This is a genomic window from Dactylosporangium siamense, from assembly GCF_016862795.1.
In the GTDB taxonomy this organism is placed as follows: domain Bacteria; phylum Actinomycetota; class Actinomycetes; order Mycobacteriales; family Micromonosporaceae; genus Dactylosporangium; species Dactylosporangium siamense.
Map to the genome: position 1 here is coordinate 1 of NZ_BONQ01000154.1, position 56256 is coordinate 56256.

Annotated in this window: 53 protein-coding genes and 1 tRNA gene (1 of these 54 only partly in view); 27 read left to right on the forward strand and 27 right to left on the reverse strand. The window is 73.2% G+C overall.

The window, feature by feature from the left end; genetic code table 11:
- Window positions 1-118: 118 nt before the first annotated feature.
- The 3 genes from Dsi01nite_RS46765 to Dsi01nite_RS46775 all read left to right on the forward strand — a co-directional run bounded on the left by Dsi01nite_RS46765 (window position 119) and on the right by Dsi01nite_RS46775 (window position 4721).
- Window positions 119-682, forward strand: a complete 564-nt coding sequence (locus tag Dsi01nite_RS46765; RefSeq protein ID WP_239136766.1) for a sigma-70 family RNA polymerase sigma factor — start codon at window positions 119-121, stop codon at window positions 680-682.
- Window positions 679-1725, forward strand: coding sequence for a hypothetical protein (locus Dsi01nite_RS46770; protein WP_203852940.1), 1047 nt, complete (start codon window positions 679-681; stop codon window positions 1723-1725). The genes Dsi01nite_RS46765 and Dsi01nite_RS46770 overlap by 4 nt, the downstream gene beginning before the upstream one ends.
- Before the next feature lie 89 nt (window positions 1726-1814).
- Window positions 1815-4721 carry an RICIN domain-containing protein gene (locus Dsi01nite_RS46775; protein WP_203852941.1) on the forward strand — a complete coding sequence of 969 codons (2907 nt, stop codon included), beginning with the start codon at window positions 1815-1817 and terminating at the stop codon, window positions 4719-4721.
- An 11-nt stretch (window positions 4722-4732) separates the two neighbouring features.
- On the opposite strand, the gene Dsi01nite_RS46780 is transcribed toward Dsi01nite_RS46775, so the two are convergent.
- The gene (locus Dsi01nite_RS46780) at window positions 4733-5629 is read right to left on the reverse strand and encodes a pirin family protein (protein ID WP_203852942.1); all 897 of its coding nucleotides are present in this window, start codon (window positions 5627-5629) and stop codon (window positions 4733-4735) included.
- Window positions 5630-5685: 56 nt separating this feature from the next.
- Between Dsi01nite_RS46780 and Dsi01nite_RS46785 the strand changes: the two genes are divergently transcribed.
- Window positions 5686-6252 carry a hypothetical protein gene (locus Dsi01nite_RS46785; protein WP_203852943.1) on the forward strand — a complete coding sequence of 189 codons (567 nt, stop codon included), beginning with the start codon at window positions 5686-5688 and terminating at the stop codon, window positions 6250-6252.
- A gap of 1 nt (window position 6253) precedes the next feature.
- Here the strand turns inward: Dsi01nite_RS46785 and Dsi01nite_RS46790 are convergent, their stop codons facing one another.
- Entirely contained in the window at window positions 6254-7282 is a 1029-nt protein-coding gene (locus Dsi01nite_RS46790; RefSeq protein ID WP_203852944.1) for an ROK family protein, read from the reverse strand.
- Window positions 7283-7375: 93 nt separating this feature from the next.
- Here Dsi01nite_RS46790 and Dsi01nite_RS46795 point away from each other — a divergent pair, with 93 nt between their 5' ends.
- The 5 genes from Dsi01nite_RS46795 to Dsi01nite_RS58570 are packed head-to-tail and all read left to right on the forward strand — an operon-like array spanning window position 7376 to window position 14115.
- Window positions 7376-8713 carry a hypothetical protein gene (locus Dsi01nite_RS46795; RefSeq protein ID WP_203852945.1) on the forward strand — a complete coding sequence of 446 codons (1338 nt, stop codon included), beginning with the start codon at window positions 7376-7378 and terminating at the stop codon, window positions 8711-8713.
- A gap of 42 nt (window positions 8714-8755) precedes the next feature.
- The gene (locus Dsi01nite_RS46800) at window positions 8756-11116 is read left to right on the forward strand and encodes a hypothetical protein (RefSeq protein WP_203852946.1); all 2361 of its coding nucleotides are present in this window, start codon (window positions 8756-8758) and stop codon (window positions 11114-11116) included.
- Entirely contained in the window at window positions 11113-12189 is a 1077-nt protein-coding gene (locus Dsi01nite_RS46805; protein WP_203852947.1) for a DegT/DnrJ/EryC1/StrS family aminotransferase, read from the forward strand. Before Dsi01nite_RS46800 ends, Dsi01nite_RS46805 begins: the two co-directional genes overlap by 4 nt.
- A 1-nt stretch (window position 12190) precedes the next feature.
- On the forward strand, window positions 12191-13168 hold the full coding sequence (locus tag Dsi01nite_RS46810; RefSeq protein WP_203852948.1) for a glycosyltransferase family 2 protein: 978 nt from the start codon (window positions 12191-12193) through the stop codon (window positions 13166-13168).
- On the forward strand, window positions 13168-14115 hold the full coding sequence (locus Dsi01nite_RS58570; RefSeq protein WP_203852949.1) for a WxcM-like domain-containing protein: 948 nt from the start codon (window positions 13168-13170) through the stop codon (window positions 14113-14115). The genes Dsi01nite_RS46810 and Dsi01nite_RS58570 overlap by 1 nt, the downstream gene beginning before the upstream one ends.
- On the opposite strand, the gene Dsi01nite_RS46820 is transcribed toward Dsi01nite_RS58570, so the two are convergent.
- Both Dsi01nite_RS46820 and Dsi01nite_RS58575 read right to left on the reverse strand, forming a co-directional pair.
- Window positions 14083-14724 carry a response regulator transcription factor gene (locus Dsi01nite_RS46820; RefSeq protein ID WP_203852950.1) on the reverse strand — a complete coding sequence of 214 codons (642 nt, stop codon included), beginning with the start codon at window positions 14722-14724 and terminating at the stop codon, window positions 14083-14085. The two genes, Dsi01nite_RS58570 and Dsi01nite_RS46820, sit on opposite strands and share 33 nt — an antisense overlap.
- On the reverse strand, window positions 14688-16514 hold the full coding sequence (locus tag Dsi01nite_RS58575) for a sensor histidine kinase (RefSeq protein WP_275423467.1): 1827 nt from the start codon (window positions 16512-16514) through the stop codon (window positions 14688-14690). Before Dsi01nite_RS58575 ends, Dsi01nite_RS46820 begins: the two co-directional genes overlap by 37 nt.
- Window positions 16515-16622: 108 nt before the next feature.
- Here Dsi01nite_RS58575 and alr point away from each other — a divergent pair, with 108 nt between their 5' ends.
- Both alr and Dsi01nite_RS46835 read left to right on the forward strand, forming a co-directional pair.
- Window positions 16623-17750: an alanine racemase gene (gene alr / locus Dsi01nite_RS46830; RefSeq protein ID WP_203852951.1), complete on the forward strand. Its 1128-nt coding sequence runs from the start codon at window positions 16623-16625 to the stop codon at window positions 17748-17750.
- Window positions 17743-18858: a D-alanine--D-alanine ligase family protein gene (locus Dsi01nite_RS46835; RefSeq protein ID WP_203852952.1), complete on the forward strand. Its 1116-nt coding sequence runs from the start codon at window positions 17743-17745 to the stop codon at window positions 18856-18858. The genes alr and Dsi01nite_RS46835 overlap by 8 nt, the downstream gene beginning before the upstream one ends.
- Here the strand turns inward: Dsi01nite_RS46835 and Dsi01nite_RS46840 are convergent.
- Entirely contained in the window at window positions 18819-20813 is a 1995-nt protein-coding gene (locus Dsi01nite_RS46840) for an FAD-dependent oxidoreductase (protein WP_203852953.1), read from the reverse strand. The two genes, Dsi01nite_RS46835 and Dsi01nite_RS46840, sit on opposite strands and share 40 nt — an antisense overlap.
- Window positions 20814-20884: 71 nt before the next feature.
- Between Dsi01nite_RS46840 and Dsi01nite_RS46845 the strand changes: the two genes are divergently transcribed.
- Window positions 20885-21724 (forward strand): phosphoribosylaminoimidazolesuccinocarboxamide synthase, encoded by an 840-nt coding sequence (locus Dsi01nite_RS46845; protein ID WP_203853023.1) that lies wholly within the window; start codon window positions 20885-20887, stop codon window positions 21722-21724.
- 125 nt (window positions 21725-21849) lie between these two features.
- Here Dsi01nite_RS46845 and Dsi01nite_RS46850 read toward each other — a convergent pair whose 3' ends face one another.
- Window positions 21850-22764 carry a proteasome assembly chaperone family protein gene (locus Dsi01nite_RS46850; RefSeq protein ID WP_203852954.1) on the reverse strand — a complete coding sequence of 305 codons (915 nt, stop codon included), beginning with the start codon at window positions 22762-22764 and terminating at the stop codon, window positions 21850-21852.
- A gap of 64 nt (window positions 22765-22828) precedes the next feature.
- Window positions 22829-23443, reverse strand: a complete 615-nt coding sequence (locus tag Dsi01nite_RS46855; protein WP_203852955.1) for a TetR/AcrR family transcriptional regulator — start codon at window positions 23441-23443, stop codon at window positions 22829-22831.
- A 98-nt stretch (window positions 23444-23541) separates the two neighbouring features.
- On the opposite strand from Dsi01nite_RS46855, the gene Dsi01nite_RS46860 reads away from it, so the two are divergent.
- Window positions 23542-24462, forward strand: a complete 921-nt coding sequence (locus Dsi01nite_RS46860; protein ID WP_203852956.1) for an SDR family oxidoreductase — start codon at window positions 23542-23544, stop codon at window positions 24460-24462.
- Between the two features lie 154 nt (window positions 24463-24616).
- Here the strand turns inward: Dsi01nite_RS46860 and Dsi01nite_RS46865 are convergent, their stop codons facing one another.
- The 15 genes from Dsi01nite_RS46865 to Dsi01nite_RS46935 form a co-directional block, all read right to left on the reverse strand.
- The gene (locus tag Dsi01nite_RS46865) at window positions 24617-25276 is read right to left on the reverse strand and encodes a response regulator (protein ID WP_203852957.1); all 660 of its coding nucleotides are present in this window, start codon (window positions 25274-25276) and stop codon (window positions 24617-24619) included.
- Window positions 25273-26664 (reverse strand): sensor histidine kinase, encoded by a 1392-nt coding sequence (locus tag Dsi01nite_RS46870; RefSeq protein ID WP_239136770.1) that lies wholly within the window; start codon window positions 26662-26664, stop codon window positions 25273-25275. Before Dsi01nite_RS46870 ends, Dsi01nite_RS46865 begins: the two co-directional genes overlap by 4 nt.
- On the reverse strand, window positions 26661-27341 hold the full coding sequence (locus Dsi01nite_RS46875; protein WP_203852958.1) for a YqeB family protein: 681 nt from the start codon (window positions 27339-27341) through the stop codon (window positions 26661-26663). The genes Dsi01nite_RS46870 and Dsi01nite_RS46875 overlap by 4 nt, the downstream gene beginning before the upstream one ends.
- A gap of 65 nt (window positions 27342-27406) precedes the next feature.
- Window positions 27407-28678 (reverse strand): vWA domain-containing protein, encoded by a 1272-nt coding sequence (locus tag Dsi01nite_RS46880; RefSeq protein ID WP_239136772.1) that lies wholly within the window; start codon window positions 28676-28678, stop codon window positions 27407-27409.
- Window positions 28679-28683: 5 nt separating this feature from the next.
- Complete coding sequence (locus Dsi01nite_RS46885; RefSeq protein WP_203852960.1) at window positions 28684-29871, reverse strand: AAA family ATPase; 1188 nt, start codon at window positions 29869-29871, stop codon at window positions 28684-28686.
- A 51-nt stretch (window positions 29872-29922) separates the two neighbouring features.
- On the reverse strand, window positions 29923-31341 hold the full coding sequence (locus tag Dsi01nite_RS46890) for a hypothetical protein (protein ID WP_203852961.1): 1419 nt from the start codon (window positions 31339-31341) through the stop codon (window positions 29923-29925).
- Window positions 31338-32858, reverse strand: a complete 1521-nt coding sequence (locus tag Dsi01nite_RS46895) for a hypothetical protein (RefSeq protein ID WP_203852962.1) — start codon at window positions 32856-32858, stop codon at window positions 31338-31340. The genes Dsi01nite_RS46890 and Dsi01nite_RS46895 overlap by 4 nt, the downstream gene beginning before the upstream one ends.
- A 7-nt stretch (window positions 32859-32865) precedes the next feature.
- Window positions 32866-34485 (reverse strand): ankyrin repeat domain-containing protein, encoded by a 1620-nt coding sequence (locus tag Dsi01nite_RS46900; RefSeq protein ID WP_203852963.1) that lies wholly within the window; start codon window positions 34483-34485, stop codon window positions 32866-32868.
- Window positions 34482-35612: a leucine-rich repeat domain-containing protein gene (locus tag Dsi01nite_RS46905; RefSeq protein ID WP_203852964.1), complete on the reverse strand. Its 1131-nt coding sequence runs from the start codon at window positions 35610-35612 to the stop codon at window positions 34482-34484. Before Dsi01nite_RS46905 ends, Dsi01nite_RS46900 begins: the two co-directional genes overlap by 4 nt.
- A complete protein-coding gene (locus Dsi01nite_RS46910; RefSeq protein ID WP_203852965.1) occupies window positions 35606-36925 on the reverse strand; it encodes an SDR family NAD(P)-dependent oxidoreductase in 1320 nt (439 codons plus the stop codon). Before Dsi01nite_RS46910 ends, Dsi01nite_RS46905 begins: the two co-directional genes overlap by 7 nt.
- A gap of 41 nt (window positions 36926-36966) precedes the next feature.
- Window positions 36967-37039 (reverse strand) — tRNA-Ala (locus Dsi01nite_RS46915).
- Window positions 37030-37437: a VOC family protein gene (locus Dsi01nite_RS46920; protein ID WP_203852966.1), complete on the reverse strand. Its 408-nt coding sequence runs from the start codon at window positions 37435-37437 to the stop codon at window positions 37030-37032. The genes Dsi01nite_RS46915 and Dsi01nite_RS46920 overlap by 10 nt, the downstream gene beginning before the upstream one ends.
- A 50-nt stretch (window positions 37438-37487) precedes the next feature.
- Window positions 37488-37934: a hypothetical protein gene (locus Dsi01nite_RS46925; protein WP_203852967.1), complete on the reverse strand. Its 447-nt coding sequence runs from the start codon at window positions 37932-37934 to the stop codon at window positions 37488-37490.
- A 22-nt stretch (window positions 37935-37956) separates the two neighbouring features.
- Window positions 37957-38520 (reverse strand): RNA polymerase sigma factor, encoded by a 564-nt coding sequence (locus Dsi01nite_RS46930; RefSeq protein WP_203852968.1) that lies wholly within the window; start codon window positions 38518-38520, stop codon window positions 37957-37959.
- 140 nt (window positions 38521-38660) lie between these two features.
- Window positions 38661-39848: a S8 family peptidase gene (locus Dsi01nite_RS46935; RefSeq protein ID WP_203852969.1), complete on the reverse strand. Its 1188-nt coding sequence runs from the start codon at window positions 39846-39848 to the stop codon at window positions 38661-38663.
- A 120-nt stretch (window positions 39849-39968) separates the two neighbouring features.
- Here Dsi01nite_RS46935 and Dsi01nite_RS46940 point away from each other — a divergent pair, with 120 nt between their 5' ends.
- The 6 genes from Dsi01nite_RS46940 to Dsi01nite_RS46965 all read left to right on the forward strand — a co-directional run bounded on the left by Dsi01nite_RS46940 (window position 39969) and on the right by Dsi01nite_RS46965 (window position 47569).
- Window positions 39969-42641, forward strand: coding sequence for an FHA domain-containing protein (locus tag Dsi01nite_RS46940; protein WP_203852970.1), 2673 nt, complete (start codon window positions 39969-39971; stop codon window positions 42639-42641).
- A 46-nt stretch (window positions 42642-42687) separates the two neighbouring features.
- Window positions 42688-43446: a dienelactone hydrolase family protein gene (locus Dsi01nite_RS46945; protein WP_203852971.1), complete on the forward strand. Its 759-nt coding sequence runs from the start codon at window positions 42688-42690 to the stop codon at window positions 43444-43446.
- A 2-nt stretch (window positions 43447-43448) separates the two neighbouring features.
- Entirely contained in the window at window positions 43449-43727 is a 279-nt protein-coding gene (locus Dsi01nite_RS46950; protein ID WP_203852972.1) for a DUF6295 family protein, read from the forward strand.
- Between the two features lie 10 nt (window positions 43728-43737).
- Window positions 43738-45630 (forward strand): propionyl-CoA synthetase, encoded by a 1893-nt coding sequence (locus Dsi01nite_RS46955; RefSeq protein WP_203852973.1) that lies wholly within the window; start codon window positions 43738-43740, stop codon window positions 45628-45630.
- Window positions 45631-45709: 79 nt separating this feature from the next.
- Window positions 45710-46285 carry an ATP-dependent Clp protease proteolytic subunit gene (locus tag Dsi01nite_RS46960; protein ID WP_203852974.1) on the forward strand — a complete coding sequence of 192 codons (576 nt, stop codon included), beginning with the start codon at window positions 45710-45712 and terminating at the stop codon, window positions 46283-46285.
- 21 nt (window positions 46286-46306) lie between these two features.
- The gene (locus Dsi01nite_RS46965) at window positions 46307-47569 is read left to right on the forward strand and encodes a serine hydrolase domain-containing protein (protein WP_203852975.1); all 1263 of its coding nucleotides are present in this window, start codon (window positions 46307-46309) and stop codon (window positions 47567-47569) included.
- A gap of 21 nt (window positions 47570-47590) precedes the next feature.
- Here Dsi01nite_RS46965 and Dsi01nite_RS46970 read toward each other — a convergent pair whose 3' ends face one another.
- Window positions 47591-48313: a DUF4097 family beta strand repeat-containing protein gene (locus tag Dsi01nite_RS46970; RefSeq protein WP_203852976.1), complete on the reverse strand. Its 723-nt coding sequence runs from the start codon at window positions 48311-48313 to the stop codon at window positions 47591-47593.
- Window positions 48314-48377: 64 nt separating this feature from the next.
- Between Dsi01nite_RS46970 and Dsi01nite_RS46975 the strand changes: the two genes are divergently transcribed.
- The 3 genes from Dsi01nite_RS46975 (at window position 48378) to Dsi01nite_RS46985 (ending at window position 50071) form a co-directional block, all read left to right on the forward strand.
- The gene (locus Dsi01nite_RS46975; protein WP_203852977.1) at window positions 48378-48932 is read left to right on the forward strand and encodes an O-methyltransferase; all 555 of its coding nucleotides are present in this window, start codon (window positions 48378-48380) and stop codon (window positions 48930-48932) included.
- 79 nt (window positions 48933-49011) lie between these two features.
- Entirely contained in the window at window positions 49012-49512 is a 501-nt protein-coding gene (locus Dsi01nite_RS46980) for a hemerythrin domain-containing protein (RefSeq protein WP_203852978.1), read from the forward strand.
- A 94-nt stretch (window positions 49513-49606) separates the two neighbouring features.
- Entirely contained in the window at window positions 49607-50071 is a 465-nt protein-coding gene (locus tag Dsi01nite_RS46985) for an STAS domain-containing protein (protein ID WP_203852979.1), read from the forward strand.
- Here Dsi01nite_RS46985 and Dsi01nite_RS46990 read toward each other — a convergent pair.
- Window positions 50016-50684, reverse strand: coding sequence for a pentapeptide repeat-containing protein (locus Dsi01nite_RS46990; RefSeq protein ID WP_203852980.1), 669 nt, complete (start codon window positions 50682-50684; stop codon window positions 50016-50018). The two genes, Dsi01nite_RS46985 and Dsi01nite_RS46990, sit on opposite strands and share 56 nt — an antisense overlap.
- 33 nt (window positions 50685-50717) lie before the next feature.
- Here Dsi01nite_RS46990 and Dsi01nite_RS46995 point away from each other — a divergent pair, with 33 nt between their 5' ends.
- From Dsi01nite_RS46995 to Dsi01nite_RS47010, 4 genes are all read left to right on the forward strand, one after another.
- Entirely contained in the window at window positions 50718-51365 is a 648-nt protein-coding gene (locus Dsi01nite_RS46995) for a TetR/AcrR family transcriptional regulator (protein ID WP_203852981.1), read from the forward strand.
- A 106-nt stretch (window positions 51366-51471) separates the two neighbouring features.
- Entirely contained in the window at window positions 51472-52263 is a 792-nt protein-coding gene (locus Dsi01nite_RS47000) for a CAP domain-containing protein (protein WP_203852982.1), read from the forward strand.
- Window positions 52264-52520: 257 nt separating this feature from the next.
- Window positions 52521-53411: a DUF4397 domain-containing protein gene (locus Dsi01nite_RS47005; protein WP_203852983.1), complete on the forward strand. Its 891-nt coding sequence runs from the start codon at window positions 52521-52523 to the stop codon at window positions 53409-53411.
- A gap of 83 nt (window positions 53412-53494) precedes the next feature.
- Window positions 53495-54121: a class F sortase gene (locus Dsi01nite_RS47010; protein ID WP_239136774.1), complete on the forward strand. Its 627-nt coding sequence runs from the start codon at window positions 53495-53497 to the stop codon at window positions 54119-54121.
- 202 nt (window positions 54122-54323) lie between these two features.
- On the opposite strand, the gene Dsi01nite_RS47015 is transcribed toward Dsi01nite_RS47010, so the two are convergent.
- Together Dsi01nite_RS47015 and Dsi01nite_RS47020 are read right to left on the reverse strand one after the other, a co-directional pair.
- Window positions 54324-54506, reverse strand: a complete 183-nt coding sequence (locus Dsi01nite_RS47015) for a hypothetical protein (protein ID WP_203852985.1) — start codon at window positions 54504-54506, stop codon at window positions 54324-54326.
- A 50-nt stretch (window positions 54507-54556) separates the two neighbouring features.
- Complete coding sequence (locus Dsi01nite_RS47020) at window positions 54557-55444, reverse strand: AurF N-oxygenase family protein (protein WP_203852986.1); 888 nt, start codon at window positions 55442-55444, stop codon at window positions 54557-54559.
- Window positions 55445-55491: 47 nt separating this feature from the next.
- Between Dsi01nite_RS47020 and Dsi01nite_RS47025 the strand changes: the two genes are divergently transcribed.
- Window positions 55492-55779 (forward strand): DUF4873 domain-containing protein, encoded by a 288-nt coding sequence (locus Dsi01nite_RS47025; protein ID WP_203852987.1) that lies wholly within the window; start codon window positions 55492-55494, stop codon window positions 55777-55779.
- A gap of 199 nt (window positions 55780-55978) precedes the next feature.
- On the opposite strand, the gene Dsi01nite_RS47030 is transcribed toward Dsi01nite_RS47025, so the two are convergent.
- A protein-coding gene (locus tag Dsi01nite_RS47030; RefSeq protein WP_033356715.1) for an SsgA family sporulation/cell division regulator crosses the window boundary here: on the reverse strand, window positions 55979-56256 show its 3' portion. The gene runs 154 nt beyond the window's last position; only the last 278 of its 432 coding nucleotides appear in the window; its start codon lies beyond the right edge, outside the window; the stop codon is at window positions 55979-55981.

Consider the following 56256-nt stretch of genomic DNA (forward strand, 5'->3'; position numbering starts at 1 on the left):
TGGCAGACGTAGCGCGCCGGCAGGCATGGAGCGCCGGCAGACGTAGACGGTGGTCACTGGGTGGGACGCTTGGCGAGGCGCTCACCCGGTTCGCAGGAACGGGCGCTACGCTTCCCGCGTGACTGGTGAGGCCGACGGGACAGCCGCAGACCCCAGCCGCGATCCGGCCACGGTCGCGCTGCTGGCCGCGCGTGGCGGGGACCGGGCCGCGGCCGCGGTGTTCGTCCGGGCGACGCAGCCGGAGGTGTGGCGGTTCGTCGCCGCGCTGGTCGGCCCGCACCACGCCGACGACGTGACCCAGGACACCTATCTGCGGGCGTTCCGCGCCCTGCCGGAGTTCGCCGGGCGCTCCACCGGGCGGACCTGGGTCCTGGCGATCGCCCGGCGCGCGTGCGCCGACCACGTCCGCGCGGCGGTGCGGGGGCGGCGCCTCGAAGCCCGGGTCGCCGCGGAGCCCGAGGAGCTGGCCGGCGCCGACCACGCCGGGCTGCACGCCGCCGCCGACCTGGTCGCGGCGCTGCCGGCGGAGCGGCGGGTCGCGTTCGTGCTCACCCAGGTGCTCGGCCTGTCGTATGCGGAGGCCGCCGAGATCGAGGACGTCCCCGTCGGCACGATCCGCTCCCGGGTCGCCCGTGCCCGCGCCGACCTCGTCGCCGCGATCGCCGCCGCCAGAGCCGGATGACCCGCACGCGGCTGTTCGCCGCGGCGTCGCTGGGAGTGCTGCTCGGCGTGCTCGTGGCGCTCGGCTATGTGACCCCGGCCGCGGCCCACGGCGCCGACGCGCCCGCCGCCGTCGACTACGTCGTGCGCGTCGAGTCCGTGTCGGTGCCCGGCGTGACCGTCCGGGCGGTCGAGGGCGGCGCCCGCCTCGAGCTGCGCAGCACCACCGACCGGACCGTCGTCGTGCTCGGCCTGCAGGGCGAGCCGTTCCTGCGCGTCGACCGGGACGGCGTCGCCGAGAACCGCCGCTCCCCGACCTGGTCCGCCAGCCGATCCCTGACCGGCCGGGCCGCGCGCAGCAGTGCGACCGGCAGCAGCGCGACCGGTGGCGGTGACCCGGCCTGGCGGCGGGTGTCCGCGCAGCGCACCGTCCGCTGGCACGACGAGCGCGCCCGGGAGCTGCCCGCCCGCGCCTGGAGCGTCCCCCTCGAGGTCGACGGCACCACCCCCGGCATCGTCCGCGGCACGATCGTCCGCGCCGCCCCGCCGCGGACCGGCTGGTGGTGGGCGGGCGCCGTGATCGCGGCCGTCGTCATCGGTGTCGTCGGCAGTGTCGCCGGCGGCGCGGCCGCGCCGAGGTCCCGGTGGGCGCTCGCGGCGGTCGCGGCGGTGGCCGGGTCGGTCGTCGTGGCCTGGATCGTCGCCGGCGCGGGGCTGGCCACGTCACCGGCGGAGCACCTCGGCACGCAGTTGCTCGCCAGGCTGTGGCCGCTGCTCACCGGCGTGGGCGTGCTCGCCGCGGCGGTGCTGCAGGCCCTGCGCCGACCGGCCGCGGACATCGTGACCGCCATCGCCGGCGCGTGCCTGGCCGTGATGACCGGGTTCGCCGACGCGGCCGTGTTCAGCAACGGCAGCCTCGCCGGCCCCGGCTGGTCCCGGTGGGCGGTCGCCGCCGCGCTGGGCGGTGGGCTCGGGCTGCTGATCGGCGGCGGCCTCCGCTGGTACCGCACACCGCACAGTGATTCCACACCGCACAGTGATTCCACACCGCACGGCGATAAATAAACAAAAACCAACGAGTTCTTTCACAAAGGCGCGTTTCTGCGCATAATCGGGCATCGATGTTCCCCGCCAGGAGCAAAGGAGTCCGGTCCATGGACCGCAGAACGTTCGTCGCGAGCGGTGTCGCCCTCACCGGCGGCGCGATCGCCTTGTCCACCACCGTTGCCAGCCCCGCGAGCGCCGCGGTGCGGACGGCGAAAACCGTCACGCCGGGGGCCCGGGGCGGTCACTACTGGCCGAATCTCGCCCCGTTGAAGGCCACCGCGTTCCTGAAACTTCCACCCGGCGCGGTCCAGCCGCGCGGCTGGCTTCGCACACAGCTCAACATCGAGGCCGACGGGCTCTGCGGCCGGATGCCGGAGGTGTCGGACTACCTGCAGCTGAACAACTGCGGCTGGGTTGACAAGACCAAGGGTGCCTGGGAGGAGCTGCCCTACTGGCTGCGCGGCTTCGGCGACCTCGGCTACGTCACCGGCAACACCCGGATCCTGACCCTGGCCCGCCAGTGGATCGACGGCATCATCAACAACCAGGGCAGCGACGGCTTCTTCGGCCCGAACGCGCTGCGCACCTCCCTGGAGGGCGGCCCCGACTTCTGGCCGCACATGCCGCTGCTGGACGCGATCCGGTCACACGCGGAGTACAACGAGCGCAACGGCACCCCCGACAACCGGGTCAACCCGTTCATGCGCAAGTACTTCCAGTTCCAGAACGCGCAGCCGGCCGCCGTGTTCAACCGCAGCTGGGCGGCCCTGCGCTGGGGCGACAACATCGACAGCGTGTACTGGCTGTTCAACCGCACCGGCGAGACCTGGCTCCTCGACCTGGTGCGCAAGATCCACGCCGGGTCCGCCGACTACACCAACGGCATCCCCAACTGGCACAACGTGAACCTGGCGCAGGGCTTCCGCGAGCCGGCCCAGTACGGGCTGCTCGACCTCGACCCGAAGTTCCCCGCCGCCACCTACCGCGACTACGACACCGTCATGGGCCTCTACGGCAACTTCCCCGGCGGCGGGTTCGCCGGCGACGAGAACTGCCGCCCCGGCTACGCCGACCCGCGGCAGGGCTTCGAGACCTGCGGGATCGTCGAGTTCATGCACAGCCACCAGATGCTCGCCCGGATGACCGGCGACTCGGTCTGGCTGGACCGCTGCGAGGACCTCGCCTTCAACCTGCTGCCGGCCTCACTGGACCCGGCGCAGCAGGGCATCCACTACGTCACCTGCGCCAACAGCATCGGCCTGACGAACGCGACCCTGACCCAGGGCCAGTTCCAGAACAACTTCCCGATGCTGGCCTACATGCTGGGCATCCACAACTACCGCTGCTGCCCGCACAACTACGGCATGGGCTGGCCGTACTACGCGCAGGAGCTGTGGTTCGCCACCTGGGACAAGGGCCTGTGCGCGGCCATGTACGGCAACTCGCAGGTGACCGCGAAGGTCGGCGCCAACGCCACCACGGTCACCGTCACCGAGGACACCGACTACCCGTTCAGCGACACGATCACGCTGACCATGGGCACCCCGGGCGCGGTGGCGTTCCCCCTGTACCTGCGGATCCCCAAGTGGAGCACCGGCGCGGTCGTGCGGGTCAACGGGACGGTCGTCACAGGCACCGTCGAGGCGGGCTCCTTCGTCATCGTCGACCAGACCTGGAACAACGGCGACAAGGTCACCGTCACCCTGCCGATGCGCACCACGGTGCGGACCTGGGCGAAGAACGGCAACGCGATCAGCGTCGACAACGGGCCGCTGACGTTCTCGCTGTCGATCGCGGAGCGCTGGCAGCGCATCGGCGGCACCGACGCGTGGCCGACCAACGAGGTGTACGCCAACTCGGCGTGGAACTACGGCCTGCTCATCGACCCCGCCAACCCCCAGGCCACGGTGACCCGCAAGCCGGGTGCCCTGGCGGCGAACCCGTTCACCCGCGACGGCGCGCCCGTCTCGCTGAGCGTCACGGCGCGGAAGATCCCCAACTGGCAGGCCGACGCGGAGGGGGTCGTGCGGACCCTGCAGCAGAGCCCGGCCCGCTCCACCCAGCCCAACGAGACCGTGCAACTGCTGCCGATGGGCGCGCAACGGGTCAGGATCACCACGTTCCCGCGGGTCAGTGACGGTGCCGACGCGGTCGACTGGGTGATCCCGGCGACCCCGTCCGCGTCGTACTGCAACCCCGGCGACACCGTCGCTGCCCTCAACGACGGCAAGGTCCCGAGCAGCTCCGCGGACCAGTCGATCCCGCGGCTCACGTTCTGGAACCACCTCGGCACCAGCGAGTGGGCGCAGCTCTCCTACTCCAGCGCGATCACCACCGGCGCGGTGTCGGTGTACTGGTTCGACGACACCGGCACCGGCCAGTGCCGGGTCCCGCAGTCGTGGCAGGTCCAGTACCGCAACGCGAGCGGTGGCTGGGTCAACGTGGCGGGCGCGTCGGCGGCCGGCACGGCGGTCAACACGTTCAACCGGGTCACCTTCACCAGCGTGACCACCACCGCGATCCGGGTCCTGGTGCAGCTCAGGGCCGGCGTGTCCGGCGGCATCCTGGAGCTGCGGGTCGAGGGCAGCACCGCGCCGGTCACCTGGAAGCGGATCCAGAACAAGAACAGCCTCAAGGTCCTCGGCGTCGACGGCATGTCGACCGCGAACAGCGCCAACGTGGTCCAGTTCGACGACAACGGCACCGCCGACCACAACTGGCGCCTCGTCGACGCCGGCGGCGGCTGGTTCAAGATCGTGAACCAGAACAGCGGCAAGATGCTCGCGGTGCAGAACATGTCGACGGCCAACTCGGCCCTGGTCCAGCAGTTCGAGGACAACGGCTCCGCGGACCACCTGTGGCGGCTGATCGACAACGGTGACGGCTGGTCCCGCATCCAGGTCCAGCACAGCCTGAAGGTGCTCGGCGTCTCGGGCATGTCGACGGCCAACTCGGCGCAGGTCGTGCAGTACGACGACAACGGCACCGCCGACCACCTGTGGCGACTGCTCTAGGGAAGGCCGCGCTAGGAGAAACGGTGTCGCGGCAGGAGTCGCGTCGTGGGAAGGGCGGGGGCCGGCAACGGCTCCTGCCCACCCGGCACCACCCCGAACCGCGCCGACCCGGCCTCCCACTCCTCGCGCGCCGCCACGATCTCCTCGTGCGAGCGCGCGACGAAGTTCCACCACATGACCAGCTCCTCGTCGAGCGGTACCCCACCGATCAGGAACAACCGCGCGGATCCTTCCAGACGCAGCGCCGCGCGCCCCTCGGGCAGGTGCAGCAGCGAGCCGGGCGTCACCTCGACCCCGTCGACCCTCGCGGCGCCGTCGGTGACGACCACCGCATGCTCAAAGGCCGGATCGATCGCGATTTCGGCGGGTGTACCGCCGTCGATGCGCAGTTCGGCGCCGACAAGGTCGCTGTGGACGGCGGCCGGCGACGTGACTGCGGCCAGGGAGCCGACGGCGACGGTGATCCGTACCCCCGCCACATCCGCGATCGGCAGGTCCTCCAGATGCTCGAAGCGCGGCTCCTGCCACCGCGCGGCCTCCGGCAGCGCCACCCAGAGTTGGAGCCCGTGCAGCAGCGGCGGCTTGGCGGCGGGGGAGTCCTCCGAGTGCGCGATCCCGCGCCCCGAGGTCATGATGTTGAGCTGGCCGGGGCGGATCAGCTCGTCCGAGCCGAGGCTGTCGCGGTGCCGGATCTCCCCGTCGAACAGCCAGGTGACCGTCTGCAGCCCGATGTGCGGGTGCGGCGGGACCCGCATGCCCGGCCTCCCGGTGACCTCCTCGGGGCCGAAGTGGTCGAGGAAGCACCACGCGCCGACCGTCCGGCGGGTCTTGTTCGGCAGGGTCCGCCGCACCACCGAGTGGCGGCCCAGCGGCACGTCCCGTCCTTCGAGGAGTTCCGGGTTGCTCATCGTCCGATTCTCTCTCGCAGTCCCGCGTGCAACCGGGAACGGGTAATTTGTCCGATGTGATGGCATTGGTGGTGGCGGCGCTCGCGGTGCTCGTCGCCGGTGCCGCCGCGTTCCTCGCGTTCCAGGCGCTCAAGGGCGTCCGGCGCGCCGTCTCCGCAGCCGGTGATCTCCTGGCCGCGTATCAGCTCGCCGAGGCGCGCGCCGACGCCGAGCGGGTGTGCGCGTGGGCGGTCAGCGAGCGCGAGACGTTCGAGAAGATCATCACCCGGGGCGTGGTCGGCGCCGCGGTCCGCAACGCCGGGCAGACCCCCGTCTACGACCTGGAGATCGTGTTCCGGGACCCGCCGGCCGCGTGGACCGCGATCCGACGGGTCCGCATCGTGCCGCCGGCGGAGCAGCCCGAGGTGTACGCCGGCTTCGACGAGGAGAGCACCGACGGGCCCGTCGAGCGGGACCGGATCAACGAGGACGGCACGATCCGGCTCGCCCCGTCCGCGGACATGCACGTCGAGCTGCGCTTCACCGACAGCCGCGGCCGCCGCTGGCAGCGCGACGACCACGGCATCCTCGCCCAGGTCGGCGAGAACGTCGCCCGCGCCCCGGCGCCGGTCGAGCCGGTGTGAGCTACCGGCTCTCCAGGCTCGCCGCCGCGGCGATCGCCGCGCCCCGGGCGCCGGCCATGTCCCGGTCCGGGACCAGGGCGAACGTGGCGACCGCGGCCTGCTCCTCGCGCAGCAGCGTGTATTCGCGGACCTTCGCCAGGAACCACTCACGGAAGTGCGGGGCCGCCTCGACCACGCCGCCGCCGACGAAGTAGCAGTCCGGGTCGGTGAAGTTCGCGGCGATCGTGAACAGCCGGCCGAGCCCCATCGCCTGCTGGTCGAAGATGTGCAGCGCCAGCTCGTCGCCCTGCTCGGCGAACGAGCGGACCTGCTTCGCGGCGGCGCGGATCGTGTCGGCGTGGTGCAGCGGGTGGTCCGGGAACCGGGTCAGCCAGTACGGCAGCAGGTTGCGCACGATGCCGGTCAGCGAGCTGACGCTCTCCACGTCGCCGAGGAACCCGCAGCCGCACGACGGCAGCGGCTGCCCCTCCTCGAGGAGGCCGTGCATCGGGATGTGGACGTGGCCGAGCTCGCCGGCCATCCCGGCGGCGCCCTTGATGACGTTGCCCTGCTCGATGACGCCGCCGCCGAGCCCGGTGCCGACGATCGCCGACACCGACGACCGCTCGTTCGCGTCGGCGCCGAAGTGGACGTGGTGGGCGTAGAGGGCGGCGGCGTTGCCGTCGTTGTTGTAGATGACGGGCAGGCCGAGCCGCTGCTCGAGGGCGCCGCGGAAGTCGAAGCCCCACCAGGCCGGCTGGGAGAAGTTCGTCGAGCCCTTCGAGGAGATGACCCCGTCGGCGGTGGCCGGGCCCGGCGTGTCGAGGCCGACGGCGGCGACCCGCTCCCGGTCGACCTTGGTCACGGCGAGGATGTTGTCGAACGCCCCCGCGAGGGCCTCGACCGCGATCGCCGGCCCTTCGAGGACCCGGCTGGGCACCTCGACGAGGCCGTCGACGAGGAACGCCCCGTCGTGGGAGAGCACCGTGGCGTTGTTGGCGGTGCCGCCGTTGTCGAGGCCGACCACGACCCGGTCCTGCGCGATCCCCATCGGTCCTGCTCCTCGGCGCGAAGTTCGAATGCGAGCGGCGAACACGCTACCGCACGGCGTACCCCGGCGCTCCCCTCGATCGTTAGGAACCTCATGGTGGTGCGGGAGCGGCAGCGGCACCGGACCACCAGGTGGGCGGGGCTCGGGCCGGCGGCGGCGTTGTTCACCGCCACCGTCGCGCAGGGACCCGCCGGCGGGTTCGTCTACGACGCCGCCCGCTACTTCAACGGCTCCCTGGCGCTGTTCACGGACGCCGGCGTGGCCCGCGAGGGCGACCTGGACTTCCGCGGCGCGCTGACCCCGGTCGTCTACGCGCCCGCCGCGCTCGCCGAGCACCTGGTCGGCGGCGCCGGCCGGTACGCCGTCCTGGTGGAGAACGCCGTGCTCGTCGCGGTCATCGGGGCGGTGCTGCTCCCCGGTCTCGGGCCCGGGCTCGCCGGCCGCCGCGGCCCGGCCGCCGGGTGGCTGTGCGCCGTGCCGACCTGGCTGTGCGCCGTGCTGACCTGGCTGGTCGCGGCGAGGTTCGCGCCGTTCCCGCTGATGGACCTGCCGGCCGCCGCCGCCTTCCTGACCGCCGCCCGGCTGGCGCTGGGGGACCGGACCCGGTGGGCGCTCCCGGCGGCCGGCGTCGCCGCGGGTGTCACGCTCAACCTGCGGCCCGCCTACCTGCTGCCACTCGCCGTGCTCGGCGGCCTCCTGGCGGTGACCCGGCGGTGGCCGGCGGCCTGGTTCGCCGCCGGGGTCCTGGCCGGGTCGCTGCCGCAGCTGGCGGTCAACCTGGCCCGCGGCCTGTCACTGAGCCTGACGCCGCCGGGCACCGCGGGGCTCGCCGGGTTCCAGGCCGGGTACGCCTCCTACGTGGTGCGCTACGACACCGTGACCACCGGCGGGCCGCCGCAGCAGTTCTACTGCGACCCGTCCCTGGCCGGGGCGGTCGCCGGGCACCCCGTCCACTCCACCGGCGGGCTCGTCGGGGCCCTCGCCGGCAACCTGCCCGGCTCGGTGCTGTTCCTCCTGGAGAAGGTCGCCGCCGCGCTCGCCTGGTCGTTCTCGACGCCGTACAGCACGGCCGCGACCGCCGAACGCTACGAGCTCGCCGTCCCGGTCGTCCTCATCGTCGCCGCGGGGATCGGCGCGCTGTGCCGCACCCCCGGCGCGCGGGCCCTGGCCGTGCTCGCCGCGGGCGTCTGCGCCTCGCTGATGACGTCGGCCACCGAGACCCGCTTCGCGCTGCCCCTCGTCCTGCTCGGCGTCGCCGGCTGCGCGCTGCTCGCCCCACCGGCGTGGGACACCGGGCGGCGGGTGCCGCTGCGGTTCGCCGCGACGGTCCTGGTCGCCGCGGCCGTGCTGGGCGCCGTCGCCGCGGCCGGCCTCGCGCATCCGCTGCCGCCGGGACCGGCGACCGCCGCCGCGTGCGCCGCGAACGGGTGATCGGGCGCGACCCGTCCGGCACCGGCGCCGTTGGGCGGGGTAGTGAGCACAACACTGGACGCGACACGTGACCCCGCCGCAGGTCCGGCCGAGCCACCGGTGACCCCCGGCCGCGCCCGGCGCGGGCTGCCCGGCCTGCTCAGCCTGCTGCCGCTCGTCACCGGGCTCGCCGGGATCGCGTTCACGCTGCGGTGCTACGGGGTGTCGCTGCCCACGACCCTCGCGTTCGCCGGCTGGCTCGTCGCCGGTGTCGTGCTACCGGGGACGCTGCTGTGGCGCGCGCTGCTGGGCCGCTCCGGCTGGCTCGTCGCCGACGTCGTCGCCGGCGCCGCCGTCGGCTACGTCATGGAGGTCTTCGCCTACGTCGCCGCCCGCGCCGCCGGAGCGCCGCTGCTGGTGCTCGCCTGGCCCGCCGGGATGATCGCCGCGTCCCTGCTCGTGCCCCGCCTGCGAAAGGCCTGGCGGGGCACGGTGGCTCCGGTCCGGACCCCGGCGCTGTGGTCCTGGTCGATGCTGCTCGTCGTCGGCGTGTTCGTCCTGCGCAGCGTCCGGATGTTCCGCTCGCACGGCCTCGACTGGCCCATCACCAACCCGGCCGACGCCGACACCCCGTTCCACCTGGCGCTGATCGCCGAGGCGAAGCAGCACCTGCCGATGCAGGCGCCGTGGGTGTCCGGCGAGCCGCTGGTCTACCACTGGTTCGTCTACCCGGAGATGGCCGCGACCAGCTGGGTCACCGGCATCGACCCGCTGACGCTGCTGGTCCGGCTCACCCCGCTGCCGATGTTCGCCGGCACGCTGCTGCTCGTCGCGGTCCTCGCCCGGCGCCTCACCGGCGGCTGGTGGACCGGGCCCGTCGCGGCGGTCGTGACGCTGTTCGTCCTCGCCCCCGACCCGTACGGCTGGCCGCACACCGACGGCTGGTTCGGTTTCAGCGCATACGAGGACGGCTCCGTGTTCCGGCTGGTCGCCTGGACCAGCCCGACGCAGACGTTCGGCGCGCTGCTGTTCGCCGCCGTCGTCCTGGTGCTGCTCGACCGGTTCGAGCACCGTGGGGGCAAGGGACCCTGGCTGCTGTTCACGCTGCTGCTCGCCGGACTGGCCGGGGCGAAGTCGCCGTACCTGCCGCTGCTGACCGGCGCCCTCGTCCTCGTCGTGCTCGTCCGGCTGGTCGCCCGCCGCGGCCTGCACCGCCCGGCGCTGCTCGCGGCCGCGCTCACCGCCGCGTGCACCGTCGCCGCGCAGTTCGTCCTGTACGACAGCGGCGCCAACCAGGGGCTGGTCGTGCGGCCCCTGGCCACCATGGACGGGTTCGCCACCGTCGCCGCCACCTGGACCGGCTACACCGGCCCCGGCACGCCCGCCGGGCACGCCCGGGTCGCCGCCGGGCTCACCGTCCTGTGCTGGCTGTTCATGTGGGCCGGCGCGCTCACCCTCGGCCGCCGGGCCCTGGACCCGCCGGTGCTGCTGCTCCTCGCGGTGGGCGCCGGCGGGCTCGCCGGGGTGCTGCTGTTCGGCCACCCGGGCGGCTCCCAGTCCTACCTGATCGTGTCGGCGCGGCCGTACCTCGCCCTGGCGTCCGTCGTCGGGCTGGCCGCCGTCGCCGGCCGGATGACCCGGGTGCGGGCCGGGCTCCTCGCCCTGGCCGCGGCCGTCGGCGTCGCCGCGGTGCTGCTCCTGCGCCGGTTCGACACCGTCCAGCCGGTCGGGGAGCGGCTCGGGTGGGAGCTCGCCCGCCCGTACCTCATCCTTGCCGGGCTCGCGTTCACGGTCGGGGTGGCCGGCGTGGTGGCGGGGCTGATCCGCCGGGACCGCCGCGTCCTCGCGATGCTCGTCGCGCTCTGCGCCGGGTTCGGGCTGCCGACCGCCTACGACCAGACGGCCGCCGTCGTCACCGACACCGCCGCCGGCGGCTGGCGCGCCGTGCCCGCCGCGGACCTGGTCGGCCCCGACGGCCGCACCAGCGCCATCGACCGCGACACCTGGGACGCCGGCCGCTGGCTGCGCGCGCACACCGGACCCGGTGACCTCCTCGCCACGAACGCGCACTGCTTCGGCGTCCGGCCCCCGGGCGAACGGTGCGACAACCGGCGGTTCGCGCTCGCCGCCGCCAGCGGCCGCCGGGTCCTCGTCGAAGGCTGGGGCTTCACCAACACCACCTACGAACGCGCCGCCGCGGACGGGGTGCCGCCGTGGTTCGCCGACTTCTGGGACCCCGAGCGGCTCGCCGCCAACGACGCCGCGTTCACCGACCCCGGCCCCGCGACGATCGGCGTGCTGCGCGACCGGTACCACGTCCGCTGGCTCGTCGCCGACGCGACCGCCGGACCCGTCGGCGACCTCGGTGCCTTCGTGGTGCCGCGGTTCACGGCCGGACAGCTCACCGTCTATGAGGTGGCATGAACGATCTCGTTGCGCTGCACGCCCCCATCGCTGACGCCCTTGCGGCGGCGGTGCGGAGGGTCGTGGACAGCGGCTGGTACATCCTCGGCCCGGAGGTCGACGACTTCGAGGCGGCGTTCGCCGCGTACTGCGGTGTCCGGCACGCCGTCGGCGTCGGCAACGGCACCGACGCGATCGAGCTCGCGCTCGCCGCGGTCGGCGCCGGCCGCGGCAGCCGGGTCGCCCTGGCCGCGAACGCGGGCGGCTACGGCACCACCGCCGTGCTCGCCCTCGGCGCCGAACCCGTCTACGTCGACGTCGACGAGGACACCGCCACCCTCGACCCGGCGCTGCTGGACCGGAAGACGTTCGACGCGGTCCTCGTCACGCACCTGTACGGCCGGCTCGCCGACATGGCCGCGCTCCGCACGGTCGCGGACGCGCACGGGGCGAAGCTGGTCGAGGACTGCGCGCAGGCGCACGGCGCAGCTCGCGACGGGCGCGTCGCCGGCGCGTGGGGCGACGCGGCCGCGTTCAGCTTCTACCCGACGAAGAACCTCGGCGCGCTCGGCGACGCCGGTGCCGTCGTCACCGCCGACGCGGGCGTCGCGCAACGGGTCCGGCGGCTGCGGCAGTACGGCTGGGACCGCAAGTATCACCAGGTCGCCGGCCCGGCCCGGAACAGCCGCCTGGATGAGCTGCAGGCCGCCGTGCTGGGCGCGAAACTGCCGCACCTGGACGGGTGGAACGCCCGCCGGGTCGCGGTCGCCGCCCGCTACGCCGCCACGATCGAGCATCCGAAGCTGACCCTGCCGGACGTCGCGGCACCGTCGCACGTCGGGCACCTGTACGTGCTGCGCACCACCGACCGGGACGCGCTGTCGGCGCACCTGCGCGCCCACGGCGTGCCGCACGACGTGCACTACCCGGTGCCCGACCACCGCCAGCCGGTGCACGGCGGCCGGTTCGCCGGTCTCGGCCTGCCGGTCACCGAACGGCTGTGCGCCGAAGTGCTGAGCCTGCCGTGCCACCCGGCACTGGCCCCCGCCGAGGTGGACCGGATCGCCGCCGCCCTCAACAGTTGGGCTGCCTGACGTGTATTCGCTGATCGTTCCGGTGTACCGCAACGAAGGCTCGATCCCCGACCTGCTCGCCGCCGTCGAGGACCTGTACGACGCCCTCGACGACCGCCTGGAAGCGGTGTTCGTCGTCGACGGCAGCCCCGACAGCTCCGCGGACCTGCTGCAGGCGATGCTGCCCCGGCAACGGTTCCCCGCGACGCTGGTGCTGCTGTCGCGCAACTTCGGCTCGTTCGCCGCGATCCGGGTCGGGTTGCAGCACGCGACCGGCAGGTACTTCGCCGTCATGGCCGCCGACCTGCAGGAACCGCCGGAGCTGGCGCTCGAGTTCTTCCGTACCCTGGCCGCCGACGAGCACGACGTCGTCGTCGGGACCCGTGAGGGCCGCGCCGACCCGCTCGGCAGCCGGCTCGCCGCGAGCGCGTTCTGGGGGGTGTACCGGCGGCTCGTGGTGCCGGACATGCCGCCGGGCGGCGTCGACATCTTCGGCTGCAACCGGGCGTTCCGCGACTGCCTCCTGGAGTGCGAGGAGGCCAACACGTCGCTGGTCGCGCTGCTGTTCTGGCTCGGGTTCCGCCGCAAGCAGGTCGCCTACACCCGCCGGGCCCGGGTCCACGGCGGGTCCGGCTGGACGCTGCGCAAGAAGGTCACGTACCTCATGGACAGCGTCTTCGCGTTCACCGACCTGCCGGTGCGGGTGCTGATGACGTTCGGCCTGACGGGGCTGCTCGTGTCGCTGACCCTCGGCGCGGTCGTGCTCTCCGCGCGGCTCGCCGGCCTCTTCGACGTGCCCGGCTACGCCGCCACGATCCTCGTCGTGCTGTTCTTCGGCGGCATCAACGCCCTCGGCCTCGGCGTCGTCGGCTCCTACGCGTGGCGCGGCTACGAGAACACGAAACGCCGCCCCCTGGCCGTGGCGGCGCGCGAGCTGCGGTACACGGGCGGCAACCACACCGCGGGCCACACCGCGGTCCTGCAGGGAAGGCAGCGCTGATGTCGTTCTTCACCCACCCGAACGCCCTGTGCGAGAGCGGCGCCGTCGGGGCGGGGACCCGGATCTGGGCGTTCGCGCACGTGCTGCCCGGCGCCCGCATCGGCGCCGACTGCAACGTCTGCGACGGCGTGTTCGTGGAGAACGACGTCGTCGTCGGTGACCGGGTCACGGTCAAGTGCGGGGTCCAGCTGTGGGACGGCGTGACCCTGGAGGACGACGTGTTCGTCGGGCCCAACGTCACGTTCACCAACGACCGGATGCCGCGCAGCCGCCGGTATCCGGAGGCGTTCGCCCGCACCACGGTCGCGGCCGGCGCGTCGATCGGCGCGAACGCCACGATCCTGCCCGGCGTGACCATCGGCCGGCACGCCATGGTCGGCGCCGGCGCCGTCGTGACCCGGTCCGTGCCGCCGTACGCCATCGTCGTGGGCAACCCGGCCCGGCTCACCGGGTATGTCGACGCCGGGGTGGTGCCGGCCCAGCATGGTCCGCACGAGACGCCGACGGGGGAACGCGTCAACGGCACCAAGGTGCGCGGGGTGACCGTGCACCGGCTCGACTACGTCCGGGACCTGCGCGGCGACCTGTCCGTCGGCGAGTTCGAGCGGGACATCCCGTTTCCCGTGCGGCGCTACTTCATCGTCTTCGACGTGCCGGACGAGAAGGTCCGCGGCCAGCATGCGCACCGCGAATGCCACCAGTTCCTGATCTGCGTCAAGGGCCGCTGCAGCGTGGTCGCCGACGACGGGGTGAGCCGGCAGGAGTTCCTCCTGGACAGCCCGGCGACCGGGCTGTACCTGCCGCCGATGACGTGGGCGACGCAGTACCGGTACTCGCCGGACGCGACGCTGCTGGTCTTCGCGTCGCACTACTACGACGCCGCCGACTACATCCGCGACCACGCCGAGTTCGTGTCAGCTGCCCTGCAGGTGGGCGAGCACCGCTAGGACCCGCCGGTTGTCGTCGTCGGACACCGGCAGGTCGAGCTTGCCGAAGATGCTCGCGATGTGCTTGCCGACGGCGCTGTCGCTGAGGAACAGCTGCTTGCCGATCGCGGCGTTCGAGCGGCCCTCGGCCATCAGCGTCAGCACCTCCCGCTCCCGCGGGGTGAGCGTGCCGGTCGTCGCGCTCGGCCGCGCCACGAGCTTGGCTATGACCGTCGGGTCCATCACCGTGCCACCGGCCGCGACCCGCCGGACCGCGTCGACGAACTGGTCGGCGTTGAACACCCGGTCCTTGAGCAGGTATCCGACGGCGCCGGTGCCGTCGGCCAGGAGCTCCCGCGCGTACAGCTGCTCGACGTGCTGGGAGAGCACGAGGACCGGCAGGCCCGGCACCTCCCGGCGGGCCGCCAGGGCCGCCTGCAGCCCCTCGTCGGTGAAGCTCGGTGGCAGCCGCACGTCGACGACCGCCACGTCCGGGCGGTGTTCGAGCAGCGCCGCGAGCAGCGTCGGGCCGGTGTCCACGGCGGCGACGACGTCGAAGCCGTGGCTGCGCAGCAGCAGCACCATGCCGTCCCTCAGGAGGTAGAGGTCTTCGGCGAGGACAACACGCACGGTAGCTCCAGCGTCGCGACGGTCGGCCCGCCCGGCGGGCTGCTCAGGCTCAGGGTCCCGTCGAAGGTACCCAACCGCCGTTCGATGCCGCGCAGGCCGGTGCCCCGGGACGGGTCGGCGCCGCCGGCCCCGTCGTCGGTGACGGTGACCCGCAGCAGCCCCGCCCGGTGATCGATCCCGACGGTCACCGCGCGGGCGCCGCCGTGCCGGGTCGCGTTGGCGATGAGCTCGCTGACCGCGAAGTAGGCGGCCGACTCGACCGGCGCGGGCGGCCGGCCGTCGAGCCGCCCGGTCACCGTGATGTTGGCGGTGACGTCGTCGAGGTCCAGCGCGAGCGCGCGGATCGCGTCGGCGAGGCCGCGCTCGGACAGCACCGGCGGGTGGATGCCGCGGACCAGGTCCCGCAGCTCCCGCAGGGCCGCCTCGGCGGTCTCCCTCGTCTGCGCGACGAGCTTGCGGGCCGCGGCCGGGTCGGTGTCCATGAGCCGCTCGATCGCGCCGAGGGTCAGGCCGACCGCGATCAGCCGGGCCTGGGCGCCGTCGTGCAGATCCCGTTCGATCCGGCGGACCTCGGCGGCCTGCGCGTCGACGGCGTCCGCGCGGCTGCGGGTGAGCTGCTCGACCCGCAGCCGCAGCGCCGCCTCCCGGGTCGGGCGCAGCAGCAGCGCCGTCCACCGCGCGTGCACCGTGACGAGCCGCCCCGTGACCGCGAGTCCCGCCGCGACCAGCGCGACCCCGAGGACCAGGCCGGCCGTGCGGTTGCCGTCGGCGGCGCCGTACCAGGCGGACCAGTCGGCCCCGAACACCTGCGTCCACACCCAGGGCAGGGCCAGCCCGAACGCGCCGTAGGCCACGGCGGCGACGGGCAGGCCGAGCAGCCCCACCGTGACGAGCGGGTCGACGCACAGCCACGCCAGGTCCCGCCACGACGCGATGTCGTGCCATGTCCACTGCCAGCGGGCGTTGAACGACGCCATCGCCTCGGTCTTGTACAGGTTGTTGCGGACCTGGAGCATCCCGTCCGGGCGGCGCTGCGGCAGCAGCTCCGGTGTGTACGGACGGTCGACCCGCACCCCGCCCCAGCCGGCGAAGTGCCGGCGCAGGTTCGCCAGCCACCGGTAGTGAGAGATGCCGAGGGGGATGACGAAGACGAGCCCGAGGCCGAAACCGAGGGCGAAGCAGGCCATGCTGATCGCGAACAGCACCACCTCGAGCGCGGCGAAGCAGACCAGCAGCGCGGCCCGCGCCCAGGCCAGCAGCGCCCGTTGGGTGCGCGCGCCCCGGCTCGCCTTGCGGGCCGCCCGGGCCGGGTCCATCGGGGCGAGCATCCACGCCGACCAGGTGGCGACCAGCCGGACCGTCCACGGCGCCACGACCAGCCCGACCGGCACGACCGCGAGGACGACGACGGGGAACCAAAGCTGCCACACCAGGTCCCGTTTCGTCGCCGGGTCCTTCATCAGCCAGTCGAGGCGCCGGAAGAACCGCGGGAAGCGCGGCGACTTGTAGAGGGTGGTGTCGTGGCGGTACAGGCCGTCACCGTCCGGCTGCGGCGGCGCGGGCGGCGGCTGGTACGGCGCCGGCACCTCCCGGCCCGTCCACGCCGCGAACATCGCCCGCCACCGGTTGGTCAGCCGCCGCCCGTGCCGCACCGGCGGCGGGATCAGGAAGACCCAGCCGAGCAGCACGCCGGGGAGCAGCAGCACCAGCGATCCGAGGAACTGCGCGAGCACGGCGACGGCGACGCCCAGCAGGACGACGCCGCGGTACACACCTCTGAACCAGGTCATACGTCCAAGTCTCGGGTCGCGCTCCGGCGGGCACATCGGCCCTGGCCGCCGTCTGCGGGGTGGGGCTAGCTCCACCCTGACTATGATCGGCGGGCAAGGGGGTGGCGCGTGGGACCAGTGGCCGAGGCGGTCGTCGATCTCGACGCCGTGGCGCACAATACCCGGCTCCTGTCCGGTCTCGCTGGGCATGGAAAGGGTCAGGGCGCGGCGACCATGGCGGTCGTCAAGGCCGACGCCTTCGGTCACGGCGTGCTGCCGGTCGCGCGCACCGTCCTGGCCAGCGGGGCCACCTGGCTCGGTGTCACCTCGATCACCGAGGCCCGGCAAGTGCGCGACGCCGGGATCGACGCGCCGGTGCTCGCCTGGCTGTATGGCACCGACGACGACTTCGCCTGGGCGGCGCGGCACGGCGTGGACCTGTCCGTGTCCACGCCGGATCACCTCGACGCGATGCCGCCCGGGGTCACCGTCCACCTCAAGGTCGACACCGGGCTGACCCGCAACGGGGTCGCTTGGACCGACTGGCCTTCGCTTGTCGCGCGGGCCGCCGACCTGGAGCGGCGCGGCACGGTGCGGGTCCGCGGGATCTGGTCGCACCTCGCCTCCGCCGACGACCCCGGCAACCCGTCGGTCGCGCTGCAGCTGGAGCGCTTCGAGGAGGCCCTGGCCGTCGCCGCGAAGGCGGGGCTCGAGCCGCAGCTGCGGCACCTGGCCAACTCCGCCGGGATCGTCGACGTGCCCGCCGCCCACTACGACCTGGTCCGGGCCGGGCTCGCGCTCTACGGAGTCGAGCCGATCGACGGCGTCGTCGCCGGGCTGCGCCGGGCGATGACCCTGCGCGCCAGGGCCGTCAACGTCAAACGCGTCCCGCCGGGCACCGGGGTGTCGTACCTCCACCAGTACGTGACGGACCGCGACACGACGGTGGTCCTGGTCCCGGCCGGATACGCCGACGGGGTGCCCCGCCTGCTCAGCAACCGCGGCGCGGTCGCGATCGGCGGGGTGCGCTGCCCGATCGCCGGGCGGGTCGCCATGGACCAGTTCGTCGTCGACGCCGGTGACCTTCCGGTGGCGCTCGGTGACGAGATCGTGCTGTTCGGGCCGGGCGACGGTGCCGAGCCGACCGTGGAAGAGTGGGCGGCCTGGGCGCAGACCAACCCGCATGAGATCTTGACCGGCATCGGCGCCCGGGTGCCGCGAACGTATGTGAGCAGTGGGGAGCTACCGCATGGCTGAACGTCGCATCCGCGTCGCCGTCGTCTTCGGGGGGCGCAGCGGCGAGCACGAGGTCTCGTGCAAGTCGGCGCTGAGCATCGTGCGGTTCCTGGACCGGGCCCGCTACGAGGTCGTGCCGGTGCGCATCACGCCCAGTGGCACCTGGGTCTTCGGCCGCGACGCCGACTCGCCCGAGGCCCTGGACCTGGAGGGCCTGCTGGCCCTCACCAAGGAGACGGACGCCCCCGCCCTCGCGAGCCTGGCCGACGCGATCGGCGCGATGCGCGAGTGCGACGTGGTGTTCCCCGCCATCCACGGCCCCTACGGCGAGGACGGCACGATCCAGTCGGTCCTGGAGATGGTCCGCCTGCCCTACGTCGGCAGCGGCGTGTTCGCCAGCGCCGCCGGCATGGACAAGGAGTTCACCAAGCGGATCCTCGTCGCCGACGGGCTGCCCGTCGCCGACGGCGTGGTCCTGCGCGGCGGCGCCGGCACCGTGTCGCCGCAGGAGCGGGAGCGGCTCGGCCTGCCCGTGTTCGTGAAGCCGTCCCGGGCCGGTTCCAGCCTCGGCGTGTCCAAGGTCGACGACTGGGCCGAGCTCGACGACGCCCTCGCCGAGGCCCGCGCCAGCGACGCGAAGGTCCTCGTCGAGGAGATGGTGCACGGGCGTGAGGTCGACCTCGGCGTCCTGGAGCACCCCGACGGCTCGCTGCAGGTCGGCCCGCCCCTGGAGATCAGCTTCCCGGACAAGCACGAGTTCTTCGACTACGAGGCGAAGTACCTCGACCCCACGACCATCTTCGACATCCCGGCGAAGCTGGAGCCGGCGATCATCGAGCAGCTGCAGGACCTGGCGGTGCGCACGTTCCGCGCCCTGGAGTGCCGGGGACTGCTGCGGGTCGACTTCTTCCTGCGCTTCGGCACCGAGCCGGTCATCAACGAGGTCAACACGTTCCCCGGCTTCACCGCCGTCTCCCAGTACCCGCAGATGTTCCGGGTGGCCGGGCTGGACTACCCGGCCCTCCTCGACGTCCTGATCGCGACCGCCATCGCCCGTGGCGCCGGTGGTCAGGCCCGTGGCGCCGGTGCTCAGGCCCGCACGAACCGGGCCGCGTCGGCGATCACGTAGCCGTCGGTCTGCTCGGTGCGGATCAGCACGCTGCCGGCGCTGCCCGCGGTGAACTGGAACGTGCCCAGCGCCACCCACTGCCCGCCGGACGTGCGCTGGTCGACGCCGAGCGTGCTCAGCCCGCCCGCGTGCACGACGTCGACCGGCACGTTGCTGGCCCGGTTGGCGTGCGCCGTCCACCGCAGCTGCACCGTCCACGCGCCCGCCGCCGGCAGCGCGGGGGTGAACCGCAGCCGGTTGACGCCCTTGGCGGTGTTGTTGTCGTGCTCGTAGTCGCTGCCGTAGTACCCGCCGATCGAGGTGCTCGACAGCCACGTCCCGGCCCGCGTGACCCCGGTCGAGCTGCGGCTGTCAATAATGATTTCCGAATTGCCCGAAATGTCAATTCGCTGGCCGAGGGCGCGCAGCTGGCTCTGCAGCGTCGCGACGTTGACCTGCTGCACCGGCGCGCCGTTGGTCAGCGCGAGCCGCGCCGCGACGGCCGCCGACTGGCCCAGCACCATGAACACCGGCTCCATCCGGATCGACCCGTACGCGATGTGGCTCGCCGACAGGCACACCGGCACGAGCAGGTTGGCGCACTGCGCCTCGACCGGCACGATCGAGCGGTAGCTGACCTGGTACGGCCCGGGCACGCCGATCTGCACGTCGCCCTCGTTCTTCGCCACACCGCCGACAACCAGGCGCTGGCAGTTGTGGGAGTCCATGGTGTAGCTGGCCAGGCCGACGGAGTCGGCGACCGTGGCGGTGCCCCGGCAGTTGTGCTCGGTCATCACGTAGGCCGACACCATCCGTCGCGCCTCCCGCACGTACAGCTGCGGCGGCCAGAAACCCGTCCCGCTGAACTCGTCCGCGGCGAGGCCCCAGGCGGCCGTGGCCGCACGGATGGCGGTGGGCACCCGGGTGTCGTTGCTCAGGAACCACATCAGGCCCTGCTGGTACGTGCGGTGCTCGGCGACGATCGTGTCCCGCGCCGCGAACGACGCGGTCGGGTAGGCGGAGTTCATGCCGATGTCGTCGGTGGAGAACGCGCCGTCGTTGTTGGAGTCCGTCTTGCTGCCGCCGACGCTGACGGCGTTGAAGAACGGCCCGGTGTAGCCGGCCTCGATGTAGCGCAGCAGCAGCGCGTAGCGGCCCGCGTCGTAGCCGTCCGGCCGGGGGAACGGCACCCGGTCCGCCGCCTTGGTCAGGCACATGCGGAAGTTGTACGCCTGGATCCTCCCGTCCGCGGTGCCGTTCGGCGCCAGGGCGGCCGCACTCACGCCCGGCAGCAGGCCGCTGGCCGGGTTCCCGGGCGTCACGTACGGGTCGACCGCCTTCGTGAACTGGTGCTTGTCGCGCAGCTGGACGCCGTTGATGCTCTCGCCGTACTGGGCGTTGCCCTCGCGGCCCACCGTGCTCGCCACCCCGGCCTTCGCGAGGAGGTCGCCCTCGTAGCTGGCGTCGACGTACATCAGCCCGCGGTACACCTGACCGTCCTGGGTGGACAGTTCCACGATCCGGTTGCCGGCCTTGGTGACCGTCGCCAGAGGCCGTCCCACGTGGACGGTCACGCCGGCCTCGGTGAGCAGGTCGGTGAACACGGCCGCCGCGACGTGCGGCTCGAACGTGAACCGGGCCGGTGACGTCGCGGTGACCGGGGTGCCGTTGTACCTGCCGTACACGCGCCGGTAGAACTCGTGCGACAGGCCGCCGATCGCGGCCGTGTTGCCGGTGTCGGTGGCACCGAGCCCGGCGGTCGTCATCCCGCCGACGTGGGTGCCGGCCTCCACCACGACCGCGGTGCCACCGGAGCGGCGGAACTGGATGGCGGCGGCGAGCCCGCCCGGCGTCGCGCCGTAGACGACCAGGTCGGCGGTGATCGCGGCCGCGCTCGCTCTGGTCGCGGGGGACACGATGACGGCGCCGGTGCCGAGGAGGGTTGCCTGGATCACATTGCGGCGGGTGTACGGCATGCTGCTGGGCTCCCTTGCCTGCTGGGCGGGGTCGCCGTACCCCTGAGATTGAGGGGAGTCTAAACGTTAGGCTGGCGGGCGTGAAGCTGTTGCACTCCGGCAAGGTCCGCGACGTCTACCTCGACGGCGACGACCTGATCCTGGTCGCGTCCGACCGGATCTCGATCTACGACGTGGTGCTGCCCACCCCGATCCCGGACAAGGGCGAGGTGCTCACCCGGCTGTCGCTGTGGTGGTTCGAGCAGCTCACCGACATCGTGCCCAACCACGTGCTGTCCGCGACCGACGTGCCCGCCGAGTTCGCCGGCCGGGCCATCCGCTGCCGCCGGCTCGACGTGGTCCAGGTGGAGTGCATCGCCCGCGGCTACCTCACCGGGCTGGGCCTGAAGGAGTACCAGCGCGACGGCGCCGTCAGCGGCGTCACCCTCCCGCCCGGCCTGGTCGAGTCCGACCGCCTGGACGAGCCGATCTTCACCCCGACGACGAAGGAGGCCGTCGGCGTGCACGACGAGTTCATCACCTTCGCCGACGTGCAGGAGCAGGTCGGCAAGGACCTCGCCGAGGAGCTGCGGGACCTGACGCTGCGGATCTACGCGCGCGGCCGGGACGTCGCCGCGGAGCGCGGCATCATCGTCGCGGACACGAAGCTCGAGTTCGGCCGCACCGCCGACGGCACCCTGATCCTCGCCGACGAGGTGCTCACCCCGGACTCGTCCCGGTTCTGGCCTCTGGACCAGTGGACGCCGGGCCGCGTGCAGTACTCCTTCGACAAGCAGTCCGTGCGGGACTGGTCGCAGGCCGCCGGCTGGGACAAGACCGCGCCCGGGCCCGAGGTGCCGCCGGACGTCGTCGAGCGAACCCGCGCCCGCTACGTCGAGGTGTACGAGCGACTGACGGGCACCGCGTTCTGACGGGATGCACCTCGTTCTGACGGGGTGCTGAGGTGCCGGCCGACCGTTCTCACGCCACGGTACCCCAGCGGACCAAGTCGATCTCCAGGCTCGTCACGCTCGGTGATAGTGCCTGCATGCCTGGTCTACGGGTTCTCGTCGTTGCGGGTCTGCTCCGCCAGGAACCGCTCCAGCTCGGCGCCGATCTCGTCGGCCGTCGGCAGCGGCGACGGCGAGTCGGCGAGGAGGTTGTTGCCGGCCCGGCCGCGGGTGTAGGCGTCGTACTGCTCCTCGAGGGCCCGCACCAGCGACGCCGCCTCGTCGGCCTGGGCGATCTGCACGTCGATCTCGGCCCGCACCGACTCCGCGGCGGCGTGCAGCTCCTCCGTCGGCAGCCGCAGCCCGGTCGCCTCCGACACGCAGCCCAGGAGCTTCTCCGCCGCCGACGGGAACTCCGCCTGGGCCACGTAGTGCGGCACGTGCACGGCGAAGCCGAACGCGTCGCGGTCCTGCTGGCCGATCCGGTACTCGAGCAGGTTGCCCACGCTGCCGGGCACCTGGACCCGCTGCAGCCACGGCTCGAACCCGGCGATCAGGTCGCGGCTCGTGCCGTGCGCGGTCACCCCGGTCGGGCGGGTGTGCGGCACCGCCATCGGGATCGCGGTCAGCCCCACCGTCGCCCGCACGTCGAAGCGCTCGATCAGCTCGATCACCGCCGCCGTGAACCGCTCCCACTGCAGGTCCGGCTCCGGCCCGTCCAGCAGCAGGAACTCGGTGCCGGTCGCGTCGCGCAGCACCCGCAGCAGCAGCTGCGGCTGCTCGTAGTGCTCCCAGTGGTCCTCGACGAACAGCATCGCCGGGCGCCGGCTGCGGTAGTCGTAGAGCTGGTCGAGGTCGAACGTCGCGAGGGTGCGCGGCGAGCCGACCGTCAGCAGGTGCTCACGCGCGAGGCGGCTGGCGTTGCCGGCGTCGACGAAGCCCGTCAGCGCATGCACGAGCACCGGCCGGTCGACGGCCGGCAGGTCCTCGGTGAGCGTGTAGAGCTCGCTGGGGTTGAGCACCGGAACGGAGCCTCCTCATGTCCTGGGTTGCTTCTTTGTGGCTGCAACCCGGCGTGCGCCACGATCATTCCATCCCGGCGGACCAGGGATTCGTGAGGATCGCGTAGACCAGCTCGTCGACCGCCGTGGCCAGGGACGTGAACGACACGCCAGCGCCCGTGTAGGGGTCGCAGACCTGCAGCATCATCTCGTGCACCCCTCCCACCAGCGCGATCGCCAGCAGCTGTGACAGCTTCGGGATGGCCGGGTCTGCGGCGCGGGCCGCGTCCACCACTTCTACCAGCGTATCGGCGAACCGCCGCTGCATCTGCTGGCGCAGCCGGTAGGCCTTCGGGCCGGCCGCCTGGATCTCCACCAGCAGCGTGCGGGTCACCGCGGGCATGCCCTCCAGCGCGTTGAGATAGGCGGTCACCCCGTCGTTGATCATGCTCTTCCAGGTGCCGCCGCCGGTCGCGGCGCTCTTCACGACGCCGAGCAGGTAGCCGCATCCCTGCTCGTACAGGGCCATGAGGCAGGTTTCCTTGTCGGCGAAGTGCTCGTAGAACGTGCGCTTCGACACCCGCGCGTGCATGACCACGTCGGCGATGGTGGTCGCCGCGTAGCCCTTGTCGGCGATCGCCGCGGCCAGCCCACCGGTCAGCGCCTCGCGGACCTCCGCGCCGGTCCGGGTGTTCGTCATGCGGTGCTCGTCATGCGCATTCCTTGGCCTTTCGCCAGAATGTACGTGGGTGTTAGTTTGCCTGGTACTGAACGGTACCGCCGACGGGAGGCCCTGACGTGCAGCAGCACTTGTCCGGCAAGGTGGTGCTCATCACCGGAGCCGCGCGGGGTATCGGGGAACACACCGCCCGGCTCGCCGCGGCCCGCGGCGCCAAGGTCGTCCTCGTCGGCCTCGAGCCCGAACGTCTCACTGCCCTCGCCGCGGAACTGGACGCGGTGTCGTTCGCGTGTGACGTCACCGACCAGGCCGGTCTCGCGGCCGCGGTCGAGGGGGCCGTGGCCGCGCACGGCCGCATCGACGCCGTCGTCGCCAACGCGGGCGTCGCCAGCCGCGGCACCGTGGCCACCGGTGACGTCGAGGCCCTCGTGCGCACCGTCGAGGTCAACCTCATCGGCGTCATGCGCACCGCCGCCGCCGTCATGCCGCACCTCATCGCGGCGCGTGGCTACCTGCTCATCGTCGCCTCGGCGGCGTCCTTCGCCGCGCTGCCCGGGATGGCGCCCTACTGCGCCTCGAAGGCCGGCGTCGAACACTTCGGCAACGCCCTGCGGCTCGAGGTCGCCCACCACGGCGTCCGCGTCGGCACCGCGCACCCGTCGTGGATCGACACCGATCTCGTCCGCGACGCCCAGGACGACATGCCCACCTTCCGCGAGACGCTGCGCAAGCTGCCGCCCCCGCTGGGCTCGACCACCTCCGTGGAGCGCTGCGCCGAGGCGTTCGTCGCAGCCGTCGAACGCCGCCGCCGCAAGGTCTTCGTCCCGCGCAGCGTCGCCGCCGTCTACTGGCTGCGCACCTTCGTCAACAGCCGCCTCTCCGAGCGGATGATCGAACGGCAGGCCCGAACCAGCGTCCCGGCCATGGAGGAGCAGGTCCGCTCGCTGCGCCGCGGCTTCGGCGCGCACACCGCGACCGGTCTGCCCGCCACCGCCGAACCGCCGGGGCCGGGCTTCATCGCTGACCGTTACACGCGCTGAGGGTTGCGCGTCATCCGCCGCGGCTTCGGGGCGCGCACCGCGACCGGTCTGCTCGCCACCGCCGAACCGCCGGGGCCGGGCATCATCGCTGACCGTTACACGCGCTGACGGTTACACGCGCTGACCGCTACCCGGGCGGACTGCTACCCGCGCGTCATCCGCTGCGGCTCTCGTGCACCAGGATCGCGACCTGGACGCGGTTGGTGCAGTCCAGCTTGCCGAGGATCCGTGACACGTAGGTCTTCACGGTCGCCACGCTCATCAGCAGCGCCGCGCTGATCTCCGCGTTGGACCGGCCCTCGGCGACCGCGTCGGCGACCTTGCGCTCCGCCGGGGTGAGCGCCTCCAGGGCCCGCACGGCGCTGTCCGCGGCGGCCCGGCGGTCGGCGGTGTCGTCGCGGACCACGTGCTCGACGAGGCGCCGCACCACGGACGGCGACAGCATCTGCTCGCCGGCCGCGACCCGCCGGACCGCGTCGAGGATCGACAGCGGCGGGGTGTCCTTCAGCAGGAAGCCGTGCGCTCCGAGGCGCAACGCCCGCAGCACGTGCTCGTCGGTGTCGAACGTGGTGAGCATCACCACCGCCGCCGGCACCCCCTCGGCCCGCAGCGCCTCGAGGGCGGCGAGGCCATCCATCCGCGGCATCCGGATGTCCATCAGCACCACGTCGGGCCGGTTGGCGCGCACGACCCGGACGGCCGCCACGCCGTCGCCGGCCTCGCCGACGAGCTCCAGGTCGGGGTTGCCGCCGAGGACCATGGCGAGGCCCGCCCGGACCAGCGCGTCGTCGTCGACGACGACGACCCGGATCATGCCCGCCACGGCAGCCACGCCTCGAGGTGGAACCCGACCTCGCCGGGCTGCTGCGCCGTGCTGCCCGGCTGCGCTGTGTGGCCCGGCTGCGCTGTGTGGCCCGGCTGCGCCGTGTGGCCCGGATGCGCCGTGTGGCCCGGCTGCGCTGTGTGGCCCGGTTGCGCCGTGCTGCCCGGCTGCGCTGTGTGGCCCGGCTGCGCCGTGCTGCCCGGCTGTGCTGTGTGGTCCGGCTGTGGTGTGCGGCGCGGCCCGTGCCGCAGCCGGCCGCCGGCCAGGGTGACCCGCTCCGCGAGGCCGACCAGGCCGGACCGGGAGCCGGGCAGCGCGGGGCGCACCGGCTCGGCCGGCAGCGGGTTGCGCAGCCACACGTGCAGCTCGCCGCCGTCGGTCCGGTCGAGGCGGACGGCGACCTCGGCGCCCGGGGCGTGCTTGCGGGCGTTGGTCAGGCCCTCCTGCACCAGCCGGAACGCGGTCCGGTTGACCGCGGCCGGCAGCGTCTCCGGCCCGGCGGCGCCGCCCCGGCCGTCGAGCCGGCCGGCGATCCGGTTGTCGAGGTGGACCGGGGTGCCGGCGAGGCGGACCTCCTCGATCAGCTCGTCGAGGTCGGCGAGGTCCTGCCGGGGGCGCAGCCCGTCGTCGTCGCTGGTGCGCAGGACGCCGAGGATCTCCCGCAGCTCCTCCATCGCCTGGTGCGCGCTGGCCCGGATGGTGCCCCCGGCCGCCGCGACCTGCTCACCGGAGAGGTCCCGGCGGATCTCCAGGGCGCCGGCGTGCAGGCTGATGAGGGAGATCCGGTGCGCGAGGACGTCGTGCATCTCGCGGGCGATCCGCTCCCGTTCCAGCCCGCGCAGCAGATCGGCGTGCTGCTCGGCCTCCGCCTCGGCGCGCACGGCCCGCTCCCGCAGCGACACGATCAGCTCCCGCCGGGTGCGCACCGTCACCCCCCACGTGACCACGAGCGCGAGGATCATCACGGCCGCCGTGTTGATGCCGACGAAGTGCAGGTCGGGGTCCGGATACAGCACCGTCAGCGGGATCGGCACGACGAAATGCGCGGCGGCGACGGCGAGCGCCACCCGCAGCGGCCGGTGCACCGCCACCGTGAACACCGCGATCGTCGTGGCCGCGCCGACGAAGTCGGTCAGCGCCGCCGGGATCAGCAGCAGCAGCGCTACCTGCACCGGCCACCGCCGCCGCCACCACATCAGCACCAGCGTCGGCACCGACACGGCCGTCGACAGCAGCAGCCGCTCGTCGCTGATGGTCCCGTTGTCCAGGGCCAGCGATGCGATGACCACCATCGTGAGCGCGGAGAGCACGAACACGCTGACGTCGACGACGATGTTGCGCGCCCTGCTGCCGGAGGTCCTGCCGCCGCCGGCGCTCATGACCGCACCAGGGGACGCCAGTGCTGCGTGGTGCCGTCGTCGCGGACCGTGTAGCCCAGTTTCTGCACCTCGTCGCGCAGCTCCGTGGCGTCGGTGGCGCTCTTGTTCTTCAACGCGACCGCCCGCGCGGCGAGGACCGCGTTGACGGCGCCCGGCAGGTCCGGCAGGTCCGGGACCCAGCGGCGGAACAGCTTCGCATACGGGTCGTGCTCCAGCCACGGGTAGCCGTGCGCCCGGAACGCCGCCGCCACGCGTGGACCGCCGGCCCCTTCCAGCCGCTCCCGCACCACCTGCTTCGACTCCCCGTCGAGCACGACCAGGTGCCGCCCGTCGACGAACACCGCCGAGACCTCGCCCCGCGGCACGCTGCGGTCGGTGTCACCGAGCCGCAGCCGCAGCCCGCTGTCGGCGACGGTCACCCGCAGCGTCTCGTGGATCGCGACGAACGCGAAGACCAGGGCGAGCAGCAGGCCCGCGCCGACCAGCGCGACCCGGCCGAACCCGGCGCCGAGCGCGTCGACGAGCCGCAGCGGCCCGCCGAACGGCACCCACGGCAGGCTCAGCAGCCACCGCGCCAGCACCGGCAGCACCCACCCGACGGCGAGCCCCACCAGGGGGAAGCCGACCCAGATCAGCCACCGGTCGCCGCGCGAGAGCCCCAGCTCGTGTTCCGCCATACGACTCACGGTAGGCAGCCCCGCCGCCCCCGGACAGTCTCCGAAAGTCGACGCGTCCATCGCCATCAGCCGTGGCTGTGGCTGCTGGGGGTGCTGTCGCCGCTCGGGGTGATGTGCACCGACTCGACCCACGACGGCGGCAGCGGCGGGTTGGCCCCGATCAGCCCGGCGATGAGCCGGCAGGCGGTTGGCTCGTCGGGCCACGGGGTGCCGCCGTCGGTGAGGACGACCACGATCTGCGGCCGGTCCGGCGAGCGCAGCGCCGCGGCGATCCCGACCCGCATGTCGGTGCCGCCGCCACCGCCGAGCTCCACCTGCTCCGCCTTCACCACCCGGGTCACGGCGTGCACGTCGGCGTCGCAGGCCACGACGGTCACCCGGTTGCCCCGGATGCCGACGGTCCGCAGCACGCCGGTCACCTCGCCCAGCGCGGCGGCCAGGTCGTCGGCGCCCATCGAGCCGGACGTGTCGACGACGATCGCGACCCGCGGCAGCGGCCGCCGCAGGCTCGGCAGCACCACCCCGCGCATCGCCCCGGTCCGCCGTCCGGGCCGCGCATACGTGTAGTCGACCGCGCCGCTGGCCCACGCGACCGCCTGACGCAGCGCACCGGTCAGCAGCCGCCGCCAGTCCACGACGGGCTCGGCGATCTCGTCGGCCCAGCGCTGCCAGCCGCCGGGCACGGTGCCGCGGGACCGCACGTGGGCGCGGATCGCGTCGGCGGTCTGCCGGCGGATCGCGACCGCTTCCACGTCGCGGACGCCGGGCCCGGCCCCGTCGCCGACCTCGCCGTCGACCGGGGTGCCGTGCGCGCCCGACCCGCACTGCACCAGGTGCTCGTGGGTGTGCGGCACGCCGGCCAGATACTCCTCGAACAGCCGCCCCTCGGGCAGCCCGAACGTCTTGGGCTCCACCCGCGACGCCGGCAACGTGAGCCGGTCCGCGATCAGGTCGTCGTTGATCTCGCAGTCCTGGGCGAGGTTGACCCGCAGGTGGTCGGCGCGGTCCGCGGCGGGCAGCCGGTCCGCTCGCCCGTGGTGGTCACGCAGCAGGTGCGCCACCTCGTGCACCCACACCCCGGCGAGCTCCTCGACGCTGTGCCCGTCGACGAACTCGGGCGACACATACAGCCGCCACCGCCGGTCGACCCCCATCGTCGCCAGGTGCCGGCTCGGCACCACCGACAGCGCATACAGCGCCGTGGCCAGATACGGCCGCAGCATCGCCGCCTTGTAGCGCGCCGCGAGCAGCTTCGTGCGGTCCAGCGCCCGCGCCGCGGGCACTTCAGGCACGGCGGCCTCGGGCGCGGCGACCTCAGGCGTGGCGACCTCGGGCACGGCGGTCATCGCAGCGCGCCGGACAGGCTCAGGATGTCGATGAACGCGTCGATGGTCGCCGGCACCGGCCAGGTCTTCTCACGCATCGCGGCCAGGTCGGCGGCGGCGCGGGCGGCCACGTCGGGCACCCCCGCGTCGACGGCCTTGCTCAGCACCGTCCAGCCCGCCTCCCACCGCTCGCGGGTCGTGTTGCTCTGCACGGCCGACACGACCGCGGTCAGGAACGCCAGCTGCCGGTCGCCGCGGGTCGGCAGCTGGAACGCGTCGGGGTTGGCCAGGACCCGGTTCGGGTCCGGCAGGTCGAGCTCGTCGAGGTAGTTGACCAGCTCCAGGCCGGCCCCGTCGCCGATCGCGCCGATCAGCGCCGTGGACAGCGCGGCCCGCGACGCGTCGCTGGCCATGCCGAACGTCAGCAGCCGCAGCGCCATCTCCCAGGTGCGCGGCGACGGCCACGCCCCGCCGCGGGCCTCGGCGTCGGCGGGCAGGTGGTGGGTGAGGCCCGGCCGGGCGGTGAGGAACCCGGACAGCGTGCCCCGCGCCCGGGCGAGCGCCGACGCCGCCCGCTTCGGGTCGACGCTCGGGATGTCGGCGGTCGGCCAGGTGCCGGCCAGGCCCCGGGCGACGACCGCGGGGTCGTGGGTCCAGTGCAGGTGGACGAACCGGTTCGCGAGGGGCGGGCTCAGGTGCCAGCCGTCGGCGGCGCTCGCCGGCGGGTTGGCGGCGGCGACGACCCGCACGGCTGGCGGCAGCTCGAGGCTGCCGACGCGCCGCTCCAGGACGACCCGCAGCAGCGCCGCCTGCACCGCCGGCGGCGCCGAGGACAGCTCGTCGAAGAAGATCAGGCCGTAGCCGCGCTTCGCGAGCCGCACCGCCCAGTCCGGCGGCGCCATCGGCACCCCCTGTGTCGCGGGGTCGTCACCGACGACGGGCAGCCCGGCGAAGTCCGACGGCTCGTGGATGCTCGCGATGACCGTCTCCATCGGCACCTGGAGGCGATCGGACAGCTGCTGCAACGCCGAGGACTTGCCGATGCCGGGCTCGCCCCACAGCAGGACCGGCAGGTTGGCGGAGACGGCGAGCGCGAGGGCTTCCAGCTGGGTGTTGTCCCGGCGCTCCACCCGGGTCGAACGGGTCGCGGCGAGCAGCTCGTCGGCCGCCGCGAGCAGCGTCAGCGCCGTGGGTTCTGCGGTCATGGGCGACACGGTAGCGGCCACGTACGACATTTCCCGACCACATTCCCACGGTCAGGACTCCAGCAGGAACCACAGGTCTTCGAGGCACCCGGCGGCCCGGGCCAGGTCGGCCCAGCCGGCGCCGGCGAACGTGACGGCGCTCACATCCGCGCCCATCGTGACGAGCGCCCGGACGGTGGTCGCCGCCCCGCCGTTGGCGACCGCGAACAGCAGCGGCGTCAGGCCCGCCCGGTCGCGGGCCTCCAGGTCCAGCCCCGCCGCCAGGAGCTCCAGCAGCAGCGTCTCGACCAGCTCGGCGGTGTCGCCCCCGCCCGGCAGGTGCGCGAGCAGGTGCAGCATCGTGCGCCGCTCCGGGTCCCGGAAGTACGGATCACCGCCCGCCGCCAGCCACGCCAGCAGCGCCGGGGCGTCGCCGTGCCGCGCCAGCCGTACCACCGTGTCACGGCGCAACCGCAGCACCTTCGGCAACGCCGCCAGGGGGTCGTGCCAGCCGAGGTCGCCGGGTTCGGCGAACCGCCAGACACCGTCGCGGCGGACCCGGACCGGACCCACGCCCGGCTCCGGCGCCGGCGGCATCGTCGACAGCGCGGGGAACAGCGCCGCACCGACGAGGGGATGCAGCGCCGAAGCCGGCAGCATCCCGAGCCGCACCAGGTCGGCGTCGACGGGCCGCTCCACCAGCGCCGCCGGCAACCGCAACGCGGCCCCGGCGCCGTCCTCACCGGCGACACCACTGACCGTTGTGTCCCGGACCTGGGTGGTGTACGCCCCGTCGACGTGATCCAGCAGCACCCCCTCCGAGGGGGCACCCGCCGACCGGATCGCCGCACGGAGCCCGGTCAGGTTCAGCCGCCACACCCGTCGCGCCGCCGGAGCGCCGGGCCCGCGCAGCTCGGGCCGGCGGCCGACCAGCGCCTCCAGGTCGAAGCCGGCGAGGCGCCACGCCCCGATCCAGTCCCCGGCGTCCTGCATAGCGATGACGTGCTCGGCGAGCCCCCACGCCTCCCGCGGCAGCCGCGACCCGCCGGCGTCGAGGAAGAGCCGCCCGGTCAGGGCGCCCGTGTGCCGGCTGTCCCAGCGTTCCCGGCTGTGCACCAACGACCCCCGCCACGAGTCCGGCGGCACGGCACCGTAGCGCAGCGCCAGCCGCTCGGGCGCGCGCCGCAGCACGAACAGCGCCCGGGTCCCGCCGTAGACGTTCAGGAGCGTGACGGGCTGCGCCGGGTCGAGGTGCCAGCGCAGCAGGTCCGGCACCAGGTGCCGCAGGTCGTCCTCGACCCGCTCCGCGACCGCGCCGCCGTCGCCGTGGGCGATCGCCGACGGGTCCAGCTCGACGTCCACGTGCGCCGCCGCGCAGGCGCCGCGCCAGTCCCCGGCGAGGCGCCGCGCCGTGGCCGCCGTGATCATCCAGGCGGGCACCCCGAGCCGCCGCGTCCACCGCGCTGCCGCGAGCTCCCGGCGCCAGCTCACGACGCCAGCTCCCGCAGCGCCCGGATCGCCTGCGGGGTGCCGCCCTCGGCGACGGCGTGCTGCGTCGGCGTCCGCCCGGCCCGGTCGCGGGCCCGCGGGTCGAGCCCGGCGTGCCGCAGGCGGGTCACGACCGGCTCCGGGTCCGGCAGCCACGCGATCAGGTGCAGCAGGGTCCGGCCGAGGTGGTCCCGCAGGTGCGGGTCGAGGCCCGCGTCGAGCCACGCGGCGATCGCCGGGGCGTCGCCGTTGACGGCGTGCAGGACGATGTCCCGGCGCCGCAGCCGCAACACCTTCGGGGTCCACGCGTCGGGGGCGCGCCATCCGGCCCGCGCCGCGAAGCAACCGCGCAGCGGCGCCCCGCCGAGGGCCCGCAGCGCCAGCTCCCGGCGCATCTCCTCGCCCGTGTGGTGGCCGTCGCCGAGCACGTGCCACACACCCTGGCACCGGACCCGCACCGGTGCCAGGTCGGGGACCGGGTCGGGCGGGCCTTCGAACAGCCCGGCCAGGCCGGGGAAGAGCGCGTCGCCGACGAGCGGGTGCAGCTGCTCCATCGGCAGCAGCCCGAGGCGGACGAGGTCGAAGTCCACCACCCGTTCAGCGCGCACGACCGGCAGGTCCGGCTGTGGCACCGGGGCACTTGGGTAGGACACCCGTAGGTCCGCGTCGACGGACAGCTGGGCGGTGAACCCCAGGACGTTCCCGCCGCTGAGCCCGACCCGCACCCGGTCCCGGCGGCCCGTCCGGATCTCGCCCACAGCGGCGCGCACCTGGGCGAGGTCCGGCCGGCTCTCGCGCAGGTGCCGCTCGATCCAGTGCCCCCGCTCGACCAGCGCCTGCAACGCCCGGACGTCGAAGCCGGCCACGTTCCACGCGCGGACCCAGTCGCCGGCGTCCTGCGCGGCGATCACCCGCTCCCGGTCGGTCCACGCCGCCTCGGGCAGCCGGTCACCGGTCGCGGTGAAGAACGGCAGGTGCCCGTCGTAGCCGCCGCAGCGGTCCAGCAGCGCGCCGGCGTGCCGGCTGTCCCACCGCTCCCGGTCCTGCGAGAGGTCCTGCAAGAGGTCCTGCGAAAGGCCCTGCGACTGGTCGTGCGACCGGTCCGGCGAAACGTCCTGTGGCGCGCCGCCGGCGCGTTCGGTGAACACGAGCTCGAGCCGCCGGCTGGGCGTGCCGGGGTGCCGCGGGCGGATCCGCAGCGCCATCGGTCCGTACCCGGCCAGCCGCACGTCGACCGGCCGCAGCGCCGTCGCCGGGGCCGCCCCGATCAGGTGCCAGCGCAGCAGATCCGGGGCGAGATGCCGCACGTCGTCCTCGACCGCGGCGGCGACCGCGGCGCCGTGGTCCCGCCGGATCCGGGCGAGGTCCAGGGCGACGTCGACGCCGGCCGCGTCGCAGGCGCCCCGCCAGTCGCCGGCGAGCCGCCGCCGGGTGGCCTCCTCGATCATCCAGCGGGGCACCGTGAACCGGCGCACCCGGTGCCACCCGCGCAGCTCGCGGCTCACTCGGCCGTGCCACACGGCGGGCTCACTCGCCTGGTGGTTGCAGGAACTCGAGCTCCGGGCGGCTGAAGCGGTCCAGGGTGTCGAAGAGGGAGACGCCGTTGTCGTCGACGGTGCCGGCGTCGGCGCCCGCCTCGAGGAGGGCGAGGACGAGCTGGGCGGTGCCGGTGTCGTACACCGCCGTCTGCAGCGGGGTCATGCCCCGCCGGTCGCGGGCCTCGACGTCCAGGCCGGCGGCGACGAGCCGGCGGAACAGGGTCAGGTCGTCGGGGGCGGCCATCAGCCCGCTGATGTGGTGCAGCAGCGTCCGGCCGTGCGGGTCACGGGCGTGCGGGTCGACGCCGGCGTCGAGCAGCTCCAGGACGCCGGGCAGGTCGCCGTGCTGGGCCCGCAGCATGAGGTCGCGGCGCAGTTCGCGCAGGGCGCGGGGGAGCGTCGAACCCGGTTCGCGCCAGGCCCGTTCGGCGGCGATACAGCCGTGCACCTGACCGCCGAGTGCGGACAAGGCCTGTTCGCGGCGGCGTTCCTCGTCGTCGTGCGGGATGTCGAAGCGTCCGCCGCTCATCCGCACGTGATGCCACGCGCCGTCCCGGCACCGCAGCCGGGCCTCCGCCACCGGAGCCGGAAGGACCCGCGGCGCGAGCGGCCCGGCCTCGGGGAAGAACGCGGCGTGCACGAGCGGGTGCAGTGACGAGACCGGCAGCACGCCCGCGCGGATCAGCTCGGCGTCGACCGGCCGCTGGAACGGCGCCGGGTCGAGGTGCCAGTCGGCGTCGCGGTCCTTGTAGCTGACCCTCACCCACGTGCCGGTCAGCTGCTCGCCCTCGAACCCGGTCAGCTCGACCAGGTTGGTCCAGCCGAACGGGATGCCGACCCGCTCCGACCCACGGTCCCGGGCCGCGGCGACGACGGCGGCGTGGTCGGCGAGGAACCCCTGCCAGTGCTGCTGGAGGATCCGCGCGTCCCACCGGCTGGCGGGCAGCGGCGGATCGGAGACGTCGACGCCGGCCGCCTGCCACGCCTCGCGGCCCTGCCCGGCGTCGTGCAGGCTGAGGATCCGCTCGGTGAGCCCCCAGGCCCGCTCCGGCAGCGGGTTGCCGGCCGGGTCGAAGAACGGCAGGTGGGTCCAGCCGCAGCCGGCCAGCAGCGCCCCGGACTCACGGGCGTCCCACAGGGACCGGCGGGTCCGGTAGTCGTGCAGGGCGTGGAACGGCCGCGGGCCGTCGTCCCACTCCCAGTCGTCCCACGCGCCGGGGTCCAGCGGCTCGTCCGTGACGAAGAGCCGCAGCCGCTGGGAGCCGAAGCCGAGACGGGTGCCGCCGACGTAGAGCGCCGGCCCCTTGACGGTGCCGTCACCGTCGCCGCCTCCGGCGAGGTGCACGACCTGCCGGGCGTCGAGGTGGGTGTCGCCGCGGCCCGGCTTGCGGGGCAGGTGCCAGCGCAGCAGGTCGGGCGCGAAGTGCGCCAGGTCGTCCTCGAACGGCGTGTAGTCCCCGGGCGCGACGTCGACGTTCGCCGCGGCGCAGGCGGCCCGCCAGTCGCCGGCGAGGCGGGCGGCGGTCGCGGCCCGGATCATCGACGGGGGCGTCGCCCAGCGCCGGATCCGGCCCCAGTTCCGGGCGCCCGCGCGGCTCAGTGTCGTCACCGGTACACGCTCACGATCTCGCTGCCGGATCCCGTGCCGGCATCCGCCGGCGGGAGCAGCGCGCTGATGGCCCGTTTCACGCGGCGCGGGACGTCCGGGCCGAGCGCGAGGCGGGTCAGGTCGGTGGAGGGCAGCGCCGCGAGGAGCGCCTTGGCGCCCCGGCCGCCGACGCCGGTGTGGCGCAGGTCGAGCCGGCGCAGCCGGGTGCCGGGCAGCGCCGCGGCGAGCAGCGCGGCACCCTCGTCGCCGACCATGTTGTCGGCGGCGCCGAGCACCCGCAGCGACTGCGGCCGGCTCAGGTCGAGACTGTCCAGCACGGACAGCCGGTCGGCGATCCCGGCGACCGCGGCGGGGGAGAGGCCGTTGCCGCCGAGCCCGAGCGTGCTGCCGGCTGTGGTGACGGCTTGGACGACGGGTGCGACGCCGGCGTCGCCGAGGCGGTTGGCGGCCAGGAACAGGCCCCGGACGCCGGCCTCCCGCAGCAGCCGCGCCAGCAGCGGACCGGCGGACGGGCCGAGGCCGTTGCCGCCGAGGAAGACCCGGGTCACCGGGGTGGGCCGGGCGGCGAGCGCGTCGACGAGCGTCTCCAGGCCGGCGGTCGTCAGCCCCGTGTTGACCAGGTCGACGGTGTCGATGGTGGTGTTGCGGCGCAGCGTCTCCGCGAGCGCGGCCACGCCCTCGTCGCCGAGCGGGTTGCGCTTGAGCCACAGCGCCCGCACCCGGTCGTCGGCGGCGAGCCGCTCGAACAGTGGTGCCGCGCCGGCGGCGTCGATCGCGTTGCAGCCGAGGTACAGCGTCTCCACCCGGTGCCCGTCCGGCAGCCCTTCGGCCAGGGCGGCGGTGCCGGTGGCGCCGAGCCCGTTGGTGCCCAGCAGCAGGTGCACCGCGTGCGGCGAGCCGACGACCCGGTCCAGGACCTGGGTCACGCCGGCCGCGCCGAGCCCCTGCTTGCACAGGTCGACCCGGCCGTCGGGCTGCAGCGTGCCGAGCGGGAAGCGCTCGGTGCCGCGCACCGGCTCCGGGTCGGCGAGCCGCCGCAGCAGGGGCGACAGGTCGGCCAGGTCGGCCTGCGGCACGGCCGGCACGGCGAGCACCGGGCAGGCGATGTCGGGAGCTTCGTCTACCACTGCACCACCTGGTAGTCCTTGAGGAAGACACCGGAGATCCGGTCGCCGTGCACGCCGCGGACGATCGGATCGTAGACCCGGGCGGCGCCGTCGACGACGTCGAGCGGCACCCGGAAACCGGCCTCGTGGAAGGCCTCCTTCGTGCCCTGCGGCCGCTCGTCGGTGACCCAGCCGGTGTCGACGCTGGTGACGTGGATGCCGTCGCGGGCGTAGTCGGCCGCGATGGTCCGGGTCAGCATGTTCAGCCCGGCCTTGGCCATGTTCGTGTGCGGGTGCCGGCTGGTCTTGTTGCGGCGGCTGAAGCTGCCCTCCATCGCCGAGACGTTGACGACGTAGCGGTCGGGGTGCGGCGACGCCAGCAGCAGCGGGCGCAGCCGGGCGGTGAGCAGGAACGGCACGAACGAGTTGACGACCTGCACCTCCATCCACTCCCGGGGGCTGACCTCGTGCAGGTGCAGCACCCAGCTGTTGACGGGACGCAGGTCGAGCGGCTCGCCGGTCTCGTCGACCGCGCCGAGCGGGAAGTAATCCACAGTGGAGCGCAGCGCGGGCACCTGCGTCGCGGGCACCACCGGCACCGGCGGCGGCGACGTCGTCCCGGCGGCGGCACCCTCCAGCGCGGCCGTCTCGGCGGCCCGCAGCGAGCGGTGATACTCGAACGGCCGGGAGATGGTCTGGGCCGCGTTGTTGATCAGGATGTCGAGGTGGCCCCAGCGGGCGGTGACCGCGTCGACGAGCCCGACGACCGCGGGCAGGTCCAGGAAGTCCACGCCGTGCACCCGGAGCCGGTCCTGCCAGTCGGTGAAGTCGGCCTCGGCGGCGAAGCGGCGCGCCGCGTCGTGCGGGAAGCGGGTGGTGACGATGACGTCGGCGCCGTCGCGGAGCAGCTTCAGCGCGGTCTGGAAGCCGATCTTGATCCGCCCGCCGGTGACGAGCGCGCGTCGGCCGCGCAGGTCGCACCGGGCCGTGCGGCGGGCCGTGTTGCCGGTCGAGCACGGCACGCACATGAGCGGGTACGCCCGGTTGACCGTGCGGTAGTGCTTCTTGCAGACGTAGCAGCGCCGCGCCCGCAGCAGCGCGGCGTCGTCCTGCCCGGCGCCTTCCGGTCCGGCGTCTCCGTCAGCGGTCAGCACCCGGAGATCGTGGGTGCTGGTCGCGGTGCGCCGGGCCGTCCGCTGGTGCTTCTTGCGGCTCTTGTACGCACTGACGACCGCCTCGCGCACCACCGGCGCTGACGGGTCGTCGTCCGCGTCGTTGAGCGCGGCGAGCACGCGCAGGCACGCCGCGACGTCGGAGGGGTCCAGACGAGGCACCGGCAGAGCCTAGCCGCTGTGCGCAAGCGGTGAGATCGGGGCAGAGCCGGTCGGAATCGAACCGACGTCCTCCAGCGTGCTGTGCCGGCGCGACGACCTCTGCGCTACGACCCTGCCGGCGGGTAGCTTAGTACCCTCGTGCGCGGTTGGTAGAGCTGGTGTAGCACAAAGGTGTTGCCGTCGGGGTCGGAGAAGCTCGTGACCCGCGAGAACGGCCCTTCCTCGATGGGTCCGTCGAAGATGATGCCCCGCTCCGACAGCTCCTCGAAGGTCTTCTCGATGTCGTCGGTGTCCAGCACGATGCCGCGCAGCGAACCCGCCGGCATGGTCTCGAACCAGGTGACGAGCGTGAACGCGGTCTGGCCGTGCTTGGGCGCCACCTCGACCCACCGGCGGTCGCCGGAGTCGTTGTCGCTGACCAGCTCCCAGTCCAGCGCGTTGACGTAGAAGTCGCGTGCCCGGTCCTGGTCGCTCACCGGGATGGACACGATCTGCACGTGATCGATCGGCATGCTTTGCAGGGTACCGCCGGAAGTGTCCGTCTCGTGGCGAATTGCCCCTCTTAGAGCAGGACCCATTCGGTGTGCACGGCGGCGCCCTCGACGGGCTCGCACCGCAGCCGCACCGACCCCGCCACGACACCCTGGAACCGGAACCGGCCCTCACCGTCCACGTCGGTCTCGACGCTGCCGGAGGGGGACTCCAGCACCACCCGCGCCGGCACCGCCGGGGACACCTCGCCGACCATCTCGACGGCGCCCGCCCGGGTCGTCGCCTGCACGTCGATCGTCAGCGAGCCGCCGAAGAACGACAGCAGCCGCGGTGACCCGCCGCCCCGGACCGCGACCAGCCGCGAGGCGGCCGAGTCGGCGGTGAGCTGGGCCAGGGCCGCGTCCGGGTCGCGCCAGGCGATGCTGGCCCGCGCGGCGGCGAGGACGTTGTCCGGCACCGGGTCGCGCCGTCCGGCGATGTCGCGCAATGCCCTCAGCACCTCTTCCTCCCCGATCATCGGGTCGGCCCTGCCCAGAACGTCATGTCGAACCCAATCTGCGTCGCAGCGTGCCGAGGCAGCGCTGCCGGGTCGGTCCGATGCTGCCGACCGGCAGGTCGAGCGCGGCCGAGACCTCGGCGTAGCTCGGCGGGGGGTCGGCGATGAGCACCCGCAGCAACTGCTGGCAGGGCTCCGACAGCGTGCGGAACTCGTGCCACAGCGCGGCGTCGCGCTCGTCGCGCAGGACGCCGGCGTCGGGCTCCTCGTCCGAGCTGGCGAGGCTGCCGGCCAGGGTGCCGACGAAGTCGGTGGCCGCGCCCGCCGGCACGTCCCGCCCGCCACGGCGCAGCAGCGCCAGGGCCTCCCGCCGGGCGGTGGTGGCGAGCCATGAGCCGAGCTTGTCCGGATCGCGAACGTCGTCGATGTGCTCGACCAGGCGCAACCAGGTGGCCTGGCTCACGTCGGAGGCGTCGGACTGGGCGAGCTGGAAGCTGCGCGCGACCGACCAGACAAGGTTGGCATATCTGTCCACGATGGACTCCCAAGCCTTCTGGTCGCCGGTGGCGGCCGCCCTCAGGACCTCGGCGTTTTCAGGCTCAGCCATGGTCTCGAAGGCTATCATCGAGCCCCCCGGGAGACGGGATGCGGCAACCTGCGCGCCGCACCCCGTCACCCCCCTCCCCCTGGTAAGGCACCGGTGGACCCCCGTGTGAAGCCTGCGGCTCCCTGTGTGCGGCATCGCGATCACGCCAGTCCCGCGTAGCGGCCGTACCTGCGGGCCGCGCCCGCGATGACCGCCTCCGCCGCCAGCCGGGCCGAACCGGCCCCGGGCAGCGCGTCGGCGATCGCGGCGGCGACGAACGGCGCCGCGAACGACGTCCCGCTCCACGTCGCCCAGCCGTCGTCGAACCCCTCGTGATGGACGAACGTGCTCGTGACGTCGGCGCCCGGCGCGGCGAGCGTGATCCACGTGCCGGTGTTGCTCCAGTCGCTGATCCGCCGGCCGTCGTGTGCCGCGACGGCGATGACCCGCCGCCGCCACGGCACGCTGGTGCCCGCGTAGGCCGCCGGCCAGAACGGCCGGTCGTGCTGCCCGTCGTTGCCCGCGGCCGCGACCACCACCCGGTCGCCGGTGCCGAGCAGCCGCGCGAGGGCCGCCGTCAGCAGCAGCGGCGGCCGGTCGTCGAGCGTGTAACCGCCCAGCGACAGGTTGATGATCTGATGGTCGTACGCCTGCCCGAGACCGGCGATCAGATCGCTCTCGCGGCAGACCCCGTGCGTGTCGACGATCTTCATCACCCTCGGCCTGACGTGCTCGGACCTGGTGAGCAGCACGCCGGCGACGAAGTTGGCGTGCCCGACGTCGCCGTCGCGGACCCCGTCGTCCGTGCCGGCGTCGTCGTGCTGCAGGTCGGACTCGAAGTCGTCGGTGACATACCGGTCCTTGGGCAGCGGGCTGTTCAGCCACACCCCGGTGTCCAGCACGAGCACCTCGACCTCCGGCACCGCACGGTCACGGACCGTGAGGCTCCCCGGCGCCACCGGCCGCGGCGGGCCATACGGCCCGGCGTGCTCGAACGGTGTCGACACGAACACGTGGTTGGGTCCGGCGGCGACCCTGCCGTCACCGGCCGCCTCGGCCTGGACCCGCACCCGCCTCGCGGCGCGTGCGACGTCCAGGCCAGGCAACCGCACCCGCCGGAATCCGTCCGGGACATCCCCCTCCTCCACGATGTCCCGCACGGTGAAGCCCTGCTCCAGGAACGCCTGACGAGCGGTGGCGAAGTGGTCGTCGAGCACCAGGAGCTCGTCCGCGACGAACCGCACCGGGGTGCCGTCCGCCCGGTCCTCACGACGCACCCACCCAAGCCCGGCGAGCCGCCGGGCGCGGCGCGACCGCCACTGCTCCGAACGGGCGTCCGCTGGTGCCATGGGCTCCTCCTCACGTGGTCTGCAAAGAAGAGGCGGCCCGTCGGGTTCCTGATACACAAATTCCCGGCCGGTGTCCGCCCCCGCTGTTTTCTGTCGTATCCGGGCGGCATGATGATGCCCGTGGCGAGCAATGACCAGCAGACCGTGACCCGTGAACTGACCGTCCTCGAAGTGACCGTCGCCGGTGCCTCCGGCGAGGCGCGCTCGCTGGTGCGTCCCGACGACACGGTGACCATCGGCCGCGACGCCGCCAACGACCTGGTGGTCGAAGGCACCCTGATCTCCCGCCGGCACGCCGAGGTGATCTGGAACGACGACGGCTGGTTCCTGCGCGACCTGGGCAGCCGCAACGGCACCTACGTGGCCGGCGAGAAGGCCGCGTTCGTCGCCGCCGTCGACGGAGGAGAGGTCCACCTCGGCGCCGCCGACGGTCCCGCCGTCACGTTCAAGGTCATCACGATCACCGAGCAGATCCCGGTCCAGCCGCCGGTGCCGCAGCAGCCGGCAGCACAACAGCCGGCCGCGCAGCAGTCGGCAGCGCAGCAGTCGGCAGCACAGCCGGTCGGGCATCCGCCCGCCGTGCCCCGCGAGGCCGCGCTGCACACGGCGGGCGCGCTGATCCGGCTAGGCCGGGGACCCGACAACGACATCGTGCTCGGCGATCTGCGCAGCTCACGCAACCACGCCGAGCTGCGCCGCACGCCGACCGGCTACGAGGTCGTCGACCTCGGCAGCCGCAACGGCACGTTCCACAACGGCAAGCAGGTCACCCGCCAGGCGATGCAGCCCGGCGACATGATCTCGATCGGCAAGCACGAGTTCATCTTCGACGGGATGCGGCTGCACGAGTTCGAGGACGCCGGCCCGTCGTCGCTCATCGCCGACGACCTCACCGTGCGGATCAAGGACGCGATCCTGCTCGACGACGTCAGCTTCGCGCTGACCGAGGGCAGCCTCCTGGCCGTCATCGGACCTTCCGGCTGCGGCAAGTCGACGCTGGTCAAGGCCGTCGCCGGACTGCGACCGGCGACCCAGGGCACGGTGCGTTACGACGGCCGCGACCTCTACGCGGACTACGCCGAGCTGCGCTACCGCATCGGCATGGTCCCCCAGGACGACGTGCTGCACCGCCAGCTCACCGTGCGCCGGGCGCTGCGGTTCGCCGCCGCGCTGCGCTTCGCCGACGACGTGCCGCGCAAGGAGCGCCGGGTCCGCGTCGCGGAGGTGCTCCGCACGCTCAACCTCACCGAGCGCGCCAAGATGCGCATCGACAAGCTGTCCGGCGGTCAGCGCAAGCGCGTCTCCGTCGCACTGGAGCTGCTGACCGAGCCGTCGCTGCTGTTCCTGGACGAGCCGACCTCCGGCCTCGACCCCGCCCTGGACAAGGAGGTCATGGAGGAGCTGCGCGACCTGGCAGACAAGGGCCGCACGGTGGCCGTCGTGACCCACAACGTGATGCACCTCGACCTGTGCGACCGGGTCCTGGTCCTGACCGTCGGCGGCCGGATGGGGTATTTCGGGCCGCCCAGCGACCTGCTGTCCTTCTTCGGCGCCGAGGACTACGCCGAGGTGTTCCGCGAGGTCACCACCAACGCCGAGCACTGGACCCGCACCTATCGCAGCTCGGAGCTCTACACCCGATACGTGACGGCCGAGATCGCCGAGGCCCCGCTGCCGAAGCCGGCCGCGGTCGAGCGCGTGACCGTCCCGATGCCCCGCTCGCCGGAGCCGGCCGCCGTGACGGCAGGGGCGGACGCGCCGGCGGACCCGGCCGCGGTGGCGGACCCGACAGCGGTGGTCCCCGCGGTGGATCCGTCCGACTCGCCGACGGGTGAGCAGCGGCGTCCGTCGCGGCCCGGCGGGCCGGTCGCGGCTGCGCCGCCCGAGCCGGGCCCCGGCGGGAAGCCGGCGCGGGCGGTCGGGCGGGCGCGGGTCAAGCTCGGCGGCGCCTCGCTGCGCAGCCGGGCGTTGCACCCCGCCGCGCCGATCCGGCAGTTCCTCACCCTGTGCCTGCGCATGTTCTGGGTCATCGGCGCCGACCGCGGCCTCGCCCTGTTCACCGTCGGGCTGCCCCTGGCCCTCGCGTTGCTGACCCGCACCGTGCCGGGGGAGAACGGGCTCGCACCCGGCCTGACGAAGTTCAGCCTGGAGGCGCAGCGGCTGCTGGTCGTGCTCGCCGTCGGCGCCGCGTTCCTCGGCACCGCCGCCGCGATCCGCGAGATCGTCAACGAGGCGACCATCTACAAGCGGGAACGGGCCGTCGGACTGTCCGCCGGGGCGTATCTCGCGTCGAAGGTCTTCGTGTTCTCGATCATCATCGTCGGGCAGACGGCGCTGTTCACCTGGCTCGCGCTGCTGGGCAAGAACCCGCCGAAGGACCCGCTGATCTTCCAGGAGCACTGGCTGCTGGAGATCAGCATCCCGGTCGCGCTGGTCGCGCTCGCGTCGATGGCGTTCGGCCTGCTGGTCAGCGCCCTGGCAAAGACGACCGAGCAGACGACCCCGGTGCTCGTCGTGGTCGTGATGGCCCAGCTGGTGCTGTCCGGCGGCCTGTTCGAGCTGCAGGGGCAGACGGTCCTGCAGCAGATCGCCTGGCTCTTCCCGACCCGCTGGGGCCTCGCCGCCGGCGCGTCCACGGTCGACCTGCAGTCGATGATCCCGTTCAAGGACAGCCTGTGGGAGCACACCACCGGCGCCTGGTGGCGCTCGGTGTTCATCCTGGTGCTGCAGATCGCCGCCCTCATCGGCCTGGCCCGCCTGGCCCTGCGCCGCCTGGAACCCGGCCGGCAGTGATCCCCGGCAGCGACTCCGGCCGGTGCCCGGCAGTAGCGTTGAGATCATGTCAGATGCGATCCGCGCCGAGACGGTGTACATCGGCGACGAGAAGATCCAGGCCTACCAGGCGGTGCCGCTGGGCGCCGGGCCGTTCCCCGGCGTGGTGGTGATCCACCACCTGCCCGGCTTCGACGAGTCGACGAAGGAGATGGTGCGCCGGTTCGCCGTCAACGGCTACCTGGCGATCTGCCCCAACCTGTTCTGGCGGGAGGCGCCCGGTGCCGCCCCGGACGACGCGTCGGCGTTCGTGCGCGGCCAGGGCGGCATCCCCGACGAGCAGATCATCGCCGACGTGCGGACCGCCGCGGCCGCGCTGCGCGGTGCCTCCAGCCATAACGGCAAGGTCGGCGTCATCGGGCACTGCTCCGGCGGGCGGCAGGCGCTGCTGGTCTCGGCCGCGCTGCCCAGCGGCGTGATCGACGCCGCCGTCGACTGCTACGGGGCGTTCGCGCTGGAGCCGCCGCCGGCGGCGAGCGGGCTGAAGATGACCTCGATCAAGGACCGGCTCGGCGACCTGAGCTGCCCGGTGCTGGGCCTGTTCGGCGACGACGACGGCAACCCGGCACCCGCGGAGGTCGACCGGCTCGCCGCGATCCTCGCGGAGCACGGCAAGCAGTTCGAGCGGCACAGCTACGAGGGCGCCGGCCACGGGTTCTTCGCCCCGGACCGGCCCGGCTACCGGCCGCAGGCCGCCGTCGACGGCTGGAAGCGGATCTTCGCGTTCTTCGACCGGCACCTCGGCGGCAAGCGACTGGAGGTCTGAGCATGTGCACGTACGACACCGAGACCGTGGAGCTCGAGGGCAGCGCCAAGGGCCCGGCCGGCTGGTTCCCGGTCACCCGCGCCGCGGTCTACGTCGACCACCCGCACCACGCGCCGTTCGGGCACACCCTCAACATCGACTTCGCCGACCCGGCGCTGGGCCCGTCGGCGCGGGTCGCGGTCGAGCTCACCGAGGAGGCCGCCCGGGCGCTGGTCGCCGCGATCACGGCCGCCCTGGACCACGCGCCGGCAGGCCTGGCGAGCGGGAGCACGCGGGTGTAGACATCCAGGGATGGGCGCCTATCGCGACACGTACGAGCGCAGCCTCAGCGACCCCGACTGGTTCTGGCGCGACGCCGCGGCCGGGGTCGACTGGGAGCGCATGCCGATGCGGGTGCTGGACCGCGACCGCCCGCCGTTCTACCGCTGGTTCCCCGACGCCGAGCTCAACACCTGCCACAACGCCCTCGACCGGCACGTGGCCGCCGGGCGCGGCGAGGACACCGCCCTCATCTACGACAGTCCGGTCACCGGGACGCTGCGCACGTACACCTTCCGCGAGCTGCGGGACGAGGTCGCCGTGTGCGCCGGAGCGCTGCGCCGGCTCGGCGTCGACCAGGGTGACCGGGTGGTCATCTACATGGCGATGGTGCCGGAGGCGATCATCACGATGCTCGCCTGTGCCCGGCTCGGCGCCGTGCACTCCGTCGTGTTCGGCGGGTTCGGGCCGAAGGAGCTCGCCGCCCGCATCGACGACGCCCGGCCGAAGGTCGTCGTCGCCACCTCGTGCGGGATCGAGGGCAGCCGCGTCGTGGCCTACAAGCCGCTGCTGGACGCGGCGCTCGCCGAGGCCGCGCACCGGCCCGCGCACTGCGTGATCCTGCAACGCGGGCAGGCCCCGGGCGAGCTCGGCCCGGGCGACCTGACCTGGGACGACGCCCTCGCTGGTGCGCCCGAGGCGGCGTGTGTCCCGGTCGCCGCCACCGATCCGCTGTACATCCTCTACACGTCGGGCACCACCGGCCGGCCGAAGGGCATCGTGCGCGACAACGGCGGCCACGCCGTCGCCCTCGCCTGGTCGATGGCCAACGTGTACGCGACCGGACCCGGGGACGTGTTCTGGGCGGCGTCGGACGTCGGATGGGTCGTCGGCCACTCGTACATCGTCTACGGGCCGCTGCTCGTCGGCGCCACGACCGTGCTGTACGAGGGCAAGCCCGTCGGCACCCCGGACGCCGGCGCGTTCTTCCGGGTCGTCGAGCAGCACGGGGTGACGGCGCTGTTCACGGCCCCGACCGCGATCCGCGCGATCCGCAAGGAGGACCCGGCCGGCACGCTCATCCGGAAGTACGACACCGCGACCCTGCGGACCCTGTTCCTCGCCGGGGAACGCCTCGACCCGCAGACCTACGAGTGGGCCGGGCAGATCCTCGGCGTCCCCGTCGTCGACCACTGGTGGCAGACCGAGACCGGCTGGCCCGTCGCGGCGAACCTGCGCGGCCTGGAGCCGATGCCGACCAGGCCCGGGTCGCCGTCGGTGCCGGTGCCGGGCTTCGACGTGCGGATCCTGCAGCCCGACGGGACGCCCGCCCCGCCGGACGTCGACGGCGCGATCGTCATCGCCCTGCCGCTGCCGCCCGGCTGCCTGCCGACGCTGTGGCAGGACGACGAGCGGTTCGTCGCGTCGTACCTGTCCGCGTTCACCGGCACCTACCCCGACGGCGTCTATCTCACCGGCGACGGCGGCCGGTTCGACGCCGACGGGTACCTCTACGTGATGGGCCGCACCGACGACGTCATCAACGTCGCCGGCCACCGCCTGTCCACGGGCTCCATGGAGGAGGTCCTCGCCGCCCACCCCGCCGTCGCCGAGTGCGCCGTGATCGGCGTCGACGACGACCTCAAAGGCCAGGTGCCGCGTGGTCTCGTGGTGCTGAAGGCGGGCGTCGACACCACCCACGACGTCCTGGAGCGGGAGCTGGTGGCGCTGGTACGGCAGCGCATCGGCGCCGTGGCCTCGCTCCGCCGGGTGCAGGTCGTGCCGGCACTGCCCAAGACCCGCTCCGGCAAGATCCTGCGCAAGACCATGCGCGGCATCGCGGGCGGCGATGACCCGGCGGTCCCGTCCACGATCGAGGACGCGTCGGTGCTGGACGCGCTGCGCCCGATATTGCGCTCACCCTGACCAGCGAGAACGCTGACAGCGAACACGCTGTGAGCGAACCGGACGAGCTTTTCGGCGGCGCCGCGCATACCGTCGGACCATGGCCGACACGCAGATCCCCTTCGACAGCGCCGTTTTCGACCGACTGCTCGCCAAGCGCATCATCGTCCTCGGCACCGAGGTCAACGACGAGAGCGCCAACCGCATCTGCGGGCAGCTGATCCTGCTCGCCGCCGAGGACCACGAGAAGGACATCAGTCTCTGGATCAACTCACCGGGCGGGGTCATCAGCGCCGGCCTGGCCATCTACGACACGATGCGGTTCGTGCCCAACGACGTGTCGACGGTCGTCATGGGCATGGCCGCGTCGATGGGACAGTTCCTGCTCAGCGCCGGCACCCCGGGCAAGCGCTACGCCCTGCCGCACTCGCGGGTCATGATGCACCAGCCGTCCGGCGGCATCGGCGGCACCGCCTCCGACATCGCGATCCAGGCCGAGCAGATGCTCTTCACGAAGAAGACCATGCAGCGGCTCATCTCCGAGCACACCGGCCAGACGTATGAGCAGATCGAGGAGGACTCCGACCGGGACCGCTGGTTCACCGCGCAGGAGGCCGTCGACTACGGGTTCGTCGACAAGGTCGTCGCCGGCGCCGAGCAGCTGGCGGTTTCCTGATCGCGCATTAAGCTGCCGGGCGTGAGCATCGAACGTGAGGTCGCGCCCGGGCAGGTCGGCTTCGACGCGAAACGGCTGGCCGCGCTGGACAGCCACTTCGCCCGGTATGTCGAGGACGGCCGGCTCGCCGGCTGGCAGCTCGTGATCAGCCGGGACGGCCGGGTCGCGCACGCCTCGACGTGCGGGCGGCGCGACCTGGAGGCCGGCCTGCCGGTCGAGCCCGACACCCTGTGGCGCGTCTACTCGATGACGAAGCCCATCACGTCGGTCGCCGCGATGATGCTCTGGGAGGAGGGCCGCTTCGAGCTGACCGACCCGATCAGCCGGTGGCTGCCCGAGTTCGCCGCGCCGCAGGTGTATGACCGCGGCTCCGCCGGGCAGCCCTACACGGTGCCGGCCGCCGAACCGATCCGGGTCTGGCACCTGTTGACGCACACGTCGGGCCTCACGTACGGGTTCCTGCAGACCTCGGTCGTCGACGCGCTGTACCGCAAGGCCGGCTACGACGTCATGTCCAAGGCGGGCGTCGACCTGGCCCAGGCCTGCCGCGACTGGGCGGCGCTGCCGCTGCTCTTCCAGCCCGGCACCGGCTGGGGCTACGGCGTGTCCACCGACGTGCTCGGCCGGCTCGTCGAGGTGGTGTCCGGCCAGTCACTCGGCGACTTCCTCCGCACCAGGATCTTCGAACCGCTCGGCATGACCGACACCCACTGGTGGGTCGACCCCGCCGGCGACGACGCGAAACGCCTCGCCGCGCTGTACGTGCCGAGCCCCGCCACCGGTTCCGGGGTGCAAGCCGGCGCAGCGGTCCGGTTCGACCCGATCGGCCAGCACGCGCTGCGGGAGCCGGACCTGCACTCCGGCGGCGGCGGCCTGATCTGCACCGCCGCGGACTACCACCGCTTCACGTCGATGCTGCTGCGCGAGGGCACTGCCGGCGCCGCCGGGGAGCGGCTGCTCAGCAGCCGCACGGTGCGGTTCATGACCCGCAACCACCTGCCCGGCGGCGTCGACCTGGACCGGCTGCAGACCGGTGGGTTCGCCGAGACCACGTTCGAGGGCATCGGCTTCGGGCTCGGCTTCGCCGTGGTCCGCGACCCGGTGCCGGCCCGGACGCCGAGCACGCCCGGCTCGTACTACTGGGGCGGCGCGGCCAGCACGGCCTTCTGGGTCGACCCGGTCGAGCGGCTCACGGTCGCGTTCTACACCCAGCTGATGCCGTCCAGCACCCACCCGATCCGGCCGCAGCTGCGCCAGCTGATCTACTCAGCACTCACCGACTGACCAGCGCACCGACTGACCAGCTCACCGATTGAAGCTCAGGTCCCCGCCGCCGGTGGCCACGTGGACCTTGTGCAGTGAGGCGGCGTCGGACTGCACGGTGCCGGTCTGCGTGCCACCGTCGAGCTCGGCGGCGACCGCGTAGCCGTCCTTCGTCAGGGTCAGCTTCACGTCGCCGCCGCCGCTGTCGACATCGATCCGGTCCGGGGCCTGCGTCACGGCGAGGTCGACGGCGCCGCCGCCGGTGCGGGCGGTCAGCTCCGGCGGGGCGAGGCCGGCGCCGGTCAGCGCGCCGCCGTCGGTGGACACGTCGATGAGGCCGGTCAGGCCGGTCAGCGCGATCGTGCCGCCGGCGCTGTCCAGGCGCACGGTCAGCGTGGAGGGGATCTCCACCGTGTACGCGATCGAGCAGTCACCGCTCTTGCAGCCGGTCGAGGTCAGGACCAGCTCACCACCGTCGACGCTCTGCTTGCGGCCGGGCTTGTCGGCCTTGAAGGTCGACGTCTCGGTCACCTTGATCGTCGGGCCGGCGCCGACCTTGACCGTGATCGCGCCGCCGGCGCTGTCGACCTCGACCACGCTGACGTCGTCCTTGACCTCGAACGTGTTGGTGGCGGTCTGCGAGCTGCCGTTACCCTTTCCGGCACCGTCGTCGCTCGACGGCGTGTCGGAGCCGCAGCCGGCGAGGGCCGGCGATGCCGCGAGGGTCAGCAGGGCGGTGAGCGTCAGGATCCGCGGTGACTTCACGGAGGTCAGCTTCGCACGCGCCACAGCGGCCACTTCGACAGGGGCGACTCGGTACGCTCGCCGGATGAACCTTGTCGATGCCGCGTACGACCGCGCCGGGGCCAGTGACTTCCCGATGTCCTGCGAGCGTCCCGTCGGCCAGTTGCTGGCGGCCCTCGCGGCGGGCGTGCGACCCGGCGGGAACATCCTGGAGCTCGGCACCGGCGCCGGGGTCGGCGTCGCCTGGCTGGTCAGCGGGCTCGGCGAGCGCACCGACGTGACCGTGACCTCGATCGAGCTCGACCCCGAGCGGGCCGCGGTCGCGGCGAAGGAGACCTGGCCGTCCTATGTGGACCTGCGGGTCGCCGACGCCCTGACCTTCCTGGCCACCGCCGCCGGCGCGTTCGACCTGATCTTCGCCGACGCCCAGGGCGGCAAGAGCGAAGGGCTGGACCTGACGATCGCCGCGCTGCGGCCGCGGGGCATCCTCGTCGTCGACGACATGCGGACCGTCGAGGACTGGCCCGAGGAGTTCAAGGTCCGCCAGGACGGGGTCCGCCGGACCCTCGTCGAGCACCCGCACCTCGTCTCCGTCGAGCTCGACCACGGCTCGGGAATGGTGCTGAGCACGCATCGTTGACGCCCTGGGGTGACGCCGTTTGCGCTGGTGGGGCACGGGTACACGGATGGCTGTCAAGCCCCGTTCGTGAGGAGATCCGATGTCCACCGACGCCATAGTCGTGCTCAAGGAAGACCACAAGACCGTCAAGCGGCTGTTCAAGGAGTTCCAGGGCGCCGAGGACGGACCGGCGGCGACGAAGGCGCGGATCGTCAAGGAGATCCTGACCGAGCTGACCGTGCACACGTACCTCGAGAACGAGGTCATGTACCCGGAGGTCCGGCGTCTCCTGCCGGACCTCGACGACGACATCCTCGAGTCCTACGAGGAACACCACGTCGCCGACGTGCTGTGCATGGAGCTCGCCACGATGACCCCGGACGACGAGCACTTCGACGCGAAGGTCACCGTCCTCATCGAGAGCGTCTCGCACCACATCGACGAGGAGGAGCAGGAGTGGTTCCCGAAGGTCCGTGACGGCCTCAGCCGCACCCAACTGCAGGAGATCGGCGCCCGGATGCAGGAGCTGCGCCCGGACGCGCCGACGACCCCGACCGAGCCGAAGGCCCTGAAGAAGGCCCTCGACGCGATCCGTGCCTGACTGCTCAGGCCGGCCGGAGGCACCAACGGCCCGGGCGGGGTCATCCGACCGAAGGAAGCGCCGGGGCCGGGGTGTGCCGGTACCGTCGAAGTCGATGAACGCCGTGGTGCTTGCCCTGCACGGGTTGCTTGTGGAAGGGACCGTCGAGACCGTCGAACCGGTCCTCGCCGGTTGCCTCGTCGCCGCGGCGCCGCGGCTGGTGCTGGACGTGTCCCAGGTCACGGTCTGCGACACCGCCGGTGCGGCCCTGCTCGTGCGGGTCGCGACGCTCGCCTGGCAGCGGGGTGGTGAGCTGCGGCTCGCCGCCCCGTCACCCGCGATCCGGTCCTGGGCGCAGGTCGCGACCGGGATGGACACGATCGCGGCCTTCGCCACGGTCGAGGGTGCCGTCGAGGCCGACCCGCGCGACCTGCTCACCGGCGGGGCGTTGCCGGGCGGGAACCCGCCGGCGGCGTGCGTCGACGAGCCCGCCTACCCGCAGCGCCGCCGGCCCCGCTGGCGGGTCAACCCTTCGGCCCGCGGACGATCACGCCGAGGTCCCGCATCACCGCGTCGGTGAGCCCGGGCAGCTGCGCCGGCTCGATGGTCACGCCGCGCAGGCTGCTGACGCCGCTGACCTCCGACAGCTGGTTGCCGCGCAGGTCGGCGCCGCGCAGGTCGCAGCTCTCGAACGACATCTGCCGCAGCCGGCATCCGGACATTGCCGCCTGCGGCAGGACGCAGTCCCGGAAGACGGTGTTGACCAGGACACAACCGACGAAACCCGTCGGACCGACGGTCGTGATGTCGTCGAGGGTCGCGGCGTCCAGCCGGCACCCCTCGAAGAGCACGTCGCCGAGGCGCGACTCGGCCAGGTGGGCCCAGGTGAGCTTGCAGTTGACGAAGTGGACCCGTTCGAGGGTCAGCCCGGTCAGCCGGGCCGCGGAGAAGTCGACCTTCTCGAAGCGGCAGCCGGTGACCGTCACGTCCTCCCACACGACCCCATTGAGGTCGAGGTTCTCCAGGTGGGAGCGGCGCAGCCGGGCGTCGATGAGGGTGGTGCGGATGGCGCGGCCGGTCTGCACGTGGGCGTCGTTGAGGTTGCCGCCCCACGGCGCGCTGACCGGCTCGAGCTCACCCTGGTCGATGACGGGGAGATCGATGTCGAGTTCATGCACGGTGCGCAGTGCCACGCAGCTCACCGTACACACGTAGGCTGATGCGTCATGAGTGATACGGCGGCGGTCGGGCAGCGGCGGGTCGACGGGCGCACACTGCGGGCCGAGCGCACCCGCCGGGCCATCGTCGATGCCCATCTCGCGCTGCTGGAAGAGGGCGACCTCAAGCCGACGGCGGAGCGGATCGCCGAGCGCGCCGGGGTCTCACTGCGGGCGCTGTGGACGAACTTCAAGGACATGGAGCGGCTCTTCGCCGCCGCCGGCGCCAGGCTGATGGAGCGGCAGCTCGCCGAGCACCGCCCCGTGCCGCCGGACCTGCCGTTGCCGCAGCGGATCGAGGTGTACTGCGAGCAGCGCGCCCGGCTGCTCGAGCTCATCGCACCGGCGGCCCGCGCGGCCCGGCTGCGGGAGCCGTTCTCCGCAGCGCTGCGGCACAACCGGACCTGGTATGTCACGAACGCCCGCGAGGAGCTCGAGAAGCTCTTCGCCGACGAGCTGGACGGCGTCGGCGGTGACGCCACGCGGGAGGCGAGCCTGCACGCGCTCACGGTGGCCACGACGTTCGCGTCCTGGTCGATGCTGCGCGACGAGCTGCACCTCGACGTCCCCGCCGCGACGGCCGTGCTGCGCCGCGCGGTGACCGCGCTGCTACACCCTGCTGCGGACCCTGAGGACACGGCGGACACCGGACCATAAGTTTCGCTTAGATCATCGTGAAATCGGCGCCCTTGGTTGGGAAAGGCGGCCACCGGACTCATAGGCTTCGGTGCGGTTGAGTCGTCTGTGCCTCAGGAGGCAGCTGGTGTCCGCGTACGGCCCTGAATACGGCCCGGAGTACGGCCCCGAGTACGACCCTGAGCCCAGCACCGAAGGTCATGAGCCGCGGCACCGTCGCGGCACCCGGCTCGCCGTGATCGTCGGGGTCGGCGTCGCCGCCCTGCTGGTCGTCGGCGCCACCGCGTTCGGCGGTGCGGTGCTGCTCGGCAACGACGGCGACACCGGCGACGCCGCCCGCACCTCCGTCGCGGGCGACACGACCGGCGACCCGTCGAACGCCGGTAACCCGGCCGCGGGGGACGCGTCCTCGCCGGTCGAGGGCGCCACCGCCGACCCCAGCACCGCCCCGACGACCGCCGCGGCGACGCCGACGAAGGCGGCGACCACGCCACCGGCGAAGCCGAAGACGACCGCGCCGCCGGCCGCCGGCAACACGTCGTACGAGCAGCAGGTGCTCGTGATCGTCAACACGGAGCGGGCAAAGGCCGGCTGCAAGCCCCTGGCCTACAACGCGAAGCTCGCCACCGCCGCCCGCAAGCACTCGCAGGACATGGCCGCCAAGGACTACTTCTCGCACACCTCGCAGGACGGCACCGACTTCGCCACCCGCATCACCAACGCGGGCTACAAGTGGTCCGGTGCGGCGGAGAACATCGCGAAGGGCCAGCGCACCCCGGCCGACGTCATGAACGCGTGGATGAACAGCTCCGGGCACCGTGCCAACATCCTGAACTGCGGCCTGAAGGACCTCGGCGTCGGCCTCGCCTACCAGGGCAAGACCCCGATCTGGACCCAGGACTTCGGCAGCCCCCGGTAGCCCGGCCGCAACCCCGCAGGAACCCTGCAGGAACCCCGTCGCGGTCACCGCCGCAGTGACAGCTACCGATCGGTATACCGCCCGGTAGAGGAAAAAGACCGTCCAGTGGTTGCGTTCCGGCGCGCCATTCGGCATCGTGCACATCGGTCAGTGCTTATGGTGCCCGGGCGGATTACTCAATTTCCCTTCGCGCGGGTGCGAACCACGCGCATCTCGGACGCATCTCGAACGTGTCTTCGAGCAAAGGGACTATCAACGTGATCGCTGCCTCCCTGCGACGGACGGCCTGGCTACGACGGGCTGGGGTGCTCGCCGCCGCGGCGCTGCTCGGACTCGGCGGGTCGCTCGTCGGCGCCCTGCCGGCCGCGGCGGCCGGGGTCGGCTATGTCCGCCTCGCCCACCTGTCGCCCGACACGCCCGCCGTCGACGTCTACCTGAGCTCGGTCAACGGGTCGATGGCGACGCAGAAGTTCGACGCGGTCGGCTACGGCGTGGTGTCGAAGTACCTGCCGCTCGCGCCCGGCACCTACGCGGTCGCGATGCGGCTGCCCGGTGCGGCCGCGGACAGCCCGCCGGTGCTGAGCACGCAGGCCACGGTCGTGGAGGGCAAGGCGTACACGGTCGCCGGCGTCGGCAAGTTCACCGACCTCGGCCTGCGGGTCATCCCCGACGACCTGGCGCTGCCGGACCCGGGCAAGGCCAAGGTCCGCGTGGTGCAGGCGTCGGTGAAGCAGCCCGTCCTCGACGTGGCGATCGCCAACGGCGCGAAGATCGCCGGTAACGTCGCGTTCGCCACGACCACCGACTACCAGCTGGTCGACCCGGGCAAGTGGACGCTGCGGCTCACCGCGCCGAGCGTCACCACCGCCGCGACCACGGTCACCGCGCCGCTCAAGGCCGGCAGCGTCTACTCGCTGATCGTCCTGGACGGCAAGAGCGGCCTCACCGCCCAGCTGCGCACCGACGCGACCAGCAACGGCGTGCCGGCCGGCGGCGTCGACACCGGCGGCGGCGGCACCGCGAACGACGACCGCTTCGGCGTCTGGCAGACCGTCTCGGTCCTCGGTGCCGTGCTGCTCGTGCTGCTTGCCGCCGGTGGTGTGCTCCTACGGCGCCGCAGCGGCGCGCGCCGCCGGGTGACGGCGTAACCCCCTCGTAAGCTGCAAGCATGGTCAGGTCCGCCGGTCAGGTCGTCAGGCATCGCGCGTTTCGCCTGAGTCTGGTTTACCGGGTGGGTCGCCGGCGGCGGACCCTGACCCTGATCGTCTGCGTCCTCGCCCTCGCCGCGCCGGTGTACATCGGCGCGGCGACGCTCGTCGGCCGCCGCGTCGACATCGACGCCGGCGAGTCGACCTGGATCGTCCCGCACCGCATCGACCTGGACCCGGGTGCCCTCGCCGCCAGCACCCAGGACGGTGCCGATGCGCCGCCCACGCGCCTGCGGATCACGTCGCTCGGGGTCGACACGAGTCTCGAGACGCTGACGATCGACCCGGCAGGGCAACTGCAGAGCCCCAAGGTGTACGCGGAAGCCGGCTGGTTCGCCGCCGGCACCGCCCCTGGCGACCCGGGACCCGCGGTCCTCGCCGGGCACGTCGACTCGCGGACCGGCCCGGCGGTGTTCTACAAGCTGCACGAGCTCAAGACCGGCGACCGGGTCGAGGTGCAGCGCGGCGGCGCGTGGCTCACCTTCACGGTGACGGCCCGCGAGCACTACGCGAAGGCGAAGTTTCCCAGCGACCGGGTCTACGGCCCGACGCCCCTGGCGGAGCTGCGACTCATCACGTGCGGCGGCGAGTTCGACGCCGCCCGGCACTCCTACCGCGACAATGTCGTGGTCTACGCGGTGCTGAGCTGAGCTCGCACTGTCGCGGTGGTGCGGACGTTAAGGTCGGTGTGCCAGGTCGCCTCGCGGCGATAGGCGCATCACGGCTCCAGCCGAACGGTATTCCGTGAAGGCAGTGTGGTGAGGCCCGGGGACACACAGCACACCGACTCACTCGACAGTAGCGCGCCCGGCACGCATCGTCCCGTGATCTGGATCTCTCAACCCGTGCGGGTCAGCTCTTGCGCACGCCCCGGAGGAACAGGACCGCTCCGACGATCGCGGTGATCGGGCCGATGACCGCCCACATCGTGTTGCCGCTCATGGCGCTGCCGCCGAGCAGGTTCAGCCCCTGGAGCGTCCAGACCACGCCGGAGAGGACCAGCAGCGCGCCCACGATCACCAATACCCACTTCATGGCGCTCACAGTAGTGCCGGCGCTGCGCTGAGAAAATGCCGGCGCTGCGCTCAGAGCAGTGCCGAACCGCGCCAGAGTCGCTTGGCCGGGCCCTCGACGAGGCCGAGCTCCTGCAGGAACGCCGTGACCCGCTCCGCCGACCAGCGCAGCGTCTCCCGGAACGCGGGGTTGCGCCAGGCCGCCGCCCGTGCCGCGACCGGGTCGAGCCCGACCGCCGCGTACGCGCCCGGGTGGATCAGCGAGTGGGTGACGGTCCACGCGGCCCGGCCGATCATGAGCCGCGAGTAGGCCAGGGACATCCGGCCGGACCTCCGCACCTGGCGGGCCAGCTCGTCGCGGGCGAACCGGATGTGCCGGGCCTCCTCCACGACGTGGATCCGCGACACCATCCGGACCAGTGGCTGGAGGCTGTCGTCGGCCATCGCCTCGCGCTGCAGGGCGTCGAGGATCTCCTCGGCGATGAGCGCCGCGGCGAACGTCTGCACCCCGCCGGCGGTCGCGCCGAGGTACCTGCCGAGGGCGCGTTCGAGCGGCGCGGGCCGGTACGCGGGCGTGCCGAACGCCTCGATCATCCGCGCGAACATGATGGAGTGCCGGCATTCGTCGCCGACCTCGGTCAGCGCGTACTGCACGTGGCCGGTGCGCGGGTCCTGGTCGCTGATGTGGCGCAGCAGCATCCGCATGAGCAGCATCTCGAACCAGATGCCGATGCTGGCGATGCTGGCCACCTCGTGCTTGGACAGCTCGACGCGCTGCTGCGGGGTGAGCCCGTCCCACAGGGGCGTGCCGAACAGCGACAGCCGGTGCGCGGGGGCGAACATGCGCTCCGGGTCGAGCGGCGCCCGCCAGTCGATGTCGACGTCCGGGTCGTAGGAGTTGCCGGCGGAGATCTTCAGCAGCCGCGCGGCGGTGGCCTCGCGCTCGTCGACGACGGACATGAGCTGCTCCTTGACGGTTCCGGCCGGACTTGGTACTCATCAGTACCATGCCTGAGGAACCGCGACCGGTCAAGGCCGAGCTGCTCGTCGACGGCGCCGCCCACGCCGTCGAGCTGCACCTGACCGGGCACTTCCAGCCGCTCGACGGCCGGTACCACTGGGGCGGCCGGATGACCGGCGAGCCCGCGGTGGCCGCGTTGCTGCGCGCCGGCCACCGCGACGTCCAGCTGCGGTGCGCGCCCGCGGCGCCGGTGCCGGCGCGCCTCCTCGAGATCGACCCGTGGGGCAACGTCCGCTTCGCCGGCACGGGCGCCCCGCCGCACGGCGCTGTCTGAGGATCGGGCGCTGGGTGTGTCGGGCCGCTGGGTGCGTCGGGCGCTGGGTAAACGTCGGGCGCCACCCTCCGGCCTGACCCTCGGCAGCTGGCGGGCTGCTCGCGGAGGGTGGTCGTCGGTGTGGCGCCCGGTTGACGCGGTCCGGTGGTGCTTGGCTCCGGTAGTGCTCAGTGCTGGCAGTACTCAGCGCTGGCAGTGCTCAGCGGCCGGCCAGGAGCCGGTTCACCGCGTTGTCGACGTCCAGATGGTCGGTCTCGTGCCCGCGCGGCACGACGCTGTACGTCCGGCGCAGGAAGCGCACCAGCACGCTGCGTGGAACCTCGAACAGCGCGTTGCCGTCCGGTGAGGACAGGGCCAGTGCGACGAAGTCGCCGCGTGGACCGTTCCACGGCCAGACCCGCACGTCGCCGATGCCCGCGGGCTCGTCCAGGCCGGTGAACAGCAGTTCACGGGCGAAGGACCAGCTGACCGGCTCGC

What these genes read in the sequence shown, in the direction of transcription:
- Dsi01nite_RS46790 (WP_203852944.1), bottom strand. Translation starts at nt 7,282, where the DNA reads ATGGGGATCGCGCAGGACCGGGTCGTGGTCGGCCTCGACAACGGCGGC.
- Dsi01nite_RS46975 (WP_203852977.1), top strand. Translation starts at nt 48,378, where the DNA reads ATGAACCTTGTCGATGCCGCGTACGACCGCGCCGGGGCCAGTGACTTC.
- Dsi01nite_RS46835 (WP_203852952.1), top strand. Translation starts at nt 17,743, where the DNA reads ATGGCTGAACGTCGCATCCGCGTCGCCGTCGTCTTCGGGGGGCGCAGC.
- Dsi01nite_RS46985 (WP_203852979.1), top strand. Translation starts at nt 49,607, where the DNA reads ATGAACGCCGTGGTGCTTGCCCTGCACGGGTTGCTTGTGGAAGGGACC.
- Dsi01nite_RS47020 (WP_203852986.1), bottom strand. Translation starts at nt 55,444, where the DNA reads ATGTCCGTCGTCGACGAGCGCGAGGCCACCGCCGCGCGGCTGCTGAAG.
- Dsi01nite_RS46855 (WP_203852955.1), bottom strand. Translation starts at nt 23,443, where the DNA reads ATGACGAACACCCGGACCGGCGCGGAGGTCCGCGAGGCGCTGACCGGT.
- Dsi01nite_RS46870 (WP_239136770.1), bottom strand. Translation starts at nt 26,664, where the DNA reads ATGAGCGCCGGCGGCGGCAGGACCTCCGGCAGCAGGGCGCGCAACATC.
- Dsi01nite_RS46780 (WP_203852942.1), bottom strand. Translation starts at nt 5,629, where the DNA reads ATGAGCAACCCGGAACTCCTCGAAGGACGGGACGTGCCGCTGGGCCGC.
- Dsi01nite_RS46930 (WP_203852968.1), bottom strand. Translation starts at nt 38,520, where the DNA reads ATGGCTGAGCCTGAAAACGCCGAGGTCCTGAGGGCGGCCGCCACCGGC.
- Dsi01nite_RS46885 (WP_203852960.1), bottom strand. Translation starts at nt 29,871, where the DNA reads ATGACCGCAGAACCCACGGCGCTGACGCTGCTCGCGGCGGCCGACGAG.
- Dsi01nite_RS47015 (WP_203852985.1), bottom strand. Translation starts at nt 54,506, where the DNA reads ATGAAGTGGGTATTGGTGATCGTGGGCGCGCTGCTGGTCCTCTCCGGC.
- Dsi01nite_RS58575 (WP_275423467.1), bottom strand. Translation starts at nt 16,514, where the DNA reads ATGACCTGGTTCAGAGGTGTGTACCGCGGCGTCGTCCTGCTGGGCGTC.
- Dsi01nite_RS46960 (WP_203852974.1), top strand. Translation starts at nt 45,710, where the DNA reads ATGGCCGACACGCAGATCCCCTTCGACAGCGCCGTTTTCGACCGACTG.
- Dsi01nite_RS46805 (WP_203852947.1), top strand. Translation starts at nt 11,113, where the DNA reads ATGAACGATCTCGTTGCGCTGCACGCCCCCATCGCTGACGCCCTTGCG.
- Dsi01nite_RS46935 (WP_203852969.1), bottom strand. Translation starts at nt 39,848, where the DNA reads ATGGCACCAGCGGACGCCCGTTCGGAGCAGTGGCGGTCGCGCCGCGCC.
- Dsi01nite_RS46995 (WP_203852981.1), top strand. Translation starts at nt 50,718, where the DNA reads ATGAGTGATACGGCGGCGGTCGGGCAGCGGCGGGTCGACGGGCGCACA.
- Dsi01nite_RS46875 (WP_203852958.1), bottom strand. Translation starts at nt 27,341, where the DNA reads ATGGCGGAACACGAGCTGGGGCTCTCGCGCGGCGACCGGTGGCTGATC.
- Dsi01nite_RS46980 (WP_203852978.1), top strand. Translation starts at nt 49,012, where the DNA reads ATGTCCACCGACGCCATAGTCGTGCTCAAGGAAGACCACAAGACCGTC.
- Dsi01nite_RS46920 (WP_203852966.1), bottom strand. Translation starts at nt 37,437, where the DNA reads ATGCCGATCGATCACGTGCAGATCGTGTCCATCCCGGTGAGCGACCAG.
- Dsi01nite_RS46795 (WP_203852945.1), top strand. Translation starts at nt 7,376, where the DNA reads ATGGTGGTGCGGGAGCGGCAGCGGCACCGGACCACCAGGTGGGCGGGG.
- Dsi01nite_RS46775 (WP_203852941.1), top strand. Translation starts at nt 1,815, where the DNA reads ATGGACCGCAGAACGTTCGTCGCGAGCGGTGTCGCCCTCACCGGCGGC.
- Dsi01nite_RS46840 (WP_203852953.1), bottom strand. Translation starts at nt 20,813, where the DNA reads ATGCCGTACACCCGCCGCAATGTGATCCAGGCAACCCTCCTCGGCACC.
- Dsi01nite_RS46925 (WP_203852967.1), bottom strand. Translation starts at nt 37,934, where the DNA reads ATGATCGGGGAGGAAGAGGTGCTGAGGGCATTGCGCGACATCGCCGGA.
- Dsi01nite_RS46955 (WP_203852973.1), top strand. Translation starts at nt 43,738, where the DNA reads ATGGGCGCCTATCGCGACACGTACGAGCGCAGCCTCAGCGACCCCGAC.
- Dsi01nite_RS46945 (WP_203852971.1), top strand. Translation starts at nt 42,688, where the DNA reads ATGTCAGATGCGATCCGCGCCGAGACGGTGTACATCGGCGACGAGAAG.
- Dsi01nite_RS47025 (WP_203852987.1), top strand. Translation starts at nt 55,492, where the DNA reads ATGCCTGAGGAACCGCGACCGGTCAAGGCCGAGCTGCTCGTCGACGGC.
- Dsi01nite_RS46865 (WP_203852957.1), bottom strand. Translation starts at nt 25,276, where the DNA reads ATGATCCGGGTCGTCGTCGTCGACGACGACGCGCTGGTCCGGGCGGGC.
- Dsi01nite_RS46770 (WP_203852940.1), top strand. Translation starts at nt 679, where the DNA reads ATGACCCGCACGCGGCTGTTCGCCGCGGCGTCGCTGGGAGTGCTGCTC.
- Dsi01nite_RS46950 (WP_203852972.1), top strand. Translation starts at nt 43,449, where the DNA reads ATGTGCACGTACGACACCGAGACCGTGGAGCTCGAGGGCAGCGCCAAG.
- Dsi01nite_RS58570 (WP_203852949.1), top strand. Translation starts at nt 13,168, where the DNA reads ATGTCGTTCTTCACCCACCCGAACGCCCTGTGCGAGAGCGGCGCCGTC.